Source organism: Methylomarinum sp. Ch1-1 (assembly GCF_030717995.2).
Taxonomy (GTDB): domain Bacteria; phylum Pseudomonadota; class Gammaproteobacteria; order Methylococcales; family Methylomonadaceae; genus Methylomarinum; species Methylomarinum roseum.
The window spans coordinates 115,343-173,013 of record NZ_CP157743.1 but is presented as its reverse complement, the minus strand read 5'-3'; the positions used below and the strand labels follow the sequence as shown (position 1 = coordinate 173,013).

Here is a 57,671-nt window from a genome sequence, read left to right as displayed (position 1 = left end):
CAGGAGCGCTAATTTAGCGCGAAAATCAATATACTTTAGAGTAGGAAGGTACGAATGAGTCATACATTATTTGAAGCCAATGCCCAGCGTGTACAGCGTTGTGAATTAGCTGTGCCGGGATCAAATCCTGGTATGTTCGAAAAAGCACTGAAAAGCGGCGTTGACTTCATCTTCCTCGATCTCGAAGATGCGGTTGCTCCCGATGACAAGCTTCAAGCCCGTAAAAATGTCATTGAAGCGATCAACGATCTGGACTGGGAAGGTCACGGCATCACCATTTCGGTGCGTATCAATGGCTTGGATACTCAATACATGGTGCGCGACGTCGTCGATCTGGTCGAACAATGCGGCGAAAAGTTGCAAACGATTCTGATTCCCAAGGTTGGCGTCTATGCCGATGTCTATATGGTCGAAGCGATGCTGTCCCAGCTGGAAATGCAACAGGGATTGAAGCACCGTATCGGCATCGAGTGTCTGATCGAAACCGCGTTGGGCATGGCCAATGTGGAAGATGTCGCCAAACAGGGCGCTTTAGGCGGACGCCTGGAAGCCTTGCATTTCGGCGTCGCCGACTACGCCGCCAGCAACCGCGCCCGGACCGTCAACATCGGCGGCCTGAATCCGGATTATCCGGGTGACCAGTGGCATGCCGCGATCAGCCGCATGACGGTCGCCTGTCGCGCTTATGGCTTGCGTCCGATCGACGGGCCGTTTGGCGATATCAAAGATCCCGAAGGTTATAAACAGGCGGCCAGACGCGCTGCAGCCCTGGGCTGCGAAGGCAAGTGGGCGATCCATCCCTCCCAAATCGAACTGGCCAACGAAGTGTTCACTCCTCCGACCGAGGAAGTCGACAAAGCCAAACGCATACTGGAAGCGTTGAAAGAAGCGGCGGCGCAAGGCAAAGGCGCGGCGGCTCTGGACGGTCGATTGATCGATGCGGCTTCCGAAAGAATGGCGAACAACGTCGTCAGAACCGCGGAAGCGATTGCCGCAAAAAGCAAGTAAACCTTTTGCGAGGTCGTCGGATCATGCGACGGCGCTCGTCAGTTCATGTGTCGGGGTGTGCGATGCCCCGAACTGTCCGGCGTTCATCAGGTTGGCTTGCTGAGCACGAGGCAGAACAATAATAAAGAATTTTTTAATTGTACAGAGGATGCTATGGATATTCATGAATATCAGGCAAAACAACTTTTAGCAGAATACGGCATTAAAATTGCCGAAGGCGGACTTGCCTATAGTCCCGAAGATGCGGTGCAGCGGACCAGAGAGATCGGCGGCGATGTCTGGGCGGTCAAGGCTCAGATTCATTCCGGCGCGCGCGGTAAAGCCGGCGGCATTAAGATTTGTAAGACTCATGATGAAGTCAGCGATGCGGCCGAAGAATTGCTGGGTAAACGCCTGGTGACTCATCAGACCGGACCGGCGGGCAAGGTCTGCAACAGGCTTTATATCGAAGCCGGCACCGAGATCGCCAAAGAGCTGTATTTCAGTTTTCTGGTCGACCGCGAGCATGAGCGCATCGTCATGGTCGGTTCGGCCGAAGGCGGCATGGAGATCGAAGAGCTGGCCGAGAACAATCCGGACGCGATCAAAAAAATTCATATCGAGCCGGCGGTCGGACTGTGCGATTTTCAGGCCCGCAAGATGGCTTTCGCCTTGGGTCTGGAATCGACTCAGATCAGCCAGGCGGTCAAGCTGATCAAGGGATGTTATCGTGCGATGCGCGACCGGGACGCCAATATGCTGGAAATCAATCCATTGGTCATTACCGGCAGCGGCGAGTTGGTGGCGCTGGATGCCAAAATGGGCTTCGATGACAATGCTCTGTTTCGTCAGCAGAAAATTTCCGAACTGCGCGATAAAACCCAGGAAGATCCGCGCGAAATGGCGGCGGCCGATCGCGGTTTGAGCTATGTCGGCTTAGATGGCGATATCGGCTGCATGATCAACGGCGCCGGTCTGGCGATGGCGACCATGGATATGATCAAACTGGCGGGCGGCGAGCCGGCTAACTTCCTCGATGTCGGCGGCGGCGCTTCGCCTGAGCGAACCGAAAAAGCCTTCCGCATGGTGTTGGCCGACGACAATGTCAAAGCCATGCTGGTGAATATCTTCGCCGGCATCAATCGCTGCGACTGGATCGCCGAAGGCGTCGTTCACGCAGTCAATAAAATCGACATGAAAGTGCCTTTGATCGTGCGTCTGTCCGGCACCAATGTGGAAGAAGGGCGCAAAATCATTGCCGACAGCGGTTTGCCGATTATTACCGCCGATACGCTGGCGGAAGCGGCTGAGAAAGCGGTGCAAGCACGCAATGAAGTGGTTGCGAAAGAAGGCTAAGGGGAATAATAGATGTCTATTTTAATTGATGAAAACACTCGTATGATCGTACAGGGATTTACCGGCAAAATCGGTACTTTCCATGCCCAGGATATGATCAACTATGGCTCCAATGTTGTCGGCGGCGTGACGCCCGGCAAAGGCGGGCAGAAACATCTGGACCGTCCGGTTTTTAACACCGTTAAAGAAGCGGTTGAACAAGCGGGCGCGGAAGCCAGCATTATCTTCGTTCCTCCAGCGTTCGCGGCCGACTCGATCATGGAAGCGGCCGATGCCGGCATCAAATATTGTGTCGCGGTGACCGACGGCATTCCTACTCAAGATATGATGGCGGTGAAAAACTTCCTGCGCCGCTTCCCGAAAGAGGAGCGTATGGTGCTGACCGGCCCTAACTGTGCAGGCACAATCAGCCCGGGGAAATCGATGCTGGGCATCATGCCGGGCCATATTTATAAGCAGGGCAATGTCGGCATCGTCGGACGTTCCGGAACGCTGGGCTATGAAGCCGCCGACCAAATGAAATCGCTGGGCATCGGTATCTCCACCTCGGTCGGTATCGGCGGCGATCCGATCAACGGTAGTTCGCATCGCGACATTCTGGAGCAATTCGAACAAGATCCGGACACCAAGGTCGTGGTGATGATCGGCGAGATCGGCGGACCGCAAGAAGTCGAAGCCGGCTATTTCGCCAAGGAACACATGAGCAAGCCAGTGGTCGCCTATATCGCCGGTTTGACCGCGCCGAAAGGCCGCCGCATGGGGCATGCCGGAGCGATTATTTCGTCTACCGGTGAATCCGCGGCGGAAAAAGTGGAAATTCTCAAAGGACTGGGCGTCACGATCGCGCCGACGCCTTCGGCGATGGGCGAAACGGTCGCCCAGGTGTTGGCCAAGCTTTAAGGGCTAAGGTCTACACTGGGAGTTGATGAAGTGAAGTGCAGCGTCGGAAAGCGATGCGCTTCACTTCGTTCAGCGGCATCCTACTTCTGTTTTGCTACAGCATTTTTTCCAGCAAGGTAATCGCGATTTCGACCGCGATCAGCCAGATGATGATCCATTCCAAGGTGGACGAATGTTGATGTTTTTGTTCGTCGGCCAACATCTCTAATAGCTCGTGGATGGTTTCCAGTTTTTTCGTCAATACCTCGGTGCGTTGCGACAGTTCCAAATAGTTGGCCGCCATCGTATACAAAGCTTGGTATTCCGGATGCTCCCAGAAAAAATCCGGGGTGTCGAGCAGGTCGTAATTGACATTGATATCGCTCTTGGTCAAAAACAGCTGGCCGCGAATTTTCGCCAGCGATTTTTTGGACAAATTGATCTCACCCTTGCTGGCCAACGAATTCGGCAGGTGACGGGTGGTATTGATCGTCTGCTGAGCCTGCTGTTCAAAGGCGGCCAGTTTGATCGATTGCGCCATCGCGTGGGATACCGCCAACAACAATTTCTTGTCATCGGACTCTAAATAGATACAGTCGTGTTGAATACGGTTTTGAGTCGCATTTAGGCTGTAACTGAAATTATCTTCCTGAAATTCGGTTAACGGGTTCACGGCAAACTCAAGCAACTCGCTATGCAGTTTCCGGCGCATGTCCAGCGAGACATTCCAATGCGTCACCGCGCCGTAAGGAAAGACTACAGACAGGGCGTCCTTATGATCGATCAGCAGCACATCCTTGAATAACAGCGCGCGTTTGTTTTCGAGCAGATGTTGGCAGAGGGCGGAGAAATCAAAGTTCTGCGCCAGGCATAAGGTCAAACAATGTTTATGGGGTTCGTTCATCGATTTTGATGGCAGTAGGACGGGCTGAAACATTTTAGATCGTTCTGGTTCGAAAGTGCTAAAAAATTGCATAACCTGGATGTTTGTTTATGAGTCCGGAGCGTGGTTGCTCGGCGTGCGTGAAACGTTTGCCGGCTTTGTTGGGTTTCGCTCTACCAGCTTACGAGGTTAAGAATGATGGGGGGCTGACTTTTTGATGAAACTCCGTAATATTGCCAATATAATCGGGAGCTTATGATTTCCATGTTCGCCATGAAACTAGTCGATGATGCCGGTTACGTAATGAAGACGCCGTTTCCGCTCAATCAGGATCAAATGGTTTTACGTAAAAAAAAGTGCGGCGCAATGGTCAGTCGTTGCTCAATTACACGATGAAAAAATATCGGCCGGACGACAATCCTGGTTGTAAGACATGCTGAAGCGTTTGATAGCTTGGTTTTTGTTCGATCAAACGTTGAATATTCGAATGCCGGTCGAGGAAGAAAAAACGCGATTGCTGGAGATATTCAATTCAGCGCGACTGTCGGCTGGATGCTTTACGGAAGATCCGTTGGATCTAGCCGAATTTTCCCGACGCATAAACGGCGAGGTCGTTCATGTCGCCGAAATTGGCGGGCAAATTGCCGGCTTCGTGTCGGTCTGGGAAGCGCAGGCTTTTATCCATCATCTTTATGTGTGTCCCCGCTTTCAAGGGCAAGGCTTGGGCAAGGCCTTGTTGCAGATGTGCGAACGGCGATACGGTCGGCCTTTGTCGCTCAAGTGCATTTGCGCCAACCGGCGGGCGCTCGGTTTCTATCGGCGCAATGGCTGGATTAGCAAAGGCAGCGGTAGCGGCGTCGATGGCGCCTGGGAAAGGCTGTGGCTGAAAAGTACGCGCGACGAGGTCGAGTAATGTCGAGGATGAATTTTACAAGTCTTTAGATAGCCTCTCATGTTGTAATGCTGACAGGGCTACCTCATTAAATGAATGAGTGGCAAAACAGAAAATTAGCAACAAATACGCCTAAAGTAAGTTAAACGTTTGGGGCGGGTTAAATAACCCGCCCCGCCCAGAGTACGCGCGAGGTCGAGTGATGTCGAGGATGATTCTTACAAGTCTTTAGATAGCCTCTCATGTTGCTGAGTTTTGTGTTGACATAAAGTCCTTAGCGCCTAGAATCATTCTCATGGGTGAATTGAGGGGGGAGTTAGGACAATGATTTGCCCGAGTCGGGTTTGTTGATGGTCGTCAACTGACCTTGGCTGTAATCTTTAAACAGTAGGTTAGGGTGCGCGATAGCGCTCCCTGACGATACAACTCCGTGACTTTGAAATGCCACGTAAGCAAAAGTCGCTTTTTGATTGTGGCCGTCAGCCGACCTCTGTCGCAATATTTATATATCGGGAGCCGTATGGAACGATTAGATCGGGCATTCGAAAAACTACTCCGACACCACAACTTTGCCTTTCTGGAGGCGCATAGCGGGGCAATTTACGGTGTATGGGATAATTTTCGTCTCGCCTATCTGAATCCAGGTTGGTTTCGGTTCGCCAAGGAGAATGACGGCGAACCCCGCATCTCTAAAGAGTGGGGGTTAGGACGATCGATATTAGACTGTGTATCGGGTGACGTCAAAGTGCTTTATCAAACAAAACTCAATGCCTGTCTCAATACGAGTGAGGTCTGGAGCCATCAATATGAGTGTTCCAGCGATACGGTCTATCGCTGTTTTCATCAGCTTGTTTATCCGCTGGTGCGGCGAGGAGGCCTGATCATCGTCAATTCTCTCGTCATCGAAGAACTGCACGATCCAAGCAAGAGGCAAGCCATGGCTGCCGACGAATCTGTCTATATTGATGAAAACGGCTTTATTTGCCAGTGCGCCTATTGTCGCAGGGTGAAAAACTATAGCGTTGCCGAGCGTTGGGATTGGGTGCCCGAGTGGGTAAGGCGCTGTCCGGATAACACTAGCCATACTTTCTGTCCCGCCTGTTTTGCTCATTATTTTCCGATGGCCACGACGGACGCATAGGGCTGGCAAGATTAGAGCAAAATCCGATGTGCTGGCGCGTTTCGCTAGTCGTGTGTTTTTTTGCCCAACGTCAATTGTTTAAACGCTTGCTCGGGTAAGGGTTTACTGTAGTAATAGCCTTGCGCCCAGCCGCAGGGACGGGCCTGGAGAAATTCCGCCTGCCCCGAGTCCTCGACGCCTTCGGCGATGACTTCCAACGAGAAGTTTTTGGCGATATCGAGTATCGATTCGACCAGCGAGGCGTCGCTGTCGTCGATCAGAATATCCCGGATGAACGAGCGATCGATTTTGATGATATCGATCGGCAGTTTCTTTAGATAACTGAGCGATGAAAATCCGGTGCCGAAATCATCCAGCGCGATTTTGATGCCCTGGGCTCTGAGCAATTGCAGTTGCCGTATGTAGTGTTCCTTATGACTCATCATCAAGCTTTCGGTGATTTCGATGACGACATTGCGGGCGCCGACGCCGCTGTCGCCAATGAGGTCCAACCATTTTTCGGCGCCGTTTTCGCTGATGAATTGTAGTGAGGAGAAATTGACCGCTATCGTCAATGTCTCATCCGATTCGTGATTCAAATCGGCGATAAACCGGCATGCCTTGGCCAGAACGAACTCGCCTATTTGTCCAATCAGATTCAAGCTTTCGGCAACCGGAATAAATTCCTCGGGTGAAATGAATCCGCGGACCGGATGTCGCCAACGAATCAGCGCTTCGGCGCCGCATAAGCGTTGGTTTTCCAGGTCAATCACCGGTTGATAGTAAACATCGAAGAGTTCGAGTTTGACCGCATTTTTTATATCGTTGGCGATACGATGCTGACGTTGAGCTTTTTCGTGCATTTCCTGGGTGAAAAAGCGGTAAGCGTTGCGGCCCTCCGCTTTGGCCGTGTACATCGCATTGTCGGCGTGTTTGAGTAGGGTTTCGGCTTCGCCGCCATCATTGGGAAACAGGGTGATGCCGATGCTGGCGGTGATGTGTAATTCATGATCGTTCACCTGAATGGGCATTTGAATCGCTTCGAGAATTTTCTCGGTCGGCGCGATCATATCGGTTTCGGATTCCAGGTCGGGAATCAAAACGGTGAATTCGTCACCGCCGAAGCGGGCGAAAGTATCGGATTCGCGGAAAACCTCTTTCATGCGTACGGCAATTTCCTCTAGCACTCGATCGCCTTGTGAATGTCCCAGCGCATCGTTAATATCCTTGAAGCCGTCCAGATCGATAAACATCAGGCCGAGCAGCTTTTGCTCTCGTTGAGCGGTGGTCATCGCCTGTTGCAAGCGGTCGTAAAAAAGGTTTCGATTAGGCAGCTTGGTCAGGGCATCGAAATTGGCCTGCTGATGGATGAGTTGCTGAGCGCGTAAGGTATCGCTGATATCGGAGAAAATGCCGACATATTTATCAGCGCCTTGAGGATCCTTCAAGGCGCTGATAGACAGCCATTCGGGGTATATTTCGCCATTTTTGCGCTTATTCCAGATTTTGCCTTGCCAGCGCCCGGTATCCTCCAGGCTGCGCCAGAGATTTCGATAAAAGTCTTTTTGTTGTTTTCCGGAATTCAGAATTTTCGGGTCCTTGCCCAAGACCTCGTCCTTGCTATAACCGGTGATTTCGCTAAACGCCGGATTGACGGAAATGATGCGGTTGTTTTCATCGCTAATGACGATGGCCTCGTTGGCGGCTTCAAAAACGCTGGCCGACAAGCGGATTTGCTGCTCGGCCCGATAACTTTCGGTAATATCCTCGATGGTCAAGACGGCGCCCGTCACGTTGTCGCCGGTTAAGCTACGGTAGGGATAAATCGTGAATTCGTAGTGTTTGGCTTGTTTCGCCAGTCTGTATTGAACGCTTTGTCGAGTTTCGATGACTTGCCTGACATGGCTAATCAATTGTTCGCAACTGAATAAGGTTTCTAAAACACCGATATTGGGTTTAGCGTTGCTATTCGCGTCGAATTGCAGAAAACGGTTGCCGACCTCGTTATAGCGGGTGACTTGCATTTGACTATCGATCACGATGACGGCAATGCCGATGCTTTCCAGAATATTTCTCAGGTCGTCGTTAACGTCGCCCAATTCCTTGGTTTTGAGCGTCAGCTCGTCGTTGACCAAGGTCAATTCTTCGTTGATCGATTGCAATTCTTCATTGGAGGTTTCCAGCTCTTCGTTGGTTGACTGGAGCTCTTCGTTGGTGCTTTGAGCTTCCTCGTTCAGGTTTTGCCATTCGCTGACCGAATTTTCCAGTGCTTCGGTGACCGTCCTCAGCGTTTCCCGCGCTATACGCAATTCATGTTCCAGTCCGGTGATCCGTAATTCTTCTGCGCGGTCCGGCGTCTTACTTTCGGCATCTACGCTAATGGGTTCAAAGGCGATCAATAATAAGCTGTCGTTGTCTTGTTGTTGATAAATTGGGGTAACCGAAAGCCGATAATGACGGCTGAGGCCGTCGGCTGCCAGCGTCAACGGCGGACTGCTGACGGTTTTATTGGTCGATAGGGCTTGATGACAGAAGGCTCTAAGCTCGGTTTTGAATACCGGGTCGATGATCGAAAACAAGTTGAAATCGGCTTTGCCTTGTTTGATTTTAATGAAATCGTCACAGTTGTTGTAAAACTCCAGGATGCGCCCTTCGCGAGTAGCAAGTATGCTGGGCGGCGCGTAGGCTGAGATCAGTTTATCCTGGCCTAACATTTTATAGTTCGGATAAACCGGCTTGATGCCTCCATCGCCAGTCGTCAACGTGAAACTATTCACTTTTTTGGCATTGAAATCGGGGCGTATGACCAGCGAGCTGTTTTTGACAAACAGCTTATTATTACGATCCAGCCGGGTAAAAGCATCGTTAAGCTTCCATAACGATTCCGCCTGGCCGAGAAACAGAATGCCGTTTTTCAGCAAGGCATAATGAAAACTTTTAAGCACTTGTTCCTGCAGCGTTTGATTCAAATAAATCAGCAGGTTCCTACAGCTGATCAAGTCCAGACGAATGAATGGTGGATTTTTGATCAAATCCTGACGCGAAAACATCACCAAATCCCTGAGGTTCTTATTCACGCTATAGCCTTGTTCCTGGCGCAGAAAATATTTCTCCCGTAGCTCCCGACTCAATCCGCTCAACGCGTTTTCGCTATAGTCGCCTTTACGGGCGATTTGCACCGCATTGTCATTGATATCGGTGCCATATATTTGTACCCGGTAGCGGGCGATTGTCGCACCCAGTTCCTCCAACAAAATAATCGCGATCGAATAGGCTTCCTCGCCGGTCGCACAGCCGGGAACCCATATGCGGATTTCGTCGCCGGGCGCTTTTCGATTGATGATGGTTTTCAATGCCTGCTTCAGAGCGTTGAAGGATTGTTCATCGCGAAAAAACGAGGTGACGCAGACTAAAAAGTTGTTGGCCAGGCGGCTCAGTTCTTCGGCATTGTCCTGACAATAACGCCGGTAAGCATCGAATTCATCGATCTGTAAAATCGCCATGCGGCGATGAATTTGCCGGTTAATGGTGCTGCTTTTGTAATTGACGAAGTCTATACCGGTCGTGTCGAATATCTGGTCTATCAATGCTTTGACGCCATCCGGAGCGCCTTGTGCGAGATTGCGCTCGATGTTTTTGGCGAAATTATCGGCAATGGCCGTTAATTTAATGGCTGCTTCTTCCGGCTCGACGGTCAAGTCGACATCGGCGTATTTGATCGCCGCTTTCGGCATGCTGCTGAATTTGGCCGATTTTGGGGTTTGGGCCATGGTAATGCCAGCGGCGGCCTTTATCGCTTTCAGGCCATTGGCGCCGTCGCTGCCGGCCCCCGAAAAGACGATTGCGATCGCCTTTTCCTGATAGTTTCGGGCAAGGCTGGAGAAAAAATAGTCGATGGTGGTTTGGGGGAGTCGATGCGAGGAGGGGATCTGTATTTTAAGTTGATCGTTTGCAATCGAGACATCGGCATCGTGCGGCGCGACATAAATCTTGTTGGCTTTAAGTCTGGTATCGTTTTCGGCCTCTTCGACCGGGATCGTCGCATTCTTGCGTAGAATATCGGCTAATAAGTTCGGCTGGTCGGGCGAGCCATGTTGGATAATGACAAAAGTCATGCCCGTATCCGCCGATAAATGCGATACGAAAGGAAGCAACGCTTCCAAACCACCTGCCGATGCACCAATGCCAACAACGATCATGTTCTTCGATATAGATTTTTAAAAAACGGCAAAGGCTACCATATTTAAGCTTTTTTTTCTTTAACAGTCCTTGGACAGTGCAGGGCTCCTCATTAAAAAATAACTTCTGGGCGGGGCGGGTTATTTAATCCGCCCCGAACGTTTAACTGACTCTAGTCACGGTTGAATCGTTCAGGACCTCGTTGACCTGCAGCGGTGCGGACTACTTGCTTTTCGCGCCGAGGGCGGCGCTCCTACGCAAAGCACCGTCTTGCCTTCGGATGTGTCGAACACCGTGAAGCGCATCAAAACCGGTGCGCTTCCTATCGTCAGCGCACCCTACCCACATTCGTGAGGTGGATCACGCGCAGCGGATCGGCTAAAAGCATTCAATGCACGCGGGGCAGATGTTGGTGCAATATCGGCAGTTTAGGCAGCAATTCCCACTTTGGCGTTCAAAAAGGGCATGGGGTGTGTTTGGCGAGGATGTCGGCAGCAAGGATGCTGCCGTCAAGCCCCCAGCACCTAAATTCCATGGCTACAGGACTATATTTTACATTCCAGGATAATTTAGGTGCTGGGTGAACGGCGCTCCTCGACAGACACCCCATGCCCTAAACACCGCAAAAATACTCAAACTGAATTGCTGCAGTTTAGGCATTGCTTGCGCTCTGCCCAATCTTATCAGTTCAGCTGACTGGGAAACCCCGGAAAAAATGGAGAAAGTTGAATAATATCAGTCAGTTGAACTGGTTTTTTGTTTCGAACTCAGGGTTTGTCTGTATTGGACTTGTAGGTCAAGGATGTTCGTTAGAGTTATCGATTGCGATTTTATGTGATTCGGTTAAACTCAACGATAAGCGTCGAACATTGACTCCAGCTGAAAGGATAGCGTTATGCCCAATTCCAAGATCACGATCGACGGTAATGAAGCCGCCGCCCATGCCGCGTTTTTAAGCAATGAAGTCATCGCGATTTATCCGATCACACCCGCTTCGCCGATGGGCGAGCACGCCGATAAATGGGCTTCTGAACAGCGCCGAAATATCTGGGACACGACCCCTAGCATTATCGAGATGCAAAGCGAAGGCGGGGCCGCCGGAACGATTCATGGCTCTTTGCAAAACGGCGCCTTGACGACGACTTTTACCGCCTCGCAAGGATTGTTGCTGATGATCCCGAACATGTACAAAATCGCCGGGGAGCTGAGCCCGGCCGTTTTTCATGTCGCGGCCCGCTCGATTGCCAGCCAGGCTTTGTCGATTTTCGGCGACCACAGCGATGTGATGGCGGCGCGCGCCACCGGATTCGCGTTTTTGGCTTCCAATTCGGTGCAAGAGGTGATGGATTTTGCGCTGATCGCCCAGGCCTCGACCTTGGCCGCGCGGATTCCGATCGTGCACTTCTTCGATGGCTTTCGCACCTCCCATGAAATCGCCACTATCGAGTCGCTGGACCGTGATATCGTGCGAGCGATGATCGATGACGAGTGGGTGACGGCGCACCGACGGCGGTCCCTATCGCCGGAACATCCGGTGCTGCGCGGTTCGGCGCAAAACCCGGATGTGTTTTTTCAGGCCAGGGAAACGGTCAATCCCTATTACCAGGCCATGCCGGGCATCGTCCAGAAGACCATGGACAAGTTCGCCGATTTGACCGGCCGGCGTTATCGTTTATTCGATTATGTCGGTCCCGAAGACGCCGAGAGAGTGATCATGTTGATGGGGTCGGCGGCCGAAACGGCCGAGGAGACGGTCGCGCATCTGAGCCATCGGGGCGAGAAAGTCGGTGTGCTCAAGGTGCGTCTGTTTCGACCGTTCGTCGCCGAGGCCATGCTTGAGGCTTTACCGGCTACGGTGAAGGCGATCGCGGTGTTGGACCGGACCAAGGAACCTGGCGCCGACGGCGAGCCGTTATATAAGGATGTGGTGACGGCCTTGGCGCAAGATGCGATGACCGGCGCACCGCGCTTTACCCGGTTGCCGAAGGTGATCGGCGGTCGTTACGGCCTGTCGTCCAAGGAATTCACCCCGGCCATGGTCAAGGCGGTTTTCGACGAATTGGACCGCGACCAAGCCAAGAATCAGTTTACCATCGGCATTCATGACGACGTCAGCCACAGCAGCCTGGAATGGGATGCGAGCTTCCGCACCGATGCCAGTAAAAACGCCGTGAACGCGGTTTTTTACGGCTTGGGCAGCGACGGCACGGTCAGCGCCAATAAAAACTCGATCAAGATCATCGGCAATAAAACCCAGGGCTACGCCCAAGGTTATTTCGTTTACGACTCCCGCAAGGCCGGTGCGGTAACGGTATCGCATTTGCGTTTCGGCAGCGAAAGAATCCGCTCCAGCTATTTGATCGGCGATGACGAGGCCGGCTTTGTCGCCTGCCATCAATCGATTTTTCTGGAGCGTTATCCGATGTTGGATAAGGCTGCGTCCGGCGCGACCTTCCTGCTCAATTCACCGCTACCGGCGGATCGGGTGTGGGCTTCGTTGCCGCGCGGTATGCAGGCCGCGATCATCGACAAGAACATCGCCTTCTATACGATCGACGCCTATGCGATCGCCCAGTCTTGCGGTCTCGGACGGCTGATCAACACGATCATGCAAAGCTGTTTTTTCGCGTTGGCCGACATCATCCCTGAACAAGAAGCGATAGCCGCGATCAAACAAGCCGTGCAGAAAACCTATGTCAAGGCCGGCAAGCGCATCGTCGACGCCAACCTGATGGCGATAGACGAGGCGCTGGCCAATTTGCATCGGGTCGAGGTGCCGGGCGAAGTGGATAGCGATTTCGACATGCCGTCGCCTGTGCCGGATTATGCCCCGGAAGCGATCAAACGGGTCACCGCCGAATTGATGGCGGGGCGCGGCGATAGCGTGCCGGTCAGCGAATTTGCCGCCGACGGTACTTTCGCGACCGGCACCTCGCGCTGGGACAAGCGCAATCTGGCGCTGGAGATTCCGGTTTGGGAACCCGACATCTGTACCCAGTGCGGCAAATGCGTGTTTGTCTGTCCGCACAGCGTGATCCGCAGCAAGATTTTCACCGCGGAGCAGGTCGAGGATGCGCCGGAAAGCTTTAAGCATGTGCCGCTGTTGAGTAAGGCCTTCCCCGATCTACAGGTTAGTTATCAGGTGTCGCCGGAGGACTGTACCGGTTGCACCTTGTGCGTCGATGTCTGTCCGATTCGGGACCGCGAAAATCCGGAGCGCAAGGCCGTCAACATGAAGCCGCAGCCGCCGCTGCGCGAACAGGAAAGCGTCAACTGGCGTTTTTTCGAAAACATCGAAGAGTATGACCGCACTGCGCTGCACCACAACAAGATTCCCGAAGCCATGCACTTGCAGCCGTTGTTCGAATTTCCCAGCGCCTGCGCCGGCTGCGGCGAAACCCCTTATCTGCGGCTGGCGACACAGTTGTTCGGCGACCGCATGGTGGTCGCCAACGCCACCGGATGCTCGTCGATTTACGGTGGCAATCTGCCGACCACGCCGTGGAGTAAAAATCACGAAGGCCGTGGACCGGCCTGGTCGAATTCGCTGTTCGAAGACAATGCCGAATTCGGTCTGGGCATGCGCGTCGCGATCGACAAGCAACGGCAATATGCCGCCGAATTGTTGCTGACGTTGCGCGATGAAGTCGGCGCGGAGCTGACCGATGGGATACTAGCCGCCGAACAGCAGGATGAGGCCGGCATCTACGAACAACGCGAACGGGTCGGGGTATTGAAGCAACGACTGCAAGCCTTGAATGACGATGCTGCGGCGCGATTACTCGCCGTCGCCGACACGCTGATCAAGCGCAGTGTCTGGATCGTCGGCGGCGACGGCTGGGGCTACGACATCGGTTACGGCGGTCTCGACCATGTGTTGGCGGCCGGCCGCGATGTCAATATCTTGCTGCTCGATACCGAAGTGTATTCCAATACCGGCGGCCAGACCTCGAAGGCGACGCCGCGCGGCGCCATCGCCAAGTTCTCCGCCGCCGGCAAAAGCACGCCGAAGAAGGATCTGGCGCGGTTGGCGATGGATTATGAACACGTCTATGTCGCCCAGATCGCCTACGGCGCCAAGGACACCCAGACCTTGCGGGCGTTTCTCGAAGCCGAGTCTTATCCCGGCACTTCGCTGATCATCGCTTACAGTCCCTGCATCGCTCATGGCGTCGATCTCTCCAACAATTTGCGCCAGCAGGATTTGGCCGTGCGCAGCGGCCATTGGCCCTTGTTGCGCTATGATCCAAGATTGGCGGAGCAGGGTCAGAATCCTCTGCAATTGGATAGTCGGAAGCCATCCATTCCGTATCGCGATTATGCGATGACCGAAGCCCGTTTCAGCATGCTCGGTCGCACCCATCCCGATGCCTCGGAACGTTTCATGCGCCAATCTCAGCAGGATGTAAATGACCGTTACCGACATTACCGCGAACTGGCCGACAAGGTATTCCCGAGCGCGGAAGGACACGAGGAGTCAAAATCATGAACAGCATCGATTTGAGCACCGAATATTTAGGGCTGCAACTGTCCAATCCATTGGTGCCTTCCGCCTCGCCGTTGTCGCGTAGTCTCGATTCGGCGCGCATACTGGAGGATGGCGGCGCGGCGGCCATCGTGATGTTTTCGTTGTTCGAGGAAGAGCTGCGTCAGCAGGAGGAAGAAACCGCCCGCTTCATGATCAATCAAGGCATAGGCCATGGCGAGGCGGACAGTTTTCTGCCGTTCGATACTCAGTTCCAGCATGGCCTAGAACAATATCTGGAACAGTTGGCCGCGCTCAAACGCAGCCTAGATATTCCGGTGATCGCCAGCTTGAACGGGGTGTCGCTGGACGGTTGGGTCGAGCATGGCAAATTACTACAAGAAGCCGGCGCCGATGCGTTGGAATTGAACGTTTATTATCTAACCGCCGATATCAACGAACCCGGCGCCGCGGTCGAAGCTCGCTATCTGGAATTACTGCGGGAATTGCGCAAACAGGTGTCGATTCCGATCGCGATGAAGTTGTCGCCTTATTTCAGCGGTCTCGGACATTTCATCAAGGGCTTGGAGAGGGCCGGCGCCGACGGCGTGGTGTTGTTTAACCGCTTTTATCAGCCGGATATCGACCTCGATGCTTTACAAGTCACTTCGCAATTGCAATGGTCTACTTCGGCCGACGGCCAACTACCGTTGCGCTGGTTGGCCTTGCTTTACGGCAAGGTCGAGCTCTCGCTGGCCGCGGTCAGCGGTGTGCGCAGCGCCGACGATGTGCTGAAGATGGTGCTGGCTGGCGCCGATGTCGTGCAGATGTGTTCGGTTTTACTCGATCGGGGGCCGGAATATCTGGGGACGATCAAAACGCATCTGCTGCGCTGGCTAGAGGAGGGTGAATACGCTTCGATAGCCGAACTTAAAGGCCATCTCAGCCAATACCGCTGTTCCAATCCGGAGATTTTCGAACGCTCCAATTATATCAACCTGTTGGATGGTTACAGCCGGGCGCGTGGAATGAGGGGATAGCGTTGGATGTAAATAGATGAGTCTTGATAGCGCGTTAATCCCGCTTCTTGAGCTTACCGGCCAGTCTTGCTTTGCCGCCGATGAGAGGCATAGAGGCTTGGCCGGTTGATATCGCTTACAACTGGGAGCGGTTGCCCGAGTTTTTTCTGAGCTAGGCAAACACGCCGATGCCGACGACGCCGATGATGACCAGCAACATCAATATCGGATGTTGGTAAAACATATCAAAAAATGCGCCCATGCCTTGCGATGTGCCTCGATAATAAAGACCCATGATGCTCTCCTCCCCGGATCGGGATTGACGATAGATGGTATCTAAATACCCCCGTGACCTCGAAGCGTCACGTAACCGTTAACGCGGTATCGTTATACTAGACTTGATTGCAGTCTACCGTGGAAATCGGCCTTGTCCAGTCCGATGCCGGATGGGGGTAGGGCTAGCACTCAGCACATCCGAAGGCAAGACGGTGTTTTGCGTAGGAGCGCCCGCCCTCGGCGCGAAAAGAGCCATTCGGCCCGAGGGCGGGCTTCCTACGGGCAGTCGCCCTTGGCGCGAAAAGCAAGTCCGCACGCTATGCGAAATGCAGGCCAACGAGGTGCTGAACGGTTCAGCCGTGACTAGAGTAAGTTAAACGTTTGGGGCGGGTTAAATAACCCGCCCCGCAGAACCCTTTAATGGCCATTGACACATGTGTCTGATGGACGGCGAGGCGGCTTATTCATCGTCTGTTTGAATCGTTTCTTCGACGCTGATGCTGAATTTTTGATAGATGCCGAGGCAAACGATGGACAATGAGGAGAATAAAATCAACAGCGCCGGATAGATCAATAGGGCGATATTCTCGTTTCCCGCTTTGAAGATATAGACCAAGCCTTCCATGCCGGCCGCGATAGAGATGATGACGAAGATTTTGGTGATGGTTTTTCGCGCTTCCGACGGCGAGCGTAGTTCCTTATTTCGGGTGACTTCCTCTTCGACCAAGTATTTGGCGACATCGAGAACGGCGATAGAGATGATGATGGCGCCAACGGATTCTAGGATTTGCGTAATCAGTAGGGAAAATTCCTTCAACGCCATGGCGGCGTCATAAACGGACCATGCCATGATTAAAAAAGATAAGATGGTCAAACTGGCCGCGGCAATCAAATACATGAGTGATGCGAATATCTCGAAATATTTCATGGTCGCTAGGATGTGTTGCAAAAAAGGATAACTGCCAGCTCAAGTTTGAGTCAGTACCCGTGATGTGACCGAGATGACGTCAGTTCGTTTTCTCCTGACGCAGAAAAAATTTCCTAACGGTTAAGTTAGGAAGAATAATCGTCAATAACCCACGGCTACCCCGATGTTTCCGAAACTCGGGATTAGCCGCTTCGGCTAATATAGTTGTTGAAATGATGAGCGTTATTTATGCTGCTAGTGGCGCAAATATTTCTCATGCGATTCGCCTTCATCGAGAATAATAATCTCCACACGTCGGTTTTGTTGTCTGCCAATTGCCGTATTGTTGGAGCTTGCCGGATAAGCTTCGCCATAACCCTGGGTGATGACGCGGGATGCCTCAATGCCATTAGATAACAGAAAATTAGCAACTGCTTGAGCACGTTGCCGCGATAAATTTATATTGTATTCTTCGCTACCGACATTATCGGTATGGCCTTCGATCAATACATTACGAGTTTCGTAAGCTTTAAGCGCAGTGACTAGGCGATATAGGTTTTGTAAGGCGCCTGATTTTAAATCGGCTTTGCCGGTATCGAACAACACATCACCGATAGTCACCACTAAGCCGCGATCGGTTTTTTTTGCTTTCAAGTCCTTGAGTTGTTCCTCGAGGCTTTGTACTTCCTTGCGGGCCTCTTTGACTTCATTTTTGCGGGTCTCGAGGATTAATTTTTTACGGGTGTTTTCAAGTACTTTAAGTTGGTCGTCAGCAACTTTACGTTGCGCCGTATATTTAGCAATAGCGACTTTTCCTTTGGTTAAGTATGCTAAATGCTCGACTTCGTCTTCATCTTTTTGGGCTTCCCATAGTTGGTCGGCTTCTTTTAGCGATTGTTCGGCGTCGTACAGGGCTACAGGCGCATTTTCGGCAACATTAGGATCATTACGTGCCTGTGTCACTTCTTGCCGCGCCTCTTCCAATGCCGGCAAGGGTTCGGTAGCACAGCCCGAAAGCAGAGTCATATTGACGAATAAAATCGTTATTGTTCCTTGGATAAATAGATTGGATTTCATAATTCTTCTCCTAGAAACCGAATGGAAGTTATTGATCGCTTGAGTATTTAATTTCTTGCCTGAGTGTTTCGATGCTTTCCTTCAATTCGTCGATGGCGGCTTTGGCCCTGACTGAATCGGCCTTGGCTTCGGCAGCTAAGGCGTCAATTTCCGCTTTTTCCGCTAATCGCCGGGCGGTTTCAAAGTCTTTTTGATGGATGGCTTCCTTGGCTTTCTCGATTTTTTCACTAGCGAGCCGCATTTCCAAGGGAGAATAACTTCGAGCATTTTTATTCTCGGCTTGCTTCAAGGCTTGTTCGGCCAAAGATATTTTTTCCAACGGCGGTCTTCCATTACTACATCCGACGGTGATTCCGCTGATGACCATAATGGCGGTATAAGCGATAATAGGATTTCGTTTGTTCATGGTCATACTCCTAACGCAACGGTTAATGTTCGATTTCGCAGCCCGCGCAATTTATGAATTAACAACCTGTTAGAAAATGGTGGGCCGGCGGTTTAGTGCTGAAATCATTTTAAAACAGCACTGACAGCCTGATTCGTACTACATTCGTAAAGACTATCAGTTCAAATGCTTCATTAATCGAAGGTATTGATTAATGAAGCATGAACTCATTCAATTCGTGTTTGTTATTCGTTGTTCGAGCTAAATTCGGTTTTAGCCTTGTTCCAAGATTTTTGAAGATCTTGATAAGCCTCCGAAAAGCCTTCCTTCATATGCTCCCAGGCGCTCGCGGAGCTGGTTTTCCAACTGCCGAAGCTTTCCGCCAATTCTATCCGTTTTTGACGCAATGCCTTCATTGTTGAACGCGCTTTTATCCGAGCGGCTTCATCCATTTGATCCCAATTATTGTTGATGCGCGTTTCCAACCGATTAAGGCGCTGGTCAAGTTTAGTCATCGCTTCTTGGGTTTTTTTGATCGCCTCGTCACGCTTATCGCTGCCGTACTGTTTTAATGTTTTGAGCAGTTCTTGAGTTTCTTGGTTGACTGCTTCGATTGTCGTGTTTTCGGCGTCTGATTTAGCGTGGGCAAGCGGAATAAGGCCTATCAATATAGCCAGGAAAATGCTTATAAGATAATTGCTTTTCACGTCTTTGCCTCGTTGTTGCGGATGGGAAGTGTCAGTTATTAGAGGAGCGCGGGGCAAGGCTATTGGAAGCGCTTAGTCGCCGAATTTAGCGCACTGTCTAGGGAATCCCATGCTGATTCCGCGCCTGACTTGATATCTTGCCACGCATCTTCGCCGGCAGATTGTAATTCTTCCAGTTTCTTAGCGGCCTCGTCGCGTTGCGCTTTGAGGGCCTTAATTTCCTGTTCATGCTCGATGCGCATGTCGGCTCCCGCCTCCTTTGCCTGAGCTTCCAATTTTTCGATGTCGGCGTTCCATTGATCGAGTTTAGCTTTCATCTTGTTTACATACTCATCACGATTATTCATTTCGGTGCTCTCGTTTCTTAGTGAATGAAAAACCAGTCCAATCATCATGGACTGAGTGAATGCAACAAAAAATTAAACCTGCCTTTTTAAGATTGCATATTGATTGACTGCTTTGCTGCTGGAAAGGTTCTACGTATAAATGATTCTTTTCGACTTGCGATGATTTCATCGCAACGGCATCAAAGCATAAAAATTTATTTGCTCTTTCTGCAACCAACGCCTATAGAGCAGAAGAGTTCCTCATTATTTTTTATCTATTGCGGTTGTCTGCCTATTTGGCGTTTAAGACATGGCTAGAATATGTCCATGGCAACTCACAGCGCATGCTTCACGTTGTACTGACACATCCATGTGTGGTGTAAACTTGACGACAGTCTTTGGCGGCCATGGATGGTGGGAATGCTAACACACGCCTGGAACAGGTGAGGTAGACCATAAGGGAGGGCGGAAATGCAGATTCTGCAATTATGCCAAGGATGACGTGTAGTAGAGCACCAACAGTAGGTGCTTTAAGCGACGCAGGCGCAGTTGTCGAGGAGCAAAATTTGCCTGGCTGTCGACAGCATTGAAAATCCAATAGGATAGCCTAGGTCAAATTCAACTGTGGGTTGTTTATAGCCATAGTTTTTTATCCGAAGAACGGAACTATTTTCCCGATTTGAACATTAGTAGCGCATAGTGATGACGTATGCAACTAATCAGCATTCAAATAGCAAGGAGTTGCTAATGATAGGGGAGAATATGGCCAAAAACAGTAAATTGCTTATCCTGATGACGGGCGCTTCGGGCAATATAGGCTCGGCGCTTTGCCGTACTTTAACAAAGAAGTATCGTGTCGTCGGGCTTGATAGAACCCCTAGCGTGCAAGCCGATGATAGCTTTGCCTGTGACTTAAGTTCTGACGACTCCATCAAGTTGGCATTCCATAAAATACGCGAGCGATACGGCGACAAAATAGCTGCGGTTATTCATCTTGCCGCATATTTCGATTTCAGTGGTGAAGACAACCCCCTTTATCATAGCGTCACGGTCGAAGGCACGCGACGCTTGCTGAAGACCCTCGATGGTTTTGACGTTCAGCGCTTTATTTATTCGAGCACGATGCTGGTGCATGAACCGGGCGTGCCGGGACAAAAAATTAACGAAGAGACAGGGCTGAAGCCGAAATGGGCTTATCCGCGCTCTAAAGCCGAGGCGGAGCGGCAAATTGAACAGGAATGCGGAGACATGCCCTATACCATCCTTCGCTTGGCGGGCTTATATGACGATGACAGTGCGGTGCCGACCTTGGCTTATCAAATAGCTCGAATTTATCAGCGTGAGCTTAAAAGCCATCTCTATGCCGGCGACTTGATGGCAGGGCAGGCCTTCATTCATAAAGACGATCTGGTTGAGCTTTTTACTCAGGTGGTTGATCGTCGCAATGACTTGCCGAAAAACAGCGTCATTTTGGCCGGTGAGGATGAAGTTATGGGGTATCGAGAACTGCAGAATCGCATCGGTCAATTAGTCTTTGGGGAGAAGGCATGGAGCACATTCAGTCTTCCTGAGCTGATTGCCAAGCCCGCAGCCTGGTTAGAAAACAAGACGGAACCGTTGATCCCCGATGCGTTTGACCAGGGTAAAAAGCCGTTTATCAAACCTTTCATGATCGATCTAGCCTCGGATCATTACGATCTCGATATCAGTCGGGCTAGGGAATTATTAGGCTGGGAGCCCCGACATAAAATTTATGACGGATTGGCAAGCCTTGTGCAAAGCCTTAAGGAGGACCCGGCCGCGTGGTATCGACGCAACCATATCCTGCCAACCGATTGGATTGCGACGGCCGAAGAGAAAAACCAAAATCCTCATCAACTTAGAGAAAAACACGAAGCCGAATATCGTAGACAGCACCGGCAACATCTTTGGGCGCATTTTTTAAATATGGGATTGGCTTTTTGGCTGATGACCGCACCGATGACCCTGGGCTATCAGTCACAAGCGATGGTGTTGAGCAATATCGGCTCCGGCATCGCGTTATTGTTCTTATCCTTACTTTCCTTGTCTTGGCGTTTGGGACCGGTCCGCTGGTTGGCCGGCGGCGTCGGCTTGTGGCTTTTATGCGCGCCTTTGATCTTTTGGGCGCCGACAGCCGTGTCTTATCTCAATGATACCCTAATCGGCATGCTGGTTATCGGTTTTTCCGTGTTAACACGCCCTGTGCCTGGCGTGGCATCGGTTGCCGCAGAAACTGGGCCGACGATCCCGCCAGGTTGGACGTTTTCACCGTCGGGCTGATTTCAACGCCTGCCGATTATTGTGTTGGCCTTCATCGGTTTTTTTATTTCCCGTTATCTGTGCGCCTATCAGCTTGGACATATCGACGGCATATGGGAGCCTTTTTTTAGCGGTTCAGCGCAAGACCCTCAAAACGGCACCGAAGAAATCATCACGTCCTACATATCTAAGGCTTGGCCGGTGCCTGATGCGGGGCTGGGAGCCATGACCTACGCGCTGGAAATTTTGACCGGCGTCATGGGGTCTTCGCGTCGGTGGCGTACGATGCCATGGTTGGTGATGCTGTTCGGGATTATGATTGTGCCGTTAGGCGCGGTGTCGATATTTTTTATCATCATCCAGCCCATTCTGATCGATACATGGTGCTCACTTTGCCTGATCGCTGCGGCGGCGATGCTGATTCAAATTCCGTATTCCCTGGATGAATTGGTTGCGACCTCTGAATTTCTCTATCGTCGTAAGAAACAAGGGCGGCCCTTGTTGCGTATTTTCTTCACCGGCGATACCGATGAGGGCAAATGGGAGGACAAGGAAGATAATTTTGAACAATCGCCCGGCGCGGTGATCAGGGATATGCTCAGCGGGGGCCTGACTCTGCCGTGGAATTTGTTGCTTTGTATTGGCATCGGCGTCTGGCTGATGTTTACGCGACTGACGTTGGGGGCGGAAGGAGGCATGGCTAACGCCGATCATCTGATAGGCGCTCTGGTGGTGACCATTGCGATCACGGCTCTGGCTGAATCGGGCCGTACCCTCCGGTTTCTGGTTATTCCGCTGGGCGCCGCACTGCTGGTAACGCCTTTTATCTATGGCGCCGGGCTGGTTGCGATTATATCCAGCGTCATATGCGCCTTGCTGTTAATCTGTTTTAGCTTCCCGCGTGGGGCCATTAAAAACACTTACGGTTTATGGGACAAAGCCATTGTTTGAACATTTTCCAACAGCGATTAACCTGCTGATATTTACCGGATTGGCCGGGATAATATGGAAGGCTGGAACGCGTCTGTCTTACTATGTCGATTCGATCGCCGAGCAGACAGAACTGGCCAGGGCATTTCTGGGCTTGATTCTGTTGGCGACGGCAACCGAATTGCCGGAAATGGTAACTACGTTGACGGCGTCATCGTCCGGCAATGGCGTTCTCGCGTTAAACAACATGTTCGGCGGCATGATGCTTCAACTCGCGGTGCTGGCCATCGCCGATTTTTTTGTCTTGAACGGCACGCTGACTTCTTTCCCGCGTAAGCCGACCGTGGCTATTGCCGGACTGTTATCGATACTCAGCCTGTCGCTGTTGTTGGCTTTTTATGTCACCCGCGATATGGTGTTGCTTGTTAATGTCGGCGTCGGCAGTACGATCATCGCGCTATTGTACATAGTCTCGATGTACCTTATCAGGATGGGACAAAACCGAGACACCTGGTCGCCTGTTGATTTGCCGGACAGAGGAAAGGGCGGCCGTGAACGGCATAATCATTATGATAATACGCCGGTCCGAAAACTGACCGTTTTATCGGCGAGGTCTGGTTTGTTGATTTTAATCAGCGGGGTTTTGGTCGTGCGGGTGGCTGAAACCCTGGCGGTTCAGACAGGGTTGGGCAATAGTTTTATCGGGGTCTCCTTGCTGGCGATGGCCACCTCTATGCCGGAGTTAAGTACTTCGGTTGCTGCCGTACGGGTGAAAGCCCATACGATGGCGATTTCCAATATCTTCGGCAGCAATCTGATTATGACATTTTTGGTTTTTCCGGTCGATGTTTTCTTTACTAAAGGCCCGGTATTAAATCACATGGACCGGTCCGCCGCTTTTGCGCTGGCGGCCGGCATTTTCATGACCGGCATTTATTGCACCGGCCTTTTGATGCGTCCCAGAATGAAAGTGTTCGGCATTGGCATCGATTCATTGCTGGTTTTGGCGAGTTATCTCGGCAGCATGATGATACTTTTTCAACTCCGATAAACCTCGCATCGAGATAGTCCAATGTCCTTTATTGTTGACCGCGCTGAGAATCGAATCGGAGCGTATACTTAGTACTCAGTCATGTTATATATGACGGGTACTTGGTAGGTGTCGGCAATTCCCCTATATGGAGCATATTTACTGTGTTTAACCTGAGTTCGGGTTAAGAAACCAGCCTGTAGTATCAGGTAGCGCTTCCAGAAGACGCCGTTCACCCAGCACCTAAATAAACGAAGATGATTTATCGCAGCCATTAGCCTATGGAATTTAGGTGCTGGGTGAATACGTCCATGTAGGCTTGAGCACGGAATCTGACCGCCAGGGAGGGTGGAAATGCCTATTTTGCAGGTAAAATTGCTCCTGCATTTTCTACATTTCCGCCTTCCTTGCCCCAAACGTATAACTTACTCTAGTCACGGTTGAATCGTTCAGGACCTCGTTGACCTGCAGTTCGCATAGCGACATGCGGACTACTTGCTTTTCGCGCCAAGGGCGGCGCTCCTACGCATAGCACCGTCTTGTCTTCGGATGTGCCGAACAGTGTGAAGCGTATCAAAAACTGTGCGCTTCCTATCGTCAGCACACCCTTGCGCATCGTAGGGCGGCTTCGCGAAGCAAGCCGCCAAAAACCGCCACCGGGACAAAATTGGCCGTTGTGCGTATCCAGGCGGATTGCCTGGCGGCGAATCCTGTTGCATGCCAATGTAGCCTTGTCTTCGGATGTGCCGAACAGTTTGAAGCGCATCAAAAACGGTGCGCTTCCTTTAGGCGTATTTGTTGTTAATTTTCTGTTTTGCCATTCATTTAATGAGGTAGTCCTGCTGGGTAACCCTGGGGGGCTTGAAGGCAGCATCCTTGCTGCCGACATCCTCGCCTAACACGCCCCATGCCTTTTTTGAGCGCGATATAAGGGAATTTGGTAGGTGCGAATTTATTCGCATTGCGCGGCTAAATCTGCACCTACATTCCCAATTGCCGACAGAATAATATTGACTATGTAGTGTCTGACAGAAAAAGCCTTTTTTTCAACCGATACCCAACTTTTGCCACACTCATTTTGATCAACCCAGGCCATTTTCCGGAAAAAATCCATCGCTGTCTCGTCTGATTTCTTCATTAGCGGGCCATTCACCGGTCTGCGGGCGCAACTATCCTGTAGTGAGCCTTTTCTCGCTCCGATGGTATTGTTCAGGCCGCTTGTTGGTAGGGGCCGCGCTTGCGTTTTTCTTTCGCCTGCGCCTGCTGACGCCCAACCGATTGATATTGCGCGAGACGACCGCCAGTGCGACATAGCGTTTGAAGCCATCGAGGCCGTGGTCGGGGCAGATATCCAAGCCGTTATGCTCCAGGGCATTGATGGCCGATTCCACGGCGGAGTGTTGGTGGCGTAGTTGTTTAAAAGCATTGCTGCCTTCCCGCGCTTGATCCGCGGCGCTGAGTCGGCCTTTTTTGGGCAAAACCACCTGTTCCAGATGATTTTTCAGTTCCTTTTGGTTAGCCGGGCTGTGAAAGCCTTTGTCGAAGCTGGTCACGGTCAGTTCGGGGAAGCGCCGGCGCGTTTCGGTGACCATGTCGACGGCGACTTTGTCATCGGTTTGCTTTTCCATCACTAGGTGGTGAAGAACGAAGCGATGGTGGTCCTCCATCACGCAGACCCTTAAACCCAACTCAACCGGGACGCCTGCTTTGCCTACAGGGATGTAGGTAAGGAGCGTGAGCAGGAGCGGAAGCTTTGCCTTTGCTGATCCATTCGGTGTGCGGTTCAAACACGGAGAAGATCTTTTCGGCATGAGGGATGGTTTCGCTGCGTATGACGCGGCGCTCAATTTGGTCCAGCAGCAGGCGGGCATAGGCCTGGTAGGATTGCAACGGCTGCGTTTCATCGGCCAGGGCGCCACGGTCCAGGGCTTGTTTTAAGGTGCGCTCGGATTTGCCCAGGTAGGCGCTCGCCAGGTCCAGGTAGGTCTGATGAGCCTGTTGGATGGCTTGTTCCCGTACGGCTTGTTTGTTTTCATCCTGGCTGGTGGAGCGTTTGAGCTGTTGAGCTCTTCGGTACTGTTGTTTGAGTCGCCGGATGTTGTGCCGGTATTGACGCCAGTCCGGCAGGTCATAGTGTTTCGCCAGCGTATGACTCTCTTCAATGGCTTTGCGGATCGCATCATACAGCAGGTTGATGTCGGTCGGAAAATGGACGTCGGTTTCGACCACAAAGGAATCGCACCGCCCTCTCAGTTTATCGCTGTGGTCGACCGTCGCGGCGGCAGTCGAGTCACTGCGGACGGTTGGCCCAGCGTTTGGCTTTTTTTTTACCAGGGCATGGCCGGCTCTGACCACTTCCTGGTTGATTTGATCGAACAGTTCCGGGGTGAACAGCCTCAGATTGTCTTTGATGCGCTGGAGAGAATACTTCGTGTCGTCACACCAGTCGCTATGGCCCAGCATCTGTCGAATGGTATTGTGGTGGTTGGCCAGTTCATGGATGCGGTCATAGTCGGTATTCAGGCCCAGACGCAAAACGCCCAGCACTAGAATTTTCCATTGTTCCAGGCCGGGCCGACCGCGCCTTGGGTCAGCGGGTTGCTGACGCTCTGCTTCGCTAAGGCCCTGACCGCTTCGGTAGGGAATAACCTGCTCGAGGATGGCGAACACACGGTCGCGCAGTTCGGGCGTGGTATAGATGTACTGCAACCCTAGCAGCAGTTGCGGGATGTCGTCTCTGGATTTGAGGTTAATCTCGATGTCGGCAATATCGACCTGACCGAGGCTCATTTGCGGATTCTTGACGGTGCGCATAGGATTTCAACGGACGAAGATTTCTGGTTTTCGTAAATTTTTATGGCGGCGCTCACCCAAAATCAGTACCTTACGGATTGAGCAACGCAACAATCGTGATTTTGGGCTGCAAACTCATTTCCCGGAATTCATTATATCCCATTGATTATTTTAGGGATAATCAATTTTCGGTCAGGCACTATGTACTAGTAGTCCAGGTTTTGCTGCAATTGTTTGCGAGCCCTGGCCAAACGTGAACGTATCGTGCCCACAGGCACATTGAGTTGATTGGCGACCGTTTTATATTTCAAGCCCTTGACGCAAATTGATAGTAAGACTTGACGGTGTTCCTGGCTCATTTTCTTCATCACTTCGCCAATTTCCAGGCACTGAACTCTATCGTATTGATTGGCAGAACTATTTTGGCGTTCAATGACTGGTTCAGGGTCGAGTTGACTCTCGAATCTTGCTTTGCGGCGATAGCGGGAGGCAAAAATGTTGAACATGATTTTTGAGCTCCACTTAAATAGATTGCTGCCATTTTCAAATAAATATTTTTTCTCCAGGGCTCTTAACAAGGTGGACTGGAGCAGGTCTTCAGCTTCATGGCTATTATTTGTCAGGCGGAGCGCAAATTTATGCAAACCATCGATTTCGTTGACAAGTTCTTGGGATTGAAACATCGGTTTCCTCCTTTTTGCTTTGCCATTGTTAGCGTATCTAAAAGCTTAACAGTTGCTTGTTAACTGAGTTTTTCCACTTTGTAAGAATCTCGAAAGAATTTTGTTACAATTTTGTAAGCAATATGCTATGTTCCAAAACTAGCTAAAGTTGCCTATATCTTTGCAATGAATGGTAAAACCACCATTTTGATCGTCGATAACGATGAAAGAACCCAGACCGTCGTTAGCGATTTTCTGGTTCGAGAAGGGTACATCGTTATCACAGCACGCTACGATCAAAATGTTCTCGATGAATTTGAGCGAGTGCATCCAGACCTGATTCTGCTCGATGTCGTTTTGCCGAATGAAGACGGCATTGCCTTGATCAATCAAATCAGGTCACGAACCGTTTGCCCCATCTTGGTCATCAGCGAAAAGAATAACACCATGGATAAAATTATCGGGCTGGAAATGGGGGCCGACGACTATATGGGAAAGCCTTTTGAAATGCGCGAGCTATATGCTCGGATTAAGGCTAATTTGCGTTTGGTGAACAGTGTTGAAAAAGAGGCTGTGTCCAGACGTCAAAATGAAACGGCTACTATCCTTCATTTTGGTCAGTGGTATCTGGATCTGCAACGTCATGAATTCCTCGATGAAAATAAAAAGCCTATGGATATGACGCCGGGGGAAATCGAAATGCTAAAAGCCTTCGCCATGTCCCCGCGCAAGGCGCTGAGTCGAGACAAGTTGTTTGACCTTACCCGCGAGCGCGATTATGAAGGCTTTGATCGTGCCGTCGATGTGCAGATCTCGCGGATTCGCAAGAAAATCGGTGATGATCATCGTGAACAACCCTACATCAAAACCATCCGAGGCATCGGTTATATGCTCGATGCGGAAATAACCGTGATCGAATAAAGTGGTAATTATTCAGCGTCTTGCAGGATTTAGACAGCAGATCATTGATTTCTCGGGACGGGTTCACCCAGCACCTAAATTAACGAAGATTATTAATCATAGCCAATAGCCTAAGGTATTTAGGTGCTGGATAAATACATTCATGGCAGCTAATGGCATCCTGCCTCATGCGGCACTTGCACACCCTGGGCGGGCGGGTTATTCACCTCGCTCAGCAATTCAAAGGCATCGATGCGTCTCAAGTTGTTCGGTTTCGCGCTGAGCCTGCGCCCTGCTAAGAATTGGCGTTAGGTGCGGGTGGCCGGGATATTAAGCATCGTGCTTGGCATTAAAGGCCAATGATTCGGAGGGCTGAATCGATAAAACTCTTTAGCAATGCTGAAATAGCTAACGCTGGCTTTTTCAGTAGTTGCCCGGAGGCGATGCTCTAACAGGCGTCGCAGGGTATGGTGGCTGGCTTAGTGTTTACCGGCAATCTCGGTGAAAGCGTCGCGCAAGCCGGCTTCCAACGAGGCGGGATAGAACGGTAAATCGAGTAGTTGATTTGCGCTTAGCTGTTGTTGGATGGCGAGCTGCAACAAATGGGCGAGATGGTCGGCGGCTGGCGCCATCATTTCCGCACCGGTCAGCCTGCCTTCGGACGAGGCGTAAAGTTTGACCATGCCTTGTTCCTCTAGCCCATTGTCGTTTCGATTGTCCAGCAGCGCGCGGCCCTCGATGGCGCCTGTCTTCTTCTGACCCAGGGAAGCAACCGGAGGGTCGGTGAATGTGATCCTCAATGAGCTCTCAGGTTCGGCTTGGCCGCGGATCCCTAATGCATGTTCGCAAGCGATTTTGTTCGCGATTGACTGCGGCAAGCTGCGGCCGTTATCATCAACGCTAGTCACATAGATAGGTCGTCCCTTGATCTGCAGTGTTTGTCGGTCGCATACAGGCGTTCCGCCAGAATAGGGAATATTCAATTTATTCAAACCCATGCCTTGCAAATTGGGTGATCGTCCCGCGCACAGCAAGATTCCCGAAACTTCTAGGGTCTTATTTTCGCCAATGAGGCGATAGACTCCATCCTCTTTTTCCACGGTTTGCAGTTGGGTTTCCATATAAAGCCGCATGTCCTGGCGCATAATATATTGTGCTGTTTGGTTTATCTCCGGATCACTGACGGCGGCGATGGTAGCTGTGGGTTCGACAGCAAAAACTTCGATGCCCAAACGGGCCAAAGCTTGGCCCAACTCGGCCCCTCTGCAGCCCATACCCACCACTGCCAGACTCTGTGGTAAATCTTCTTGTTCAAAAAGCTTGTCGATGGTGAGAATATCGGCTTTTAACGGTCTAAATATTCCGGGAATGATAGGTTTAGAGCCAGTGCAGATCAGGATTTTATCGGCTTTCAATGAGCGGCTGTCGGCTTTTAGTGTGTTAGCATCGAGAAAACTGGCCTGGGCGTGTATGACAGGATGTTCTTCCAGTCGCTGGAAAAGACCACTGATCAAGTCGTCTTGTACGTTGCGAATATGCGCCAGGATCTCCGGTATATTGGCAATGACATGCTGCGCTCCTTCGATACCCAGGGCGTCGTATTTATTACGGGTATGAAAGACATGGGCGGTCTCGATCAGGGTTTTGATCGCGACATCCCAGCTAGCGTCGCGCAGCGTGGCCCCTTCGTCCTGTTCGATAATCAAGTAATTTGCCTGATGCATCTTCAGCTGCTCAGCCGCCTGCAGCCCCAGCGTTCCCGCAGAAATCACGATAACATCATAAAATTCCATAGCCTCCTCCCATGGCAAGCATCAAGCCAGCCATCAGAGCCATGCCGATATCTTCGGTCAAGGTAACGGTCGATAAGGGCACCTCCAATACTGATCCCATGCAGGGACAATTGATGTCCAGGCCGCGGCGCAGCGCGGAAACGACGCCAAAGGCGCCAAAAGTCATGATGAAAATTGTTGCACCATAGATCCAAGGCATTTGCCAAAAAGAGAAATAGGCCAAGCCCAATGCTAACTCGATAAAGGGGTAGAGATAGCCGTAAGCACGAAAATGTCGGGCTAATAGGTCATACATTTCGAAACCGTCGGCAAAGGCGCTAGGATGGAAAATCTTCAGCATGGCGAGGCTGCATAAAAAGAACCCCATGAAATAATGCATCCACGAGTGCATGAGACTCAAATCTCCAGAGGGGGCGTTTAGCGCGAGCGAGCCACCGACGGATGCGGCTATAACGATAAGCGAAATCAGCGGCCAATAATCGCTGTAAGACTTTCCTCGAAGTTCATCCCGTTGCTTGAAATCAGGTTTTTTACTCATCACGACGCCTCGCATAATGCACGTTCTCTCTATAACCTCCCAACAGAATTACGAAAAAAAAGTTCCATCAGGGAATTTTTTTCAACATATCCTATGCTCCTGTTCGATGACGGCATCGGTGACTTTTGAGATCAGCGGAGGCGATACTGGAGCTGCTCGGGATCTGTGATTCCGTCCTGAATCTTTCACTTTTATGCCAAGTTAAAAAAATCAGTAACTGCTCGCCCCACTTATCGAACGCGGCAGGGCATGTAGGGTGGATAAGCCTGAAGGGCGCATCTACCAAAGATGCCGACCCGGTGGATGCGCTCCGCTTATCCACCCTACGAATGGGAGTGAGGAGTTACAAAAATCAAACGGTCGGAGCGGGTTGAATATTTCGTTGCGTCCGCTTTTTCCTGCCTTAGCACGGTTATTTCACAAAGGCGGCCTTTGCAATAATTACGAAATATTTTCTCAATACCCAACTGAATAGTTAAAAATCGGACTTCGAATCTCGAACAAAATCTCTCAAGCTAGAGCCTGCTATGGCATTCGTGATGTTTGTCCAGCCTTCTTCGTCCGATTTCCCAGAAACTTCATTCCCTTCAAGAAAGAGCCGGGGTAACTATTCATTATCTTCCAGGGTTTAGGCAGTCGGTCATTGATTTCTCGGGACGCGTGAATACTTCCATGTAAGCTCTGACTGCAACTTCCTGTTGCAGACAGCCCGATAAATCAATGACCGACACCCTCTGATAAAACTACGCTGAATAATTACGATCCAGGTTTGCTACTCTTCTTTATCAGTTTTCGTTTGTTTTGCGGTTTTTTCCGGGGTAGGTTCGGCGGCAGTGGCGTTTTCCATTTTGACGGACGGCTGTTCAGCATATCGAATCGGCGCCTGACTAGTGTAAGAACTGGGCGGGTTGCCTTCATCCTTGTTAACATTGGGCGCTTCCAGGTTCAATTCATCCCAGCGATCGCGCAACTTGTCACACCAGGCCGCCAGCTCAGCCTCCCGGTCGGGAGGAAATGCCAACAGCTGGTCGATGGAGTGATGCAGGGATTGATAACGAGCGCTGGCATTGCGATGATTTTCCGCTTGTTCGGAATATTTCAGAAAAGTTTGCAACGAGGCCAGGATGGCGCCGAGCAACAACAGCATGCCGGCCATCATTTTGACCCAGAAATCGGGATTATGAGTGATCGTGAAAAAGATATAGCTGGCGACCAGCATCGTGATCAGAATACAGGGAACGCCCAGCAGATAATTCAAGCGCCTGATCGCGATCGATCTGACATAATGCGCTTGAAATAGAATCATCAATTCCGTGCGCCAGGACTGCAATAAGGTTTTTTGTTCGATTTTCATGGTCATTCTCCTGTTATCATCTTGGCTAGATCGGAGTTCGGCGCTTTCAGGAATGGTTAAGGCGACTCCTAAAAGGCGGAATTGTTCAACATAAGCAATGATTTTTGAGCTGCGATGAGTTCTGAATCGTGCTGGAGGCATAGCGTTCGCAGTCTGCAAAACAACCTATGCTAAGATTAAAACACTGCCGATATCCGGAGTCCAGAGAAATGTCGTTCGAGTTGATTTTGATTCGGTTTCGTCAGCGGCGCCGTGAGGCTTATCGTGCGCTTAATTTTGAACTGGGTTGGCTATGGCATAGTCTCTATAAAGCGTGATATTTTTAAGCTGATATGCGAACTCTTTGAAAGAAGGTATGAAACGGTTTTTTCTATTAATCTTGTCAATCTGGAAACAACAGTTAAAACTGTATGTTTATGCCGCCTTGATTGGCGCTGTCATTGGTATGTTGGTGTTGGCGCCGAGTAATGATTTCATCGAGATGCAAACGCTCAGTGAAGGAAAAATATCGGCGCTCGGCTACATCCTCACACAGAGTAAGGCCTTATTTCAGGGGGACATAAGCATTCAACGCGACTACCTGTTGTTTTATGCTGAAATCGGCGCCTTGCTTGGGCTGATGTCATTTGCGATCTATGGTTTTATCCATCGCCGCCTGCATCGGATCGAGCTGTTAAAACACGAGTTGGATAAGGATCTGCTGTCGATCATCGAGCAAGGCGAAGGCCCTTGGTTGGAATTTAAATCCTCATTGCGCTGGGATATTGAACAATCGCGGGTTAATCGTACGCTGGAAAGCGTCGTGTTAAAAACTCTGGCCGGTTTCATGAACAGCGCGCGGGGCGGCACGTTGTTAATCGGTGTTTCTGATGACGGCGCGATTCTAGGCTTGCAACAGGATTTTCAAAGCTTGAAAAAACCCAATCAGGATGGCTTTGAACAAGCCTTGATGACGGCCGTTTCAAGCAACTTGGGCGCCGATTTGTGTCGACATCTGCATATTTTGTTTCATGTCAGGGACGGCAAGCAGGTCTGTCGCGTCATCGTTTCTCCTGCGCACCGCCCGGTCTTCTTAAGCCAGGGTAAAACGCCTAAATTTTTCCTGCGCACCGGCGGTTCGACCCGGGACTTGAATGTTCAGGAGGCCTTGGACTTTGTGCAAAGCCGCTGGAAACAAAAAGCCATTCCAATCGATTCCGGCTAAGGTTGTTTTAAGTATCGGCCGAATCAATCTCACCGTACCGTCAGATTCAACAGCGAATCTGCGCTTTCTGCGGCTTTGCCGGGATCGACGGCGACATCTAGCAAGAACAGCCTCTCCACGGCAATGCCTCTGTCAAGCAGATGTCTGGCGATGGCTTGCGCCCGCTTCGCCGCCAGTTTCCGCAAACGCTCGTTATCGGGAGGAATGTCGGCCGCCAATCGGCTCTTGGCGACTCGATAAAAATCCCCCATTTGTGGATCTATCAATCGGGGCGTGCCGAAGAATGAGCGTTCCGCCAGTTGCGGGTATTCGCGGATAAACAGGTCGGCGAGCAGACGCCGGTATTGTTCGTCGTTCAACTGAATATTCTCTGCCGTCAGCTTTTTTTCACGATCACGATTCAATTCGTTTGCCCTGATTTGTCTTAATTGCTGGTTCAGCGCCTCCTCTCGCAATGCCGGCCAGTCGAGTTCGCTAAAGGCTGTTCCTTTGACTTCCAGCTGCAACTTCGGCCGATCCGATAAGGCCTTGGCCAGTTCATTTAGTTTGTCTTGTTGCTCTTTTGTTAACAGAGTTTTACCGGCGGGAAAGCTGATTCTGCTGATATCTCCATCGCTGTCTATCAATGAGGCCAGGGCGTTGAACGGAGACGAGGCGATTTTGGTGATGACATTGACCAGTGCGTCGACGATGATCCCGGATACGCTGAATTTCGGATTGTCCAGGCTGCCGGTAATGGGCACATCCAGGACAATTTTGCCGTCGCTGTCTTCCAGCAAGGCGATGGCCAGATCCAAAGGCAAAGAAACCGCTTTGGGGTTTTCCACCTTGTCTCCCAATACCAGCTGGTTGATCAGCAGCTTGTTGGAGGCGGTCAATTGATTGTCCTGGAGGGTGTATTGCAGCTTCAAGGACATGTTGCCTTTTTCGATCTTGCGCCCAGCGAACTCGGCCATATAGGGGGTGATTGTAGGCATCGGCATGCCGCGGAAATCCAGCTTGAATTCGTAATCCCCTCGATAAGGACTGATGCTGCCTTCGATGTCGACCGGCGCCAGACCTTCGACCGTGCCGGCCAAGGCGATTTTGGCAACGGCATTCTGCTGCGAGGAAATGCCGTCGACCCCGCCTTGTAATCGATTGATATGGGCGGAAAACGGCAGTATCAGCGATAAATCGGCGAAATCCGATTCGCCTTCGCTCATTTCGATGCGTCCGATCTTGAATGTAGGGGCTGGTTGTTCGCTAGTCGCCTGGGTTTGTTCGGCCGGCGTTTCGGTTTCGGTTTCGGTTTCGGTCTTGGGGATCAGGGCATCGGTGAGATTGACGGATTTGTCTTTTCTAATCAGCACCCTGGCGTATGGATGCTCAAGCGTGATCGTCTCGATCTCATAGCGGTTATCCGCGAGGTTGATGTTGATGTTGTTCAAAGCCAGCCGCCGCCAAGTGACGAAGTCCTGATTGGCAATGCGGTCTTGGCTGACAAAGTCCTGGATATCGCTGTTGCCCTGCAAGCGGATAGCCAAGGCTTGGTTTTCCAGGCGCTGCATGGCGATATCGGCCTGCAGATTGAATAGGCCGGAGACGATGTCGAGCCTAAGCGCCTGGTCGATATAGGCTTGAAAATCGCCGATGGCGACTTGGTTCGCGTTAACCTTCAGGTTGGCGGTGAACGGGTCGATGACCGTTTCGCCGGTGATGTTGATTTTGCCGCCATCGTTGACGGTCATTGCCAGCTCGATAGGCAGAAGGCTGCCGGACTTATTGCTCAGATCTTGACTGCTCAGGTTGACGTTAGTCAAATTGATTTGGGTCGGCTTCGGGAGAGTTTGATCGCTAAACTGCAAGGCGAAATTTTGCAGCGCCAGGCGATCGGCCGTCAGCCGCCAAGGCGTCTCTTGGCCGGCGGCGCTCGGTTTTGCCTGGTTGCCGGATTGTTGTTCACCACTTGCGGCAAACAGGGCTTGATAATTGAGATTGCCGTCTGGGTCCAACCAGGCCTTGAACAGTGCGTCTTTACCCTTAATGTCGGCGATCTTGACCGTTTTGTTGTGCAAATCGAAGGCGATGCCCGATAGTCTGAAATCGGGTAGGGCAATGACCGGCTCCTGGCTGCCTTTTTCGGCAATTTGAACGGCGTCGATGTCGACAACGCCATTGTCGACCAGCAGTTGCAGGCCCGCCTTCGAATCACTGAGACGATAATCGGCCTCGATCAGCTCGCTGCCCTTTATGATTTCAAACGCGACTGCATCTTGTAAAAAAAGCTCCCAGAGCCTGGGGAAACTGACTTGGGAAAGCTTGATATGGCCGTCGGAAAGCAGAGGATTCAGGCTCAGATTGCCTCGCCATTGCAACGATCCGCCGGATTGGATATCCATGGAAAACACCAGCTGCGAGTGTTCGTTTTCGCGGGTGGAGAGATTGCTCAGGTCCAGCTCGAGCTGATAAATGCTTTCCTTGCGCGCTTGAGCGTGAAAATGATCCTCCCAGCCGAGTTTGCCTTTCGAAAGGTCGACTTGGGTGATGACGATGGGAAACAGTTTGTCGTCGGCATTTTTTTCAGGCTCGGGTTGGGCCTGATCTTGCGGGAGCAAGTCGCTAAAATTGAAATCCCCTCGTTTATGCCGTGTGACCTGAACCACGGGCCCTTCCAGACTGGCTTGGTTTAGGGTCAGGCTCAGGTTCATCACCGATTTCAGCAATGCCAGGTCGACGTAGAGTCGCTCGAAACCGACAAAGGGACTGTCGTCTCGATTGTGGATGGCAAAGCCGTTTACTGTCAGTTCCAACGAAAATGGATTGAAGCGGATATTGTCGATTAACGCAGTCCGGTTGAGCTTTTGCTGGGCCAGTTTGGGGATTTGGCTGGATAACACGGCCGGCAGCAGCCAAAAACCAGCCAGGCTATAAAGCAGCAGCACGCCGGCAAGCGATAACAGGATGGTTCGGGTGGTTGCTGAAACGGTTGGTCTCTTCATGAATTTCACCCATCGATAAGTGGATAGAGTCTTTGTCTGACGGATTGTCCTAATGAAATGCCGTTTATTCGCTAGAGTAGACAATGCTTACGAGACTGTGAAACGGGTTAAGATATGAGGCTCATACCCTGAACGGACTATGTCTTGTAGCCGACGGCAACAAGATAACACACTCAATTGCGCGAGAGAACCAGCGCCGTTTGTAAATGACGGCGGCCAAAACGGGCCATCGACGGAAAATCGTTTTTCGGCACCGGGACGTATATGTTGTCGGTCATGCTGGCGTGTTCGCCTTCCTCCATGTCCGGGTCATGGATATAGACGAAATGCGAATCATGCGCGGTGATCACGACCCAATGCGGAGCCTTGTTGCGATTAATGCGATAGGTGCTGATCAGAACCAGCGGAATGCGTCCTTCGTCGAGGCGCCCGGTCAGTTCGTCGAGCATGAGTTTCTGATAATGAATTTTGACCGTCGTGTCCTGAAGCTGGCGCATGAAATCCTGCTGCACCAGCGTTATGACCTGCCGTTTTTCGGCATTGCGCACGCTGTCGATGAACAGCACCTGCTGATCGCTCAAATACATTTCCACATCGAATCCGCGCCGGTAAGCAGCCAGCGCCAAGCCATGGGGGCCACAACCGCCATGACCCGAGGTCATGAAGATCGTCGTAGATTCCCGCCACAGTTGCAGTTCTTGCGCCTGGCTTTGTTCCTGGTCCTCTTTCAACGCCGCCATGGCCATCAGCAGGGAGGCGGGGCCGCAGGTGAATTCGGTGGTTTGCCGGTAATAAGGTACGGCCACACGGGTGACCGGTTGCGGATAAATGACGCGCTTTTCAAAACACAGCGCCTCGCTATGGTCTTCGTAATAATCCAGCTTGCGGCTGAATTGACGATAACCTAGGCGCCGGTACAGGGCGATGGCGCGTTCATTGTCGGGACGGACCTCCAGGCGCAGATAAACGCAATCGTGCAGGCGGGCGCATTGTTCCAGTTCGGATAGCAGCGAGGATGCCAGGCCGCCGCCGCGGTGTTCAGGCAGTATCGCCAGCGAATAGAGGCGGGCCAGGGAGGTGCCGCGTCGATACAGCAACAGGCCGTAACCGATGATGTCCTCGGCCATTTCGGCCACGATGATGTCGGCATGGGCTTTTTCCAGCATCCATTGGAAGTTGCGCTGCGTCAGTCTGTCCTCGGTGAAGCAGCGATTTTCTATCGCGACCAGTGCGTCGATATCGGCTTTAGTCGCCTGGCGAAATAAGGTGTCGCTCATTCCAACAAGGCTTGTATGGCTTGACCTATGACCTGGGCGGAGCGGAACAGCACCATTTCTTGCCAATCTTGTTTGGCTGGGTAGAAATGATCGCGCATGCGTTGTTGTACCATTGTTTTTTTCTCGGTGTTAACGTTTCTTTGCCAGCAGTAGTTTTCCTCGCGCAGTAGCGCGAACATTTCGGCGAGGGAGTAGGTGCCGAATTCCAGCGTGACGTAACAACCGTTATCGCCCGTCAACGGGTGCCAAGCATAATCGAGCAGACCCGACTTAGGCACCGATGTCGAGGTGCCGCGGGCCGGCTCGGTGACGCTGTCGCCGAACCAGCGTTTAGCCAGTGACGCGCCGGTAGAATCGGGGTTATGGTCGCTGATGATTTCTCCGTAGCCATAGGGCCCGAGCCCTGAGTGGATGTCGACTGCGATCAATCGTCGGCGCTGGGCTAGTCGATAGTCGGCAATGACTGTTTCGATCAGCCTCTGCGACCAGCTGGGGCGAACGCCGCCGTAAAACAGGCCGTCGGCAAACTGATACTGGCCGCCGCTGATCGCCAGTTCCAATGCGCGTTGGCCCTGGCGCTTGCGGTAGTCGGTCAGGAGCAGATCGCCGTCGTGGAACTGTTCTTGATTGGCCGGCAGAATGGCGTCGGCCAATTGCTGGTAAGCGGCATTGACCGGGATATGCTCGAAGTCGATGAAATTGCGGTTCAGGTCGATATTGTCCTCGTTGACGCGTCGGCAATACGCGAAACCAAACGGATTCAGGGCATGGATCAGCATGACTGCGCTGTCTGTTGGCGGCATGGCTTCATGGCGCAGCCATTGAATCTGGGCCGCCGAACCGCAAAATCCCTCTACGCCATGGGTTGCGCTGATGACTACCAACACATTGTCGGCCTGTTTAGGGCCCAGCCAGAACACGTCGGTCGCCAGCGGCAGTTCTTCGCTGTTGAGTGGGTGAGTGTAGCTGCTCAGCTGACCGGGCTGCTTAGCACAGGTCTGCAAAAATTTTTCCCGCGCACTCGAATAGTGATCGGAAAAGCAGTCCAGGTCGTAGGCAATTGGCATGGTTATCCTCAACGGTAATGGTTATGCAGGCGCTCGAGGCGACGCAGAAATTCGCCCATCACGGTGCGATAGAGCTCCTCGCCGAGCCAGGCGTCTTCGACGCCGCTGTCGATGCTGGGATTATCATTTATTTCAATAATGACATTGCGATCCGGCAATTGTTTCATATCGACGCCATAGAGGCCGTCGCCGATCAGCTTAACGGCGCGGCTGGCAGTTTTGATGACATCCTTGGGAACCTGGTGAATCGGCAGCGTGGCGAAGCCGCCGCTTTTCTGCAGCGCTTTGTCGCTGTGATTGTAAATCTGCCAATGGCCGCGGGCCATGAAATATTGGCAGGCATAGATCGGTTTGTTGTTGAGGAAACCGATGCGCCAGTCATAATCGGTGGCGACGTACTCCTGACACAATAATATCGCCGATTCTTTGAACAAGGTTTGGCATTGTTGAGCCATTTCGGCGCGGTTTTGTACTTTAACGACGCCGCGGGAAAAAGATCCGTGAGGAATTTTCAACACCATCGGGTAACCGAGTTGTCGTTCCAGTTCATGATAAGCAATTGTTGCACCGCGCATCAACAAATGAGTTTTCGGCATAGCGATTTTATGCGCGGCCAGTAAGTCGGCCAGAAAGACTTTATTGGTGCATTTCAGTATCGAGTCCGGATCGTCCAGCACCACCATGCCCTCGCTTTCCGCGCGTTTGGCGAAACGGTAGGTATGATGGTCGATCGCCGTGGTTTCGCGGATAAATAGGGCATCGTATTCCAACAGCCTGGCGTAATCGTGTTTGCCGATGATGTCGACATCCAGGCCCAGCTCATTGCCGGCGCGTATGAATTGTTTGATCGCCTTGGCGTTACTCGGCGGCATGTCTTCTTTGCGATTGCACAGGATCGCCAGATCGAAACGGAAACGTTTGCGCGATCTCGGTTTACGCCAGATTTTTCGACTGTAAGCGTCGATGGCGTTGGCGAACAGGGTTTGTTCGTCATCATTGAGTTCGGTCAGTTTGCCAGGAGTAATCGCGTCGATGTCCCAGTGTTCGCGGTATTTGAATTCGACCTTCAGGATCGGACAGGGATACAGTTCGAACAGGCGGCGGGCGAGCTTTTCCGAACCGGGCAGAGAGGGCTGGCCGAAAAATATTTTCATCGGCACCCGTTCCGTGTCGGCGAGATGACATTTTTCCAGAAACGGCGTTAGATCGTTGTCGTACAAACGGTAATAGCGGTGATTGGCCAGGTCGTTGATGCTGCGTATCGACGGGATGACGCGTTGACCGCGGGCCTCGGCCAGCAACGAACAGTAATAGCCTGCGCTGAGATAATCGTAATCGTTGCACAGGTTGATGACCCGCGTTTTACTGTCCGGCCCGGTCACCGGAGACGACAGATAATCCTCGGCGCTGATCAACTCTTTGCTTGGATAGTAAGGCCGCCAGTCTTCCAGGTGATCGACGACTATATGAAGTGTTTGCATGGTTATCCTGAAGAGGGCAAGGGTTAAGAATTACTTCCCGAAATCAAGTCCCTTTGCAAGCTTCGGTCACTCTCTCATTCAAATTGAGAATGACTGAAATTTACCAGTAGTTCCCAGTTTGAGCGTTCTGGCGGTGTTTAGGGCGGGGCTGTCGAGGAACGCCTCAACTCCATCCCTGGGGGCTTGACGGCGGACTCCCTGCCGCCGACATCCTCGCCAAACACCCCCCAAGCCCTCTGTGTTATCAAAATTGGGAATTTACGGCGATAATAAGCTTAAAACGTTAAAATACAATAGGCTCAGAAAAATAATTGTCATTTTTCGTAATGGCTAATACCGGATAATAAGGAAAGCGACTCGAACCCCATCAGACACCCTCAGGAAGCATTATGAAACGATTGTTTTTTGCCTTATGGCCGGACGAGGAAACTCGCCACAAGGTGGTCAAATTGAACCGGACGATAAAAAATGACCGCTTAAGGAAGGTCAAGCCCGACAATGTTCACATTACGTTGGTGTTTCTGGGCAGCGTCAATGCCGAACAGGAAAGAGTCATCAGGGAGGAGGCCGGCAATATCGTTGCCGAACCTGTGCAAATTCAATTCGATCGGCTGACGTTATGGCGCAGGCCCGGCATCTTGTCGCTGACCTGCACGGAACAGCCCCGGTCGTTGCTGGAGCTGGTCGTCGGCTTAACCAGGATCGCCGTCGGCTGTGAACTCGATGTCGATAAAAGGCCTTACAAGGCTCATGTTACGCTGGCGCGCAAGGCGAGATCCAAGCCCGATATCGAGATGCGGCCGCTGCTCTGGCGCGCCGACCGCTTTGCGCTGGTGGAGTCTGTCAGCGCGGAAGACGGCGTGCATTATCAGGTGTTGGAAAGTTGGCCTTTGATCGGAGCATAAAATGTTTGTCTATTCTTTGCCGCTATTTTTTTATCGGATCGAGGCATTGACGCCTCTGGAATTTTTGTTGCTGGCGCTGATGATAGGCGGCTTGCTCTGGGTCAGCGCGCCCGAGCCGACGGCTGGGATCGCCGTGACCGAGGATAAAGGTGGTTTTCGCCATTATTTGCTGCAAGCCTGGCTGGGTAGAATGGCTTTGTGGCGTATGTTCTGGCCGTTTTTCCTGGTGTTGAATCTGCTGCTATATGTCGTCGACACCCTGGCCATTAGCGGCGAATTCACCGTGTCCAGTTGGGATGATGTGTATTTTGTGTTGTTCACTCCGGTGGTGTTTTGGACGCTCTGTGTCTGGCGCAATTCGGCGAATTGTCGTTTCCGCATTTGGGCCGCGCTAGCTCGCTTGATGACCTTGGCCGTTTATTTTGAATATGGCTTGAAGTTGTTGATACGCATGGATTATCCGCGCATCTTCTTCAACTGCCATGAATTTCTGTTCGATTACGCCGTCTGTTTCTAGCTGAAACTTGCAGATACTGCGCCACGTGAAGCGATGTGTCCGAGGGTGAAAAAGCGTCACGCAGCGTAACGATGAAGAATTTTATTTCCTTCATTATCTTAACGTCCCAGATGGTAATAAAACATAAGCCAATGACTTGCTCGGCGGTTCGGAACAGCTTGCGTCTCCGTCGCAGGATTAAACCCAGACATCCTCGCCAAACACACCCATGCCCTTTTTGAACGCCAAAGTGGGAATTGCTGGGAAGCAAGCGCCGCATCTATTGTTATTGTCTTCACTATGCGCGTATTCGCTCGATAGAACGATATTGCTGCAAAATCCAGAAAGAAAAATTGTTCCGCTCCAAATCAATCGCTACTGGAGCCGTATCCATCAAGCTGTTTATAAAAGGCCGAGCAGTTTTTTGGAATTAGCATTTTGGCGAAACATCTACTTGCCTCATGCGATTATAGCGGTCGTTGGTTTTTTACTTTTCATTTGGGCGCCACCAAATTCGATGATTGGCTGAGAATTAAATATGAAAATCGGTTTTCGGAAACCCTCATTGAAAAAACGTATCGCCGCGCGAACATCGGTAAAACGCATGGTCCGCCATTCCCTAGGCGTTAAGGCGCCGCGTGGCTTCGGCTGGCTGACCGATCCCAAGAAGGCGGCTTATAACCGCATTTATTCGAGAACGACATTGGGTTTAGGCGATCTATTAAAATGGCTTTTTGGCGGAAAAAGCTGACCTGCTCAAAGGCGAATTATTCGGCTGTCCGCATTGCGGGATTATTCTTCATATGGCAACTATCGCGGGATGATAGGCAAGTGGTTGATGATTTGTGAGTAACGCATTGGAAAAACGATATAAGATTCTCCTGCATAGTCGGGCTTATCAGAACGCGGCAAGCTATTTGCAGGAGCTTCAGACCGGCGCAACCTCGCCAGGAAGCTATCTTCAAGCCCAATTGCAGGGGAAGGAAATCCCCCGATTATCCGTCGAAGCCTTCCTTGAATGTTTGTTGCGCACCAAGCGCCCGCAGATTTTTGCCGAAAGCGCCGTTTACGGCAATGGTCAGGACTGGAATAAGCGGGAATTGAAACTGTTAGGCGCGATAGGCATAGCCGTTCCGGTAGAGGTCTATGATGACGGCAGACATCATACTCCCGTGCCTCATGCAGAGCCATTCGCGGCGCATCTTCTGTTTGCCGCTGGGGCTTTATTGCGCAACGGCCGGCGGCAAATACCGGTGGATTGGGACGTGGTCGGCGAAGACGGTGAGATCGACCAGGAAGGCTATTATCAATTGTATCTCTATCGTCTACTGCCTTTGCTTTTGCATGCCGATGCGGTGGTTGGCGCTGCTGGCAGGCTTTCATTACCGTCCCGGGGTTGGGCTGCGGCCAATTCGCAGGAAAGTTCATGGGGTCTTTGGGCGAGAGGCTTAAACAGGCCTTGCTGCGCCTGTTGAGCGAACATCATACCCAGCTTGCCAATATCAGGGCGGTGTACTTCGACCCTTATAACGAATGTGATAACCAGCGCTTTGAAATAGGCCACCTGTCTTTCATGGTGAGACCTCTGACCCAAGGCAATCAGGACAAACCTCAATTGTGCCGGCCCAGCGACTATCAGGAACCAGGTGACGATTTTAGCAAATGCCTGTTATTTAGCGTGGTAGCCTGGGATCATGTCTCGTGGCCGGGCAATGATTTTTATGCGGGAGCGCGAAGCACTGATGATGGAGTCAAGGCCGCTGCAACGAGTTCCATGGCCGCGATGACGGGCATTGAAGGTCGCTATGACCAAGTTACTGCAACCTATAAACCGCCGCCTCCTTATCGTAGTTGGGAAGCCGTTGTTCTGGATAATGGCCTTCGGCTTGAAGTGGCCGGACGCCTCAGTATTATGCCGATTAATGTCAGCGTTGCCCGATGATATTGTGGTTCTAGTCGTTGTTATAATCTGAAGGAATCGGAAGGGCAAATTACCGATGACGAGGAAACTGCGCTACTACAATTGACCAATACCGAAGCAAAAGAAAGACTCTAATGTGCTCAGGGATATGAGTTTTTATTGAATTTCGATAAAAGCTAGGGATTCGGAGAACTGGGGGGCTGGAAGGTATGTCTTCGGCTTACAGGGAATGCTACGCCTCTTTTAAGCCAATGTCGTTTGGCGCTTGCCATTGTCCGCTGTTTGTTTGGATTTTTCTAATTGTTTAAGAAAGTAGTTGTCGTAATGCCAGCCTATGCGGGGTGAAGGCTGGGTCTTTGATGGTGTTCTGGTAATGGTTTTCATATTTGTCCTGTGATGAGTTGAGTCGTTCATCTTAATTGACGTTTAGCTTGATGCTGAGCGTAACGAAAGACGAAACGAATGTTGTTTTGCTTAAATACGATACAGTGTGTAGCGATCATGGCCGTTATGTGTTAGGCGCTTGATTCGTGAATCGGTAAAAGCATGTTTGCCAATGAAAAACTGACTATAGAATCTTAATTAAAGGCAAAGTGCGCTGGTAAATGTGGAATTACTAAATGAAGAGCAGAACGAAAAACTAAAGAAGAGGCATCGAAATGGCACACAAGAGGTAAAGCATATTTTCTAGCTGTCTTCATTCTAACCCTATTAGCGGGATTGTCAATTTAATCGCAGCAATTCCCACTTTGGCGTTCAAAAAGGGCGTGGGGTGTGTTTGGCGAGGATGTCGGCAGCAAGGATGCTGCCGTCAAGCCCCCAGGGATGGGTTTACCCAGCACCTAAATACCATAGACTATTGGCTATGATTTATTATCGTCGTTTATTTAGGTGCTGGGTGAACGGCGCTCCTCGACAGACACACCCCATGCCCTAAACACCGCAAAAATACTCAAACTGATGATATGGGAATTGCTGATTTAATCGTCTAATGTTGTGCGTGTAATAGAACTATCGGCATGTATATCGCATCTGACGATAATCGGAACTTAGACTGTGTCGGTCGAGAGGGACTTGTAGCGGCTTTTAAAACACAATATGGTTCGGAGTCCCATGCCTTATCCAATCAAAGCCATATTGTTCGAAATGGAAAAACCCTATGTTTTGACGCGCCGCTATTCTCCAATATCGGTGCTGCGTCATGATCGTGGTTTATTTTCTTCATGCGCTTATTTTTTATTCCGCGCATCCAAGCGGGCAATATCCTGGGATATAAATAACGCCGGGTCCACTGTGGCTTTGTTCAGATAGACGATCCAATGCAGGTGCGGGCCGGTGACTCGGCCGGTTTCGCCTACGCTGCCCAGTTCATCGCCTTGTTCGACCCAGTCGCCGGGTTTGACCTTGATCTCGTTCATATGGAGATAGGCGCTGAGCAGCCCTTGGCCGTGATCGAGAAAAACGGTATTGCCGTTGAAATAATAGTTGCCGGTATCGATGACCTTGCCGGCGGCCGGGGCCAGAATCGGCGTGCCGGTGGGCGCGGCAATATCCAGGCCGTTATGCGGGCGCTTGGGAATGTCGTTGAAGAAACGTTTCAAGCCGAACAGGCTGCTCAGGCGACCGTCGACCGGCGCGATGAAATCGGCGGCGATCGGCCGTTCGCTCCACACCGCCTTGGCCTTGGTCATCGCGATTTTATCGGCGTTGATGCGTTTCAGGTCTTCCTCGGTAAAGCCGGTGACCATTCTTTTCTTGGTGATGGTCAGGCGTTGGGCCGGGTAGTCCTTGTTGGCGACGTTAAAAGTCTTAGCGTCTTTATGGTTGTCGTGGACAACGGTGATGCGGTGTTGACCGGGGTCGGCCGACAAGGGAATGCCGACCATCGCCAGCCAATCTTCGCCATCTTGGGTGACCAGGACCCGATTATCGTGATAAAAAACCTTGGGCGCCTTGTCAATACGTTTGCCGACGGCAATCTTGACGATGCCGCCGGGAACGGCCAGTTGTTCGGGCAGCTTGGCCGCCCATGCCGCAATGGGAAGCAACAATAAACAGAGAGTTTTCTTAATCATGTTCTATCTCTTTGACTTGGCTGGTGTAGCGGCCTTCACCCAGACGGGTTTCCAGGATGTCGCCCGGATTGAGTTGCCGGCTTGATTTGATGATTTCGCCGCTTTGCCGGTCGCTGACTATCGCATAACCGCGTTCCAGCGTGGCCAGCGGACTGACCGCATGCAGGGTTTGGCAGATGCCGGCCTGTCTGCGTTGCAGCTGTTCCAATTTTTGCTGCATGGCGCGTTTGATGCGTTCTTCGAAATATAACAATTTTTGTTGCTGTTGACAGATCTTTTCCGCCGGATTATGACGGGTCAGGGCCTGGCTTTTGGCTTCGAGTTGCGCCTGGCATTGCTGCAATTGCTGTCGCCAGATACGCTGCAAACGATTTTCCAGCTCGTCCAGACGCTGCGCGTTGCGCTGTAATTGCTGACCGGGATGCTGTTGTTGCAGTGAACGGTTGAGCCAGTCCAATGCTTGTTTGTGTTGGGTCAGTTTTTGCTGGATCAGTTGTTGCAGCCGGGCTTCATAGGCCCGGAAGCTGTTCAGCCATTCATTTTGTTCGGGCGCAGCATGTTCCGCCGCGGCCGATGGCGTCGGCGCGCGCAGGTCGGCGACGAAGTCGGAGATGGTGAAATCCACTTCATGGCCGACGCCCGAAATGATCGGTATCTGACTGGCCGCGATGGCGCGGGCGACGCTTTCTTCGTTGAAGGCCTGCAAGTCTTCCAGTGAGCCGCCACCGCGGGCGACGATCAAGACGTCGGCCTCTTGGCGTTGATTCGCCGTTTGCAGGGCCTTGACGATTTCCGCTTTGGCGCCGTCGCCTTGTACCGCGACTGGATAAATCACCACCGGAATGGCGGGAAAACGGCGTTTCAGCACCGTCATGATGTCATGGATCGCGGCTCCGGTCGGCGAAGTGATGATGCCGATCTGCGCCGGCAAGGACGGTATGGCTTGTTTGCGCGAAGGCTCGAACAAGCCTTCCGCCAACAATTTCTGCTTTAATCGTTCGAAGGCCTGGCGCAGGGCGCCGGCGCCGGCTTCTTCCATCGCTTCGACAATCAGTTGATAATCGCCGCGCGGTTCGTAGAGACTGACTTGGGCGGTGACGATAACCTGTTTGCCGTTAGTCGGTTTGAAAGCCAAGCGACGCTGATGCATGCGAAACATCGCGCACCGCACCTGGGCATTGGCGTCCTTTAAGGAGAAATAAATATGACCGGAAGAAGGTGTGCTGAGATTGGATATCTCGCCTTCCACCCGGATCGATAAAAAGTGTTGATTCAGCAGACGTTTGGTCTCACGATTCAGTTCGGTGACGCTGAAGATGGGGGCCTGCTCGGAGGAAAGGTTAAACATACATCGGTTTATGCCGTATCGTAAGATTTATTGCTTGGCGAAATAACGCTCGGTAAAAAAACCCGCATAAATGGCGACTACCATGACCAAGGCTTCCAAGCTGCCGAAGCCTAGGCTGGCGACGGCCGGGCCCGGGCAATAGCCGGTCATGCCCCAGCCGATGCCGAACAGGGCGGCGCCGGTCAATAACGATTTGTCGACCGCGGTCTTGTGCGAGACATGGAAAGCATTTTCCAGCAAGGGCTGACGACGGTTCTGTATATATCTGAACGCGGGCATCGCGACGGCCAATGCGCCGATCATGACAAACGCCAGGCTGGGGTCCCAGTTGCCGGCTAGGTCCAGAAAGGCGAGGACTTTGTTGGGATTGACCATCTGCGATAGCGACAAGCCCAAGCCGAAAATAATGCCGCATAATAGGGCGATAATGAGCTTTTTCATGTCAGTGTGAAAACGTGTCTGATTAAGTAAACGGTGACGAAGCCGGTGGCCATAAAGGTCAGCGTCGCGAGAATGGAACGCAGCGACAGATTGGCGATGCCGCAAATGCCGTGGCCGCTGGTGCAGCCGCCGCCGAGGCGAGTGCCGATGCCGACCAGAAAGCCGCCGAGGGCCACCAGCCATAATGGATAGCCTGCTCTAGGGCTGACAAAACCAGGGGCGATCCATTGAAATAACAGGGCGCCGATAATCAAGCCGGCCAAAAACAACGAACGCCAACTGACTTCATCGCGTGGCGATTTAAACACGCCGTTCATGATGCCGCTGATGCCGGCAATGCGGCCGTTGAACAGCAATAAGATAATCGCGCTGAGACCGATTAACGCTCCGCCCAGCAGCGCGGAATAAGGCGTAAAATTTTCCAATGCTAAGCTCCGGATTAGGATGATAATAGGGTTATATTCTACTGTTGTTTTGAGATCGTTGCAGAAATTGTCAAAATGCCGGGCCGGCGTTTTGTGTTATATAATTTTGTGTTATATAAAATTTGCTGCCTGTCGGAATAAGACGATAGGCGAGCCTGTGGTCGCCATGCGCTATAATAGTCGGTAATGAACTAAGCAAACGCCGTTTATCATGCCTAATCTATTCAGTCACATCGATCAGCTGGAAATGCTCAACCAAAAACTGTCGTTGTCCGAGAAATTGGATAATCTCAGAAATACGTTGCTGGACCATTTTCCGTTTATAGATAGGATCGCCGTGGTTGTTTACGATCCCGATACCGATATGCTGAAAACGCTGGCTTACAGCAGCAAGGACACCAGTCCCTTGCTTCATTACCAGGCCAAACTGCATGAGGCTCATTCACTGCTCGAGATCTTGCGGAAGAAAAGGCCCAGGGTCATCAACGATCTGGCGGTATTTGATCGAGGCGGGCATGAATATACCCAACGCCTTTCCGAGCGTGGATATCGTTCCAGCTATACCCATCCGATTTTGCATGAAGGCCAATTTTACGGTTTCGTGTTTTACAATTCATTTCAGAAAAATGTATTCCAGGAGCGGGTGCTGACTGAGCTGGATATTTGCAGCCATTTAATCATGCTGCTGGTTGTCAACGAATGGTCTCATGCCCAAACCCTGACCGCGACGGTGCGTTCCGCGCTGAGCATCACCAATCAACGCGATCCGGAAACCGGCGGTCATATTGCCCGGATGTCTCATTACGCGCGCATTATCGCCGTCGAACTGGCCGAAACTATGGGCTTTGATGATCAGTTTATCGAAAATATTTTCTTATTTTCGCCGTTGCACGATGTCGGCAAGATCGCCATTCCCGATCAAATCCTGCTAAAGCCGGGCAAGTTGAGCGAAGAAGAGTTCGAGGTGATGAAAACTCATGCCAGTAAGGGGCGGGAAATCATCGATGATTTATTGGAAAATTACCATCTCAGTCAATTTCACCATATCGATATGATTCGCAATATCGCCGAGCATCACCACGAGGCGATGGATGGCAGCGGTTATCCGGAAGGGTTGGTCGCCGATGAAATTCCTATTGAGTCGCGCATTGTCGCCGTCGCCGATATCTTCGATGCTTTGACCACGCAACGCCCCTATAAGAATGCCTGGAGTAATGATGACGCCTTTGCCTTATTGCAAAAGCTGGCCGGAATCAAGCTCGACCGGCAATGTGTCGATGCCTTGAGGAAGAATCGGTTCAGTGTCGAAGAAATTCAGCGTCACTTTAAGGATGAATAATGAGGAAGTGCCGCTGTTTGATAAGGGCCTTGAAAAATGGAGTGGATAAAACCGCTTGCTTGTCGCCATGAGAGGGGTAGGTAGTCATGTCGATGCCGCTAGCGGTTTCAGTTTGATGGGGGCTGGCTGTTGGGGTAGTCCTGGGATTGCGGTAACTTTTGCTTTAAGCTGCGCATCGATAAGTAACCGAGGACGGCTGCCCAAAGCACGATAAACACATCATAAATTAACATTTGCAGCGTGAAATTGTCGACGTCGCGTATGTAATCGGCAAGGTAGTCCAGCACCATCAGAATGGAGATGGTGTAAAAGGCTGTTTTAAACCTCATCTTGTGTTTGTACCAAACCCAACTGCCCAGAAAGATGAAACCGACGAAAAAATGGATCGCATTGTGAATCAACATTTCCATGCTGAAAAAGCTGATATGGAAAGCGACGTCCATGAAATAGAGGGCGATGAGGCCGGTAATGACGACGGTGGCTAGCAGTGTTTTCATAGGATAGCTGGGGGTATAGTTTTAGGGGGCATAACACGGTGGTTCTGTGCCTATGGATATTTTATTAGGCCTTACATCGTCAAGATTGTTCCCGGTCTTCTAAATCGACGGGGTCTTGTTTGAAGACCTTTTTGCCGTTAAACATCGCGGATACTAAGGCGCTTTTTTCCCTGATTTCGGTGACAACTACGGCAATGATATGAAGCAATATGAATATGGCGAGCAGATAGAAGCCATATTCATGCGCGGTGATGAAAGGCTTCCTGAAAGTCCGCATTTCCCGATAACTGTCTGGATCGACGCCCACTTTCGAACCGGGTTTAAGATCGGTCAGTCCACCATGCGTCTCATCGGAAGCGCTGACCCACTCGGCGATTTCATGACCGAAAGGCGGCAGGTACAGGTCGGTGCCGGCCAATACCAACCCGCTTGTTCCTTGGGTGAACAGCAATAAAAACAGCAACGTGACCATTAGTCGGGCCGCGGGATTATGTCCCGCGTAATGTGGGCCGCTACCGCCTTTAAAGCCTTTTAGGTAGGAAATCAACGAATTTAGATAGCCTTTGCCGAAGGGTAATATCGCCCGCCAGCGGCTATATTGATTGCCGATAAAGCCCCATATCAGTCGCCAGGTCAGATTCAACGCGAAAACATAGCCTATATAAGCGTGTAGGGTTTTCAACAAGACCTTGCCGTCGGAACTGACGCCGAAATCTTTGTTATACAGCAGCATCAGCCCTAGTCCGCTTAAGCCGATGATGCAGAGCACATTGACCCAGTGAAAAATTCTTACCGTGCGATCCCAAACCGGGTAGGAGAAAAAGGTTTCTTTATCGGAACGGCTATCATTCATGCTAATGTCTCCTAAGTATACGCTCGATTGATCGAGCGCCAAGCTTAATCTCTTATATCGCAGCAATTCCCAGTTTGAGCATTTTTGCTGTGTTTAGGGCATGGGGTGTGTCTGTCGAGGAGCGCCGTAAACCCATCCCTGGGGGCTTGACGGCAGCATCCTTGCTGCCGACATCCTCGCCAAACACACCCCATGCCCTTTTTGAACGCCAAAGTGGGAATTGCTGCTTATATCGTTGGTGATTTTATCTTCATGGTTCGAATGATAGTTAGCCTGCCAACTAAAGTCCAATTTTGCGTCGGATACTTAGGGTGCGCGCTGAATATATCCGTCTGGGGTACCTGCTCGCCCCACTTATCGAACGCGGCAGGGCCGATTTTTGCTCCTCGGCAATTGCTCCTGCATTGCTCTACTACACGCCCTCCATGGCGTTATCGGCAATTGCTCCTGCATTGCTCTACTACACGCCCTCCATGGCGTTATCGGCAATTGCTCCTGCATTGCTCTACTACACGCCCTCCATGGCGTTATCGGCAATTGCTCCTGCATTGCTCTACTACACGCCCTCCATGGCGTTATCGGCAATTGCTCCTGCATTGCTCTACTACATGTCATCCTTGGCATCATGGCAAAATCGGCATTTCCGCCATCCATGGCGGTCAGCATGTAGGGGGATAAGCCTGAAGGGCGCATCCACCAAAGATGCCGACCCGGTGGATGCGCTCCGCTTATCCACCCTACGAATGGCGGTGAGCAGTTACCTTTATACTTCTATTAATGGCGCTGCAATCGACAATGAGCAGCGTTGAAAGTCGCTAGTTCGCTGTCTAGCCTCGCCAGGCGTATCAGTCGTCCGCCTTGTCCCGCTTGTGGGCAGATTGGATGTTTCGCAATTGCCTGTCATGTAAGCGGCTTAACAGCAGCAAGGCTAAGAGTGCGCCTAGCAAAGCAAACGCCATATCGGTTTGAGTGTCCCAGTTATCGCCCTGAGTGCCCAAAAAAGCGTCAGAAGATTCGCCGACAGCAAGAGCTACGATCCATTCGATAAGCTCATAAAGGGCGCTGATGGCGAGACAGATGCTGACGATGAAGAAATTGCGCCACGCCGGGGAGTCGACGACATGTTTGCGGAGCAGGATTTCCCGGGCGATGATGGCCGGAACAAAGCCTTGCAGCAAATGTCCGACCTTATCGTAATTGTTTCTTTCGAATCCCAAATATAGTTTTAGCTGGTCAAACAGCGGGACTTCGGCGTAAGTATAGTGGCCTCCTACCATCAATACGATGCAATGGAGCAGAATCAATATATACAACAAGCGCGTCAGATGAAAGCTTTGATAGGTAAAGGCCAAAAGCATGAAGCCTATGATCGCCGGGGAGACCTCAAGAGCCCAGGTCAGGTAGTCCTTAGGCTCTATGGCCGACCAGGCAAGGACGAGCAGGAAAACCGTGATCCAGGCGTTTTTCATCGCTGATTGCTGTCGCTATTCGTGTTAAACATCATCTTAAACCTGAAAAATCACCACATCGCTGTGCAAAAATTCAACCCGGCAGCGGTACTTCTTCGCTAGCCACTGGAAGGTCGATAGCGAGAAAAAGCTTATATGGGTCAAGTCGTTTTTATAATGCCAGCGAGCAAATGCCTCGGCATCGATGACCATTTTTGTCATGACGCCTAGATGACCGCCGGTTTTCAACAATGCGAACAGACGTTCAAATTCATCGTGAGGACGGCGGAAATGTTCGACGACCTCGGTGCAGGTAATGAAGTCGTAAGCGTGCCGTAGTCGTTCCGGATGATCGGCGTACAGCGGGTCATAAGTCTGCATATCAAAGCCGCGTTCCCGCAACATCATCGTCAAGGCAGGACCGGGGCCGCAACCATAGTCCAAGCCTTTTTCCTGAGCGTAAAGGCGTTCGGTTAGTGGATGAAAAAGGCGCGCTAAAAATTGTCGGTAGCCGGGGTCGTTAGGATCGTTTTGATGCAGATCATAAATGGCTTTTTCTTCGTCGGCGGATAAATGCTGTTCGGTTGGAACGAAGACCAGATAACAGTCGGGACAGCGTCGGTAGCCGCGCCTTTTGTCGGAAAAAAAAGCGCTGCTTCGATGGCTATGGCAGAGAGGACAGCTTATTGATGTTGTTTGATCCATTCGACACTTTTTTGCACCATCTCCTGGTGTATGATTTCTTCGCTGCGCTTTAGTCGCTTCAGCACCTTGAAAGAATGATCGCCGCCTTCGATGACATATAGTTCAGGCTGGGTGGGTAGGTGTTCCAGAATCGGCTTGAATACGTCCAGTTCGCAGAGCGAATCACGACTGCCTTGGAAGAATAGCATGGGCGAATGGACCGAGTTCAAATCTTCGCTACGAGGCTTGTGGGGTCTGCCGGGAGCATGCAAAGGATAGCCATAGAGGATCAGGCCGGCGAAACCGTCCATCTTGGCTGCCAGCAGGGTTGCATAACGTCCGCCCATGCTTTTTCCGGAGAGAAATATTTTTTTTCGCGGCAGGCCGGTCAGCGCCATCACCGCATTAATCACCGCCAGCCACGTGTCTTCCAGTATGGAAGGGGAGTTCGGCGCGGCCCTGCCTTGCTCGAGATAGGGAAAATTAAATTTCACCGTCATGATGTTGTGCGCGGCAATGCCTTCATGCAGGTGGCTGATGAGGTCGGAATGCATATCCTTGCCGGCGCCCGGGGCAATCAAGAGTACACTGTCATATTCCTCGGGAATCAACCAGATAGAGCTGACATAGGCCTTAGGATTGACGGTGATTTTATGGGTTTCTGTTTTCATGTCATGAAATTGAGCTTGACGATTAAAAAAACTAATATATAATACGCGCTTCTACTTCGGAGCGGTAGTTCAGTTGGTTAGAATACCGGCCTGTCACGCCGGGGGTCGCGGGTTCGAGTCCCGTCCGCTCCGCCATCATTTTCTAACCCTTAGGCAGGATTGTCACTGCCAATAAAAAAACAGTCAACATTCAGTTGCTGTTGTGTCTTATTCATCATCGCTTTGATGCCGAACTGCTCGGTCGCGTTGTGACCGCCAGCCAACATGTGTATGCCGTGTTCCTGACTGTCATGCCAATCATGTTCGCTGATTTCTCCGGTAATATAAGCATCTAATCCTTGCTCGGCCGCTGTTTTCCATTCGCCGTTGGCGCCGCCGGTGATGATGCCGAGCGTCTTGACGGTTCTATACCGGTCCGTTGAGGCGAGTATCACGTCATGATTCAACACCTTCTGCAGTTTTTCCGTTAGCGTCGCCGCCGCGACAGGCGTTTTCAACACACCTTTTATGCCGGTAGGCATGCCTTTGTAATCTCCGAACGGCTGCTGTTCGATACAATCGATCAGGCGTCCCAACGTCGCGGCGTTTCCTATTTCAGCGTGGCCGTCCAGCGGCAAATGATAGGCGAATAAGTTGATGTCTTTTTTAATCAGCGGCACGACGCGTTTGGCAAAAGGGCCGGTCAGCGTTTTCGCTCCGTGAAAAGACCAAAATAGCCCATGATGCACAACCAAGGCATCGGCTTGCTGTTCGACGGCCCGAGTGATCGAGTCCCTGGTGGCGGACACGGCGAAGGCTATTTTATTGATTGCCTCCTTGCCTTCAATTTGCAGGCCGTTGGGACCGTAGTCGCTGTAACGTTCCGGTTGCAGTAGGGCGCTGTAGAAGTCGTTCAGTTGCTGTCTGGAGATCATATTTGTTGATAGCGTTGCCAGATGATTTTAAAAGTGTCGGTCAGCGTATGATCATCATCATTGACCCGTTGACTGATTTCTTGCGGAGAGAACCATTGACCGTCATCGATTTCTTCGGCCGCCAGTTGAAAAGGGCCGTTATGCCGACATTGATAGACTTGGATGAATTCCATGCCCAAGCGCGGGGTCGCGGTCAATTTGAATAGCGCCTCCAGTGTGTCGGCGACGAGGATGCCGAGTTCCTCTTCGGCTTCTCTCTGCGCGCAGGGCTGATAATCTTCGCCTTCGTCGACATGACCAGCGGCGGAGGTGTCCCAGAGGCCCTTGTTCAGGTCCTTTTTCATCGAACGTTTTTGTAAAAAAAGTTGCCCTTGATCATTGAATACCAGGATATGGACGGCTCGGTGACGCAGACCTTGCGCATGGATTTGATGGCGTGGGCGGCTGCCGATAATACGGTCGTTTTCATCGACGACCGAGAGTAATTCATGATGCATGCGTTTTTGCTCTCGATTCCTGAACCTAGGTCGTGTAAGGTAGCGTCTTTTCGTGATTTTAGCAAAACAGAGCGATGGCAAGAAGAAGTCAACACAGTCAGGAAGAGATCAGAGAAATGGTGTTAAAGGCCGCGGAAACCATTGTCGAGGAAGATGGTTTCCCGGCCTTGAAAGTCAGAAAAATCGCCTTGGAAATCGGTTATACCGTCGGCAGTATCTATATGGTGTTCGCCAACATGGCCGATTTGATCATGCATGTGAAGGGGCGTACGCTGGATGACTTAGCGCTGAGATTGGATCAGGCGCCCGACGATGATAGCGTCGAACAATGCATCGTCGAACTGGCCAAGGCTTATCTGTTGTTTGCCAGTCAGAACTATAATCGTTGGAGTATGATTTTTGAACAGTGCCAGCGGGATGAAGGTGAGATTCCGGACTGGTACCGGGAAAAAGCCAATCTGATGTTTGTGCGGATCGAGAGCTTGTTCAGGCAATTGGCGCCGGGTCGTTCGGAAGAACAAACAAGACTGGCGGCTCGTGCCTTATGGAGCGGCGTACATGGCGTTTGCATGTTGTCGTTGACCGGTAAATTGGACCTGGTTGGGGTCAGCAATATAGAGCCTATCGTGATATTGTTGGTGGAAAATTTTCTCAATGGCTGGGTTCGTTCGGCGCAGCAGTAAGGTAATTGATGAATATCGTAAATCGACAGAACTTATGGCCTCCGGCCGGGCGCAAGGAATTGCTGGCCTGGGCCTTGTATGATTTCGCCAACTCGGGCTATACCACCGTGGTGTTGACGACGATCTACAGCGCCTATTTCGTCGGCGTGATTGCCGCCGACATCGATGCCAGGAGCGCTGGAACGGGGACATTGTTATGGGCCTTGGCCGTCGGCTTGGCTAATTTTATCGTGATGATCAGCGCGCCGGTGATCGGGGCGATGGCCGATCACCGGGCCAGCAAAAAAGTTTTTCTGCTGGTGTCCAGTATCGGCTGTGTCTCTGCAACCGCCTTGCTGGCGCTGGCCGGTCCCGGTGATGTCTGGCTGGCGATGTCGCTGGTGACGTTATCGGCGACGATGTTTGCCGCCGGCGAGAATCTAATCGCCGCCTTTCTGCCGGAATTGGTGCCGAAAGAAAATATGGGGCGGATGTCCGGTTATGGCTGGAGTGTCGGTTATTTCGGGGGACTGTTGACGCTGGGATGTTGTTTATGGATTATTTATCGGGGTAGGCAACTGGGCATGGCCGACAGCGATATCATTCCGATCACATTGTTGGTGACCGCCGGCATTTTTGCCTTGACCGCGCTGCCCACTTTTCTTTGTTTGCGCGAACGCGCCTTGGCTCAGCCTAAGGGCGAAAAAATAAGTTATATTCGCGTCGGCTTTCTCCGCCTGCGCCATACCTTGCAACATGCCCTGCATTTCCGCGATTTATTCCGCTTTCTGTTGACGCTGGCCGTCTATCAGTCGGGGGTCAGCACTGTCGTGGTGCTGGCGGCCATCTATGCCCAAGAGGTGATGGGGTTCGGCCGGCAAGAATTGATCGTATTGATCATGGTCGTTAATGTCACTGCGGCGGTCGGCGCGTTCATTTGCGGACATCTGCAAGACAGAATCGGCTCGGTGCCGACGCTGGCGATGACCTTGGTATTATGGATCGTCGCTATCCTGGCCGCCTTTATTGCGACAGAACAGGCTCAGATGTGGATCGCCGGCAATATTATCGGTGTGGCGATGGGCGCCAGCCAGGCCGTGGGCAGGGCGCTGGTCAGTCAGTTTACCCCGGTCGACCGCTCCGGTGAGTTCCTCGGCTTGTGGGGACTGGTTAACCGGCTATCGGCGATAGTCGGACCGATCAGTTATGGCGTGGTGAACTATTTGACTGCAGGAAATCACCGACAGGCTTTATTATCGACGTTGATGTTCTTCGTGTTGGGTTTGTTGCTTTTGGCGCGGGTCAACGAAAAGCGTGGCAAAACGGCCGCCTTGCAGGCCGATTGAAGTTAATGATTTTGTCGCCGGCCTCGAGCCGATGCGCTATGCGGGCAAAGGCTCAATCAGCTTTCGTCATCGAATCGATAGGGTTGACTATTGTCCGGCAAGTGCAGCGAAACCAGAAACGTCGCGACGATGACCAAGGCGCCTAGCGTTAGCAGGGCCAGGATGGGATTGGCCTGCTGCGAGGAGGCATAGGTATAGGAGCCGACCGCGACCAACATCGTCAAGTTTTGGAAAAAGCCCTGCAAGGCCACGGCGCTGCCGCTGCCGATGCTGTGTTGTCCCAGGTCTTGCAAGGCGGCGTTGATCGGGACGATGAACATGCCGCCCGCCATGCCGATCATGAACAGCATCAGTCGCGCCGGCCATACCGCTTCGGTGAAGCTTAACGCGATGATGAACAGCCCCATCAGATAAGCCGGCAATCTGGCTCGTCGCAAACGGTTCAGCGGGATCAATCTGGGCACCAGGGCCGAGCCGGCGATGATGCCGATAGCTAGGAACAGCGTCAGCTCGGCTATTTCGCTGGCGTTCTTGCTCATCAATACCAACGGCGCCCAGGCGATGATGATGACCCGGATGGTCGCTGCAGCGGCCCAGAACAGTGATGCGCCCAGCATCGAAAAGCGCGAGCGCGGGGTGTCGAAGAATCGCCCGATCTGGCGAAAAAAACGCAGCAGGATGGAGTCGGCTGGCTTCTCCTGGCTGACCGAGACCGGCAGCCATAAGGTCACCAGCGCCGAAATCAGAAACAGTATAATCGTGCCGCTCAGCGCCCAGGTGATCGAGGTGTCGGCGACCTTGGCGCCGACCACCATGCCCAGCAGTATCGCCAGTATCGTCGAGCCTTCGATCCAGCTGTTGGCCTTGACCAACAGGTTGTGTTCGGCCAGTTCCGGCAGGATGCCGTATTTGGCCGGACTGTAAACGGCCGCTCCGACGCCGACCAGGCAATAAGCCAGTAAGGGTTCGACTTTTAGCAAGAGTAGGCTGGCGCCGGCGGCCTTAATCAAGTTGGCGGCAATCAATACCCGCGATTTGGCGTGATGGTCGGCGAAACCGCCGACCCAGGGCGCTAGCAGCACGAAGGCGACCAGGAACGAGCTTTGCAGGGCCGGCACATACCAAGGGGCCAGTTGTTCCGATTGCATCACCAGCGCAATGACGGTGAACAGAATGGCGTTATCGGCAAAGGCGGACAGGAACTGGGCCAGCAGCAGCGGGTAGATTTTCTTGTTCATTTGTATCCAAGTAACAAAGGGAAATTATGAATGTTTTCTTTTATCCCGATAATATATTTTGGTGTGGTTTGAAGATTTCATTTTTTCTTTTTTCACTTCGAACAATTTGGTCGTTTCAATTAAAGTAGAGAGTTTGGCGTAACCATAATTTCTCGAATCAAAA

51 protein-coding genes, 1 tRNA gene and 2 pseudogenes (1 of these 54 cut by a window edge) are annotated in these 57,671 nt (G+C 51.6%); 23 read left to right on the top strand and 31 right to left on the bottom strand.

What is annotated here, in order from left to right; all coding sequences use genetic code 11:
- Positions 1-54 precede the first annotated feature (54 nt).
- The 3 genes from Q9L42_RS01115 to sucD all read left to right on the top strand — a co-directional run bounded on the left by Q9L42_RS01115 (position 55) and on the right by sucD (position 3,243).
- Positions 55-1,008 carry an HpcH/HpaI aldolase/citrate lyase family protein gene (locus tag Q9L42_RS01115; RefSeq protein ID WP_305906458.1) on the top strand — a complete coding sequence of 318 codons (954 nt, stop codon included), beginning with the start codon at positions 55-57 and terminating at the stop codon, positions 1,006-1,008.
- Between the two features lie 153 nt (positions 1,009-1,161).
- Positions 1,162-2,343 (top strand): malate--CoA ligase subunit beta, encoded by a 1,182-nt coding sequence (locus tag Q9L42_RS01110; RefSeq protein ID WP_349431753.1) that lies wholly within the window; start codon positions 1,162-1,164, stop codon positions 2,341-2,343.
- Positions 2,344-2,355: 12 nt separating this feature from the next.
- A complete protein-coding gene (gene sucD / locus Q9L42_RS01105; protein ID WP_305906459.1) occupies positions 2,356-3,243 on the top strand; it encodes a succinate--CoA ligase subunit alpha in 888 nt (295 codons plus the stop codon).
- Positions 3,244-3,337: 94 nt separating this feature from the next.
- Here sucD and Q9L42_RS01100 read toward each other — a convergent pair whose 3' ends face one another.
- Entirely contained in the window at positions 3,338-4,126 is a 789-nt protein-coding gene (locus Q9L42_RS01100; RefSeq protein WP_305906460.1) for an RMD1 family protein, read from the bottom strand.
- A gap of 412 nt (positions 4,127-4,538) precedes the next feature.
- Between Q9L42_RS01100 and Q9L42_RS01095 the strand changes: the two genes are divergently transcribed.
- Positions 4,539-5,018, top strand: coding sequence for a GNAT family N-acetyltransferase (locus Q9L42_RS01095; protein ID WP_305906462.1), 480 nt, complete (start codon positions 4,539-4,541; stop codon positions 5,016-5,018).
- 499 nt (positions 5,019-5,517) lie between these two features.
- Positions 5,518-6,138: a hypothetical protein gene (locus tag Q9L42_RS01090; RefSeq protein ID WP_305906463.1), complete on the top strand. Its 621-nt coding sequence runs from the start codon at positions 5,518-5,520 to the stop codon at positions 6,136-6,138.
- Positions 6,139-6,182: 44 nt separating this feature from the next.
- On the opposite strand, the gene Q9L42_RS01085 is transcribed toward Q9L42_RS01090, so the two are convergent.
- The gene (locus Q9L42_RS01085; protein WP_305906464.1) at positions 6,183-10,316 is read right to left on the bottom strand and encodes an EAL domain-containing protein; all 4,134 of its coding nucleotides are present in this window, start codon (positions 10,314-10,316) and stop codon (positions 6,183-6,185) included.
- Between the two features lie 875 nt (positions 10,317-11,191).
- On the opposite strand from Q9L42_RS01085, the gene nifJ reads away from it, so the two are divergent.
- On the top strand, positions 11,192-14,785 hold the full coding sequence (gene nifJ, locus Q9L42_RS01080; protein WP_305906465.1) for a pyruvate:ferredoxin (flavodoxin) oxidoreductase: 3,594 nt from the start codon (positions 11,192-11,194) through the stop codon (positions 14,783-14,785).
- On the top strand, positions 14,782-15,801 hold the full coding sequence (locus Q9L42_RS01075; protein ID WP_305906466.1) for a dihydroorotate dehydrogenase-like protein: 1,020 nt from the start codon (positions 14,782-14,784) through the stop codon (positions 15,799-15,801). Before nifJ ends, Q9L42_RS01075 begins: the two co-directional genes overlap by 4 nt.
- Before the next feature lie 151 nt (positions 15,802-15,952).
- Here the strand turns inward: Q9L42_RS01075 and Q9L42_RS01070 are convergent, their stop codons facing one another.
- From Q9L42_RS01070 to Q9L42_RS01045, 6 genes are all read right to left on the bottom strand, one after another.
- Entirely contained in the window at positions 15,953-16,075 is a 123-nt protein-coding gene (locus tag Q9L42_RS01070; RefSeq protein ID WP_305906467.1) for a hypothetical protein, read from the bottom strand.
- Between the two features lie 441 nt (positions 16,076-16,516).
- The gene (locus Q9L42_RS01065; protein ID WP_305906468.1) at positions 16,517-16,906 is read right to left on the bottom strand and encodes a hypothetical protein; all 390 of its coding nucleotides are present in this window, start codon (positions 16,904-16,906) and stop codon (positions 16,517-16,519) included.
- 312 nt (positions 16,907-17,218) lie between these two features.
- On the bottom strand, positions 17,219-18,040 hold the full coding sequence (locus Q9L42_RS01060; protein ID WP_349431752.1) for an OmpA family protein: 822 nt from the start codon (positions 18,038-18,040) through the stop codon (positions 17,219-17,221).
- A gap of 28 nt (positions 18,041-18,068) precedes the next feature.
- A complete protein-coding gene (locus Q9L42_RS01055) occupies positions 18,069-18,446 on the bottom strand; it encodes a DUF4398 domain-containing protein (protein ID WP_305906471.1) in 378 nt (125 codons plus the stop codon).
- A gap of 224 nt (positions 18,447-18,670) precedes the next feature.
- Complete coding sequence (locus Q9L42_RS01050; RefSeq protein WP_349431751.1) at positions 18,671-19,132, bottom strand: hypothetical protein; 462 nt, start codon at positions 19,130-19,132, stop codon at positions 18,671-18,673.
- Between the two features lie 59 nt (positions 19,133-19,191).
- Positions 19,192-19,479: a hypothetical protein gene (locus Q9L42_RS01045; RefSeq protein ID WP_305906474.1), complete on the bottom strand. Its 288-nt coding sequence runs from the start codon at positions 19,477-19,479 to the stop codon at positions 19,192-19,194.
- 741 nt (positions 19,480-20,220) lie between these two features.
- Between Q9L42_RS01045 and Q9L42_RS01040 the strand changes: the two genes are divergently transcribed.
- From Q9L42_RS01040 to Q9L42_RS01025, 4 genes are all read left to right on the top strand, one after another.
- Positions 20,221-21,759, top strand: coding sequence for an NAD-dependent epimerase/dehydratase family protein (locus Q9L42_RS01040; protein WP_349431750.1), 1,539 nt, complete (start codon positions 20,221-20,223; stop codon positions 21,757-21,759).
- A 21-nt stretch (positions 21,760-21,780) separates the two neighbouring features.
- Positions 21,781-22,689, top strand: coding sequence for a vitamin K epoxide reductase family protein (locus Q9L42_RS01035; protein WP_305906476.1), 909 nt, complete (start codon positions 21,781-21,783; stop codon positions 22,687-22,689).
- Entirely contained in the window at positions 22,682-23,719 is a 1,038-nt protein-coding gene (locus Q9L42_RS01030) for a sodium:calcium antiporter (RefSeq protein WP_305906477.1), read from the top strand. The genes Q9L42_RS01035 and Q9L42_RS01030 overlap by 8 nt, the downstream gene beginning before the upstream one ends.
- Positions 23,720-24,261: 542 nt before the next feature.
- The gene (locus tag Q9L42_RS01025) at positions 24,262-24,597 is read left to right on the top strand and encodes a hypothetical protein (RefSeq protein ID WP_349431749.1); all 336 of its coding nucleotides are present in this window, start codon (positions 24,262-24,264) and stop codon (positions 24,595-24,597) included.
- A gap of 53 nt (positions 24,598-24,650) precedes the next feature.
- Here Q9L42_RS01025 and Q9L42_RS01020 read toward each other — a convergent pair whose 3' ends face one another.
- From Q9L42_RS01020 to Q9L42_RS01010, 3 genes and pseudogenes are all read right to left on the bottom strand, one after another.
- Positions 24,651-24,812, bottom strand: a complete 162-nt coding sequence (locus Q9L42_RS01020) for a hypothetical protein (RefSeq protein WP_349431748.1) — start codon at positions 24,810-24,812, stop codon at positions 24,651-24,653.
- A gap of 55 nt (positions 24,813-24,867) precedes the next feature.
- A pseudogene (locus tag Q9L42_RS01015) lies at positions 24,868-26,512 on the bottom strand (ISNCY family transposase).
- 185 nt (positions 26,513-26,697) lie between these two features.
- Positions 26,698-27,174, bottom strand: coding sequence for an RNA polymerase sigma factor (locus Q9L42_RS01010; protein WP_305906480.1), 477 nt, complete (start codon positions 27,172-27,174; stop codon positions 26,698-26,700).
- A gap of 165 nt (positions 27,175-27,339) precedes the next feature.
- On the opposite strand from Q9L42_RS01010, the gene Q9L42_RS01005 reads away from it, so the two are divergent.
- Positions 27,340-28,074 (top strand): response regulator, encoded by a 735-nt coding sequence (locus Q9L42_RS01005; protein ID WP_305906481.1) that lies wholly within the window; start codon positions 27,340-27,342, stop codon positions 28,072-28,074.
- A 458-nt stretch (positions 28,075-28,532) separates the two neighbouring features.
- Here the strand turns inward: Q9L42_RS01005 and Q9L42_RS01000 are convergent, their stop codons facing one another.
- The 3 genes from Q9L42_RS01000 to Q9L42_RS00990 form a co-directional block, all read right to left on the bottom strand.
- Positions 28,533-29,846: an FAD-dependent oxidoreductase gene (locus tag Q9L42_RS01000; protein WP_349431747.1), complete on the bottom strand. Its 1,314-nt coding sequence runs from the start codon at positions 29,844-29,846 to the stop codon at positions 28,533-28,535.
- The gene (locus Q9L42_RS00995; RefSeq protein ID WP_305906484.1) at positions 29,833-30,384 is read right to left on the bottom strand and encodes a MauE/DoxX family redox-associated membrane protein; all 552 of its coding nucleotides are present in this window, start codon (positions 30,382-30,384) and stop codon (positions 29,833-29,835) included. The genes Q9L42_RS01000 and Q9L42_RS00995 overlap by 14 nt, the downstream gene beginning before the upstream one ends.
- A 772-nt stretch (positions 30,385-31,156) precedes the next feature.
- Entirely contained in the window at positions 31,157-31,738 is a 582-nt protein-coding gene (locus tag Q9L42_RS00990; protein ID WP_305906485.1) for an SLATT domain-containing protein, read from the bottom strand.
- A 355-nt stretch (positions 31,739-32,093) separates the two neighbouring features.
- Between Q9L42_RS00990 and Q9L42_RS00985 the strand changes: the two genes are divergently transcribed.
- Positions 32,094-32,942 (top strand): RNA-binding domain-containing protein, encoded by an 849-nt coding sequence (locus Q9L42_RS00985; protein ID WP_305906486.1) that lies wholly within the window; start codon positions 32,094-32,096, stop codon positions 32,940-32,942.
- A 29-nt stretch (positions 32,943-32,971) separates the two neighbouring features.
- Here the strand turns inward: Q9L42_RS00985 and Q9L42_RS00980 are convergent, their stop codons facing one another.
- From Q9L42_RS00980 to Q9L42_RS00965, 4 genes are all read right to left on the bottom strand, one after another.
- Complete coding sequence (locus Q9L42_RS00980; protein WP_349431746.1) at positions 32,972-35,923, bottom strand: DUF748 domain-containing protein; 2,952 nt, start codon at positions 35,921-35,923, stop codon at positions 32,972-32,974.
- A 173-nt stretch (positions 35,924-36,096) separates the two neighbouring features.
- On the bottom strand, positions 36,097-37,200 hold the full coding sequence (locus Q9L42_RS00975; protein ID WP_305906489.1) for a GNAT family N-acetyltransferase/peptidase C39 family protein: 1,104 nt from the start codon (positions 37,198-37,200) through the stop codon (positions 36,097-36,099).
- Complete coding sequence (locus Q9L42_RS00970; protein ID WP_305906490.1) at positions 37,197-38,267, bottom strand: M14 family metallopeptidase; 1,071 nt, start codon at positions 38,265-38,267, stop codon at positions 37,197-37,199. The genes Q9L42_RS00975 and Q9L42_RS00970 overlap by 4 nt, the downstream gene beginning before the upstream one ends.
- A gap of 8 nt (positions 38,268-38,275) precedes the next feature.
- Positions 38,276-39,748 carry a RimK family protein gene (locus tag Q9L42_RS00965; RefSeq protein ID WP_305906491.1) on the bottom strand — a complete coding sequence of 491 codons (1,473 nt, stop codon included), beginning with the start codon at positions 39,746-39,748 and terminating at the stop codon, positions 38,276-38,278.
- Between the two features lie 389 nt (positions 39,749-40,137).
- Between Q9L42_RS00965 and thpR the strand changes: the two genes are divergently transcribed.
- The 5 genes and pseudogenes from thpR (at position 40,138) to Q9L42_RS21410 (ending at position 43,091) form a co-directional block, all read left to right on the top strand.
- Positions 40,138-40,653, top strand: a complete 516-nt coding sequence (thpR, locus tag Q9L42_RS00960) for an RNA 2',3'-cyclic phosphodiesterase (RefSeq protein ID WP_305906492.1) — start codon at positions 40,138-40,140, stop codon at positions 40,651-40,653.
- A 1-nt stretch (position 40,654) separates the two neighbouring features.
- Complete coding sequence (locus tag Q9L42_RS00955) at positions 40,655-41,170, top strand: hypothetical protein (protein ID WP_305906493.1); 516 nt, start codon at positions 40,655-40,657, stop codon at positions 41,168-41,170.
- A gap of 208 nt (positions 41,171-41,378) precedes the next feature.
- The gene (locus Q9L42_RS00950; protein WP_305906494.1) at positions 41,379-41,678 is read left to right on the top strand and encodes a hypothetical protein; all 300 of its coding nucleotides are present in this window, start codon (positions 41,379-41,381) and stop codon (positions 41,676-41,678) included.
- 9 nt (positions 41,679-41,687) lie between these two features.
- Positions 41,688-41,900 (top strand): hypothetical protein, encoded by a 213-nt coding sequence (locus Q9L42_RS00945; RefSeq protein WP_305906495.1) that lies wholly within the window; start codon positions 41,688-41,690, stop codon positions 41,898-41,900.
- A 94-nt stretch (positions 41,901-41,994) separates the two neighbouring features.
- A pseudogene (locus Q9L42_RS21410) lies at positions 41,995-43,091 on the top strand (hypothetical protein).
- A 1,208-nt stretch (positions 43,092-44,299) separates the two neighbouring features.
- On the opposite strand, the gene Q9L42_RS00930 reads toward Q9L42_RS21410, so the two are convergent.
- The 4 genes from Q9L42_RS00930 to Q9L42_RS00915 are packed head-to-tail and all read right to left on the bottom strand — an operon-like array spanning position 44,300 to position 47,359.
- Positions 44,300-45,145, bottom strand: a complete 846-nt coding sequence (locus Q9L42_RS00930; RefSeq protein WP_305906498.1) for a M23 family metallopeptidase — start codon at positions 45,143-45,145, stop codon at positions 44,300-44,302.
- Positions 45,138-46,493, bottom strand: a complete 1,356-nt coding sequence (gene xseA / locus Q9L42_RS00925) for an exodeoxyribonuclease VII large subunit (protein WP_305906499.1) — start codon at positions 46,491-46,493, stop codon at positions 45,138-45,140. Before xseA ends, Q9L42_RS00930 begins: the two co-directional genes overlap by 8 nt.
- 27 nt (positions 46,494-46,520) lie before the next feature.
- Positions 46,521-46,934: a DUF6691 family protein gene (locus Q9L42_RS00920; protein WP_305906500.1), complete on the bottom strand. Its 414-nt coding sequence runs from the start codon at positions 46,932-46,934 to the stop codon at positions 46,521-46,523.
- Positions 46,931-47,359, bottom strand: coding sequence for a YeeE/YedE family protein (locus tag Q9L42_RS00915; RefSeq protein ID WP_305906501.1), 429 nt, complete (start codon positions 47,357-47,359; stop codon positions 46,931-46,933). The genes Q9L42_RS00920 and Q9L42_RS00915 overlap by 4 nt, the downstream gene beginning before the upstream one ends.
- 211 nt (positions 47,360-47,570) lie before the next feature.
- On the opposite strand from Q9L42_RS00915, the gene Q9L42_RS00910 reads away from it, so the two are divergent.
- Entirely contained in the window at positions 47,571-48,698 is a 1,128-nt protein-coding gene (locus tag Q9L42_RS00910; RefSeq protein ID WP_305906502.1) for an HD-GYP domain-containing protein, read from the top strand.
- Positions 48,699-48,805: 107 nt separating this feature from the next.
- Here Q9L42_RS00910 and Q9L42_RS00905 read toward each other — a convergent pair whose 3' ends face one another.
- Complete coding sequence (locus tag Q9L42_RS00905) at positions 48,806-49,195, bottom strand: hypothetical protein (RefSeq protein ID WP_305906503.1); 390 nt, start codon at positions 49,193-49,195, stop codon at positions 48,806-48,808.
- 79 nt (positions 49,196-49,274) lie between these two features.
- Complete coding sequence (locus Q9L42_RS00900) at positions 49,275-50,048, bottom strand: cytochrome b/b6 domain-containing protein (protein WP_305906504.1); 774 nt, start codon at positions 50,046-50,048, stop codon at positions 49,275-49,277.
- A gap of 311 nt (positions 50,049-50,359) precedes the next feature.
- Between Q9L42_RS00900 and Q9L42_RS00895 the strand changes: the two genes are divergently transcribed.
- Positions 50,360-50,857 (top strand): hypothetical protein, encoded by a 498-nt coding sequence (locus Q9L42_RS00895; RefSeq protein WP_305906505.1) that lies wholly within the window; start codon positions 50,360-50,362, stop codon positions 50,855-50,857.
- 36 nt (positions 50,858-50,893) lie between these two features.
- On the opposite strand, the gene Q9L42_RS00890 is transcribed toward Q9L42_RS00895, so the two are convergent.
- Genes Q9L42_RS00890 through Q9L42_RS00880 form a run of 3 tightly spaced genes read right to left on the bottom strand, consistent with a single transcriptional unit; the run spans position 50,894 to position 52,851 of the window.
- Positions 50,894-51,517, bottom strand: coding sequence for a DUF2238 domain-containing protein (locus Q9L42_RS00890; protein ID WP_305906506.1), 624 nt, complete (start codon positions 51,515-51,517; stop codon positions 50,894-50,896).
- A gap of 36 nt (positions 51,518-51,553) precedes the next feature.
- Positions 51,554-52,201 (bottom strand): class I SAM-dependent methyltransferase, encoded by a 648-nt coding sequence (locus Q9L42_RS00885; protein WP_349431744.1) that lies wholly within the window; start codon positions 52,199-52,201, stop codon positions 51,554-51,556.
- Entirely contained in the window at positions 52,180-52,851 is a 672-nt protein-coding gene (locus Q9L42_RS00880; RefSeq protein ID WP_349431743.1) for an alpha/beta hydrolase family protein, read from the bottom strand. Before Q9L42_RS00880 ends, Q9L42_RS00885 begins: the two co-directional genes overlap by 22 nt.
- Before the next feature lie 58 nt (positions 52,852-52,909).
- Here Q9L42_RS00880 and Q9L42_RS00875 point away from each other — a divergent pair.
- Positions 52,910-52,986, top strand: a tRNA-Asp gene (locus Q9L42_RS00875).
- Positions 52,987-53,000: 14 nt separating this feature from the next.
- Here Q9L42_RS00875 and Q9L42_RS00870 read toward each other — a convergent pair.
- Positions 53,001-53,765: a Nif3-like dinuclear metal center hexameric protein gene (locus tag Q9L42_RS00870; protein WP_305906509.1), complete on the bottom strand. Its 765-nt coding sequence runs from the start codon at positions 53,763-53,765 to the stop codon at positions 53,001-53,003.
- Complete coding sequence (locus tag Q9L42_RS00865; protein WP_349431742.1) at positions 53,762-54,262, bottom strand: NUDIX hydrolase; 501 nt, start codon at positions 54,260-54,262, stop codon at positions 53,762-53,764. Before Q9L42_RS00865 ends, Q9L42_RS00870 begins: the two co-directional genes overlap by 4 nt.
- 74 nt (positions 54,263-54,336) lie before the next feature.
- Between Q9L42_RS00865 and Q9L42_RS00860 the strand changes: the two genes are divergently transcribed.
- On the top strand, positions 54,337-54,945 hold the full coding sequence (locus Q9L42_RS00860) for a TetR/AcrR family transcriptional regulator (RefSeq protein ID WP_305906510.1): 609 nt from the start codon (positions 54,337-54,339) through the stop codon (positions 54,943-54,945).
- A gap of 8 nt (positions 54,946-54,953) precedes the next feature.
- A complete protein-coding gene (locus tag Q9L42_RS00855; protein ID WP_305906511.1) occupies positions 54,954-56,270 on the top strand; it encodes an MFS transporter in 1,317 nt (438 codons plus the stop codon).
- Between the two features lie 56 nt (positions 56,271-56,326).
- On the opposite strand, the gene lplT is transcribed toward Q9L42_RS00855, so the two are convergent.
- Together lplT and Q9L42_RS00845 are read right to left on the bottom strand one after the other, a co-directional pair.
- Positions 56,327-57,508, bottom strand: a complete 1,182-nt coding sequence (gene lplT, locus Q9L42_RS00850) for a lysophospholipid transporter LplT (protein WP_349431741.1) — start codon at positions 57,506-57,508, stop codon at positions 56,327-56,329.
- Between the two features lie 24 nt (positions 57,509-57,532).
- Positions 57,533-57,671, bottom strand: partial view of an NYN domain-containing protein gene (locus tag Q9L42_RS00845; protein WP_349431740.1) — the end only. The gene runs 644 nt beyond the window's last position; 139 of the gene's 783 nt are visible here — the last part of the coding sequence; its start codon lies beyond the right edge, outside the window — the gene reads right to left on this strand; it ends in the stop codon at positions 57,533-57,535.

What these genes read in the sequence shown, in the direction of transcription:
- Q9L42_RS00975 (WP_305906489.1), bottom strand. Translation starts at nt 37,200, where the DNA reads ATGAGCGACACCTTATTTCGCCAGGCGACTAAAGCCGATATCGACGCA.
- Q9L42_RS00970 (WP_305906490.1), bottom strand. Translation starts at nt 38,267, where the DNA reads ATGCCAATTGCCTACGACCTGGACTGCTTTTCCGATCACTATTCGAGT.
- Q9L42_RS00890 (WP_305906506.1), bottom strand. Translation starts at nt 51,517, where the DNA reads ATGAAAAACGCCTGGATCACGGTTTTCCTGCTCGTCCTTGCCTGGTCG.
- thpR (WP_305906492.1), top strand. Translation starts at nt 40,138, where the DNA reads ATGAAACGATTGTTTTTTGCCTTATGGCCGGACGAGGAAACTCGCCAC.
- Q9L42_RS00965 (WP_305906491.1), bottom strand. Translation starts at nt 39,748, where the DNA reads ATGCAAACACTTCATATAGTCGTCGATCACCTGGAAGACTGGCGGCCT.
- Q9L42_RS01075 (WP_305906466.1), top strand. Translation starts at nt 14,782, where the DNA reads ATGAACAGCATCGATTTGAGCACCGAATATTTAGGGCTGCAACTGTCC.
- xseA (WP_305906499.1), bottom strand. Translation starts at nt 46,493, where the DNA reads ATGTTTAACCTTTCCTCCGAGCAGGCCCCCATCTTCAGCGTCACCGAA.
- Q9L42_RS00855 (WP_305906511.1), top strand. Translation starts at nt 54,954, where the DNA reads ATGAATATCGTAAATCGACAGAACTTATGGCCTCCGGCCGGGCGCAAG.
- Q9L42_RS01005 (WP_305906481.1), top strand. Translation starts at nt 27,340, where the DNA reads ATGAATGGTAAAACCACCATTTTGATCGTCGATAACGATGAAAGAACC.
- Q9L42_RS01000 (WP_349431747.1), bottom strand. Translation starts at nt 29,846, where the DNA reads ATGGAATTTTATGATGTTATCGTGATTTCTGCGGGAACGCTGGGGCTG.
- Q9L42_RS00945 (WP_305906495.1), top strand. Translation starts at nt 41,688, where the DNA reads ATGAAAATCGGTTTTCGGAAACCCTCATTGAAAAAACGTATCGCCGCG.
- lplT (WP_349431741.1), bottom strand. Translation starts at nt 57,508, where the DNA reads ATGAACAAGAAAATCTACCCGCTGCTGCTGGCCCAGTTCCTGTCCGCC.
- Q9L42_RS01110 (WP_349431753.1), top strand. Translation starts at nt 1,162, where the DNA reads ATGGATATTCATGAATATCAGGCAAAACAACTTTTAGCAGAATACGGC.
- Q9L42_RS00985 (WP_305906486.1), top strand. Translation starts at nt 32,094, where the DNA reads ATGAAACGGTTTTTTCTATTAATCTTGTCAATCTGGAAACAACAGTTA.
- Q9L42_RS01040 (WP_349431750.1), top strand. Translation starts at nt 20,221, where the DNA reads ATGGCCAAAAACAGTAAATTGCTTATCCTGATGACGGGCGCTTCGGGC.
- nifJ (WP_305906465.1), top strand. Translation starts at nt 11,192, where the DNA reads ATGCCCAATTCCAAGATCACGATCGACGGTAATGAAGCCGCCGCCCAT.
- Q9L42_RS00990 (WP_305906485.1), bottom strand. Translation starts at nt 31,738, where the DNA reads ATGAAAATCGAACAAAAAACCTTATTGCAGTCCTGGCGCACGGAATTG.
- Q9L42_RS00905 (WP_305906503.1), bottom strand. Translation starts at nt 49,195, where the DNA reads ATGAAAACACTGCTAGCCACCGTCGTCATTACCGGCCTCATCGCCCTC.
- Q9L42_RS00930 (WP_305906498.1), bottom strand. Translation starts at nt 45,145, where the DNA reads ATGATTAAGAAAACTCTCTGTTTATTGTTGCTTCCCATTGCGGCATGG.
- Q9L42_RS01070 (WP_305906467.1), bottom strand. Translation starts at nt 16,075, where the DNA reads ATGGGTCTTTATTATCGAGGCACATCGCAAGGCATGGGCGCATTTTTT.
- Q9L42_RS00980 (WP_349431746.1), bottom strand. Translation starts at nt 35,923, where the DNA reads ATGAAGAGACCAACCGTTTCAGCAACCACCCGAACCATCCTGTTATCG.
- Q9L42_RS01010 (WP_305906480.1), bottom strand. Translation starts at nt 27,174, where the DNA reads ATGTTTCAATCCCAAGAACTTGTCAACGAAATCGATGGTTTGCATAAA.
- Q9L42_RS01115 (WP_305906458.1), top strand. Translation starts at nt 55, where the DNA reads ATGAGTCATACATTATTTGAAGCCAATGCCCAGCGTGTACAGCGTTGT.
- Q9L42_RS00910 (WP_305906502.1), top strand. Translation starts at nt 47,571, where the DNA reads ATGCCTAATCTATTCAGTCACATCGATCAGCTGGAAATGCTCAACCAA.
- Q9L42_RS01095 (WP_305906462.1), top strand. Translation starts at nt 4,539, where the DNA reads ATGCTGAAGCGTTTGATAGCTTGGTTTTTGTTCGATCAAACGTTGAAT.
- Q9L42_RS00900 (WP_305906504.1), bottom strand. Translation starts at nt 50,048, where the DNA reads ATGAATGATAGCCGTTCCGATAAAGAAACCTTTTTCTCCTACCCGGTT.
- Q9L42_RS00860 (WP_305906510.1), top strand. Translation starts at nt 54,337, where the DNA reads ATGGCAAGAAGAAGTCAACACAGTCAGGAAGAGATCAGAGAAATGGTG.
- Q9L42_RS00885 (WP_349431744.1), bottom strand. Translation starts at nt 52,201, where the DNA reads ATGGATCAAACAACATCAATAAGCTGTCCTCTCTGCCATAGCCATCGA.
- Q9L42_RS01100 (WP_305906460.1), bottom strand. Translation starts at nt 4,126, where the DNA reads ATGAACGAACCCCATAAACATTGTTTGACCTTATGCCTGGCGCAGAAC.
- Q9L42_RS01060 (WP_349431752.1), bottom strand. Translation starts at nt 18,040, where the DNA reads ATGAAATCCAATCTATTTATCCAAGGAACAATAACGATTTTATTCGTC.
- Q9L42_RS01065 (WP_305906468.1), bottom strand. Translation starts at nt 16,906, where the DNA reads ATGGCATGGTCCGTTTATGACGCCGCCATGGCGTTGAAGGAATTTTCC.
- Q9L42_RS00920 (WP_305906500.1), bottom strand. Translation starts at nt 46,934, where the DNA reads ATGAAAAAGCTCATTATCGCCCTATTATGCGGCATTATTTTCGGCTTG.
- Q9L42_RS00950 (WP_305906494.1), top strand. Translation starts at nt 41,379, where the DNA reads ATGCCCTTTTTGAACGCCAAAGTGGGAATTGCTGGGAAGCAAGCGCCG.
- Q9L42_RS00865 (WP_349431742.1), bottom strand. Translation starts at nt 54,262, where the DNA reads ATGCATCATGAATTACTCTCGGTCGTCGATGAAAACGACCGTATTATC.
- Q9L42_RS01055 (WP_305906471.1), bottom strand. Translation starts at nt 18,446, where the DNA reads ATGAACAAACGAAATCCTATTATCGCTTATACCGCCATTATGGTCATC.
- Q9L42_RS01085 (WP_305906464.1), bottom strand. Translation starts at nt 10,316, where the DNA reads ATGATCGTTGTTGGCATTGGTGCATCGGCAGGTGGTTTGGAAGCGTTG.
- Q9L42_RS01090 (WP_305906463.1), top strand. Translation starts at nt 5,518, where the DNA reads ATGGAACGATTAGATCGGGCATTCGAAAAACTACTCCGACACCACAAC.
- Q9L42_RS00995 (WP_305906484.1), bottom strand. Translation starts at nt 30,384, where the DNA reads ATGAGTAAAAAACCTGATTTCAAGCAACGGGATGAACTTCGAGGAAAG.
- sucD (WP_305906459.1), top strand. Translation starts at nt 2,356, where the DNA reads ATGTCTATTTTAATTGATGAAAACACTCGTATGATCGTACAGGGATTT.
- Q9L42_RS01045 (WP_305906474.1), bottom strand. Translation starts at nt 19,479, where the DNA reads ATGAATAATCGTGATGAGTATGTAAACAAGATGAAAGCTAAACTCGAT.
- Q9L42_RS00870 (WP_305906509.1), bottom strand. Translation starts at nt 53,765, where the DNA reads ATGATCTCCAGACAGCAACTGAACGACTTCTACAGCGCCCTACTGCAA.
- Q9L42_RS01020 (WP_349431748.1), bottom strand. Translation starts at nt 24,812, where the DNA reads ATGGATTTTTTCCGGAAAATGGCCTGGGTTGATCAAAATGAGTGTGGC.
- Q9L42_RS00955 (WP_305906493.1), top strand. Translation starts at nt 40,655, where the DNA reads ATGTTTGTCTATTCTTTGCCGCTATTTTTTTATCGGATCGAGGCATTG.
- Q9L42_RS00880 (WP_349431743.1), bottom strand. Translation starts at nt 52,851, where the DNA reads ATGAAAACAGAAACCCATAAAATCACCGTCAATCCTAAGGCCTATGTC.